Origin of the sequence: Croceitalea sp. MTPC5 (assembly GCF_036985505.1) — a bacterium.
In the GTDB taxonomy this organism is placed as follows: domain Bacteria; phylum Bacteroidota; class Bacteroidia; order Flavobacteriales; family Flavobacteriaceae; genus Croceitalea.
In genome coordinates this window covers 806621-864291 of the sequence record NZ_BTGQ01000001.1, presented here as the reverse complement: position 1 = coordinate 864291, position 57671 = coordinate 806621, and the positions used below count along the sequence as shown (strand labels likewise).

The 57671-nt window shown below is 39.7% G+C and carries 47 protein-coding genes (2 of these 47 running past the window's edge); 26 read left to right on the top strand and 21 right to left on the bottom strand.

Annotation, left to right across the window (positions count from 1 at the left end; genetic code table 11):
* The 8 genes from AACM45_RS03960 to AACM45_RS03925 all read left to right on the top strand — a co-directional run.
* Positions 1–871: the 3' portion of a M24 family metallopeptidase gene (locus AACM45_RS03960; protein ID WP_339140918.1), read on the top strand. 476 nt of this gene lie to the left of the window's left edge; the window shows 871 of its 1347 coding nt (coding positions 477–1347); the start codon falls outside the window, past its left edge; the stop codon is at positions 869–871.
* Between the two features lie 70 nt (positions 872–941).
* A complete protein-coding gene (locus tag AACM45_RS03955; protein WP_339140916.1) occupies positions 942–2804 on the top strand; it encodes a carboxypeptidase-like regulatory domain-containing protein in 1863 nt (620 codons plus the stop codon).
* Between the two features lie 161 nt (positions 2805–2965).
* Entirely contained in the window at positions 2966–4756 is a 1791-nt protein-coding gene (locus tag AACM45_RS03950) for a carboxypeptidase-like regulatory domain-containing protein (protein WP_339140915.1), read from the top strand.
* 76 nt (positions 4757–4832) lie between these two features.
* Positions 4833–6581 carry a carboxypeptidase-like regulatory domain-containing protein gene (locus AACM45_RS03945; protein ID WP_339140914.1) on the top strand — a complete coding sequence of 583 codons (1749 nt, stop codon included), beginning with the start codon at positions 4833–4835 and terminating at the stop codon, positions 6579–6581.
* Between the two features lie 73 nt (positions 6582–6654).
* Positions 6655–9165 (top strand): carboxypeptidase-like regulatory domain-containing protein, encoded by a 2511-nt coding sequence (locus AACM45_RS03940; RefSeq protein ID WP_339140913.1) that lies wholly within the window; start codon positions 6655–6657, stop codon positions 9163–9165.
* A 167-nt stretch (positions 9166–9332) separates the two neighbouring features.
* Entirely contained in the window at positions 9333–9671 is a 339-nt protein-coding gene (locus AACM45_RS03935; protein WP_339140911.1) for a hypothetical protein, read from the top strand.
* 18 nt (positions 9672–9689) lie between these two features.
* Positions 9690–10826: a carboxypeptidase-like regulatory domain-containing protein gene (locus AACM45_RS03930; RefSeq protein ID WP_339140910.1), complete on the top strand. Its 1137-nt coding sequence runs from the start codon at positions 9690–9692 to the stop codon at positions 10824–10826.
* Between the two features lie 286 nt (positions 10827–11112).
* Positions 11113–13095 (top strand): TonB-dependent receptor plug domain-containing protein, encoded by a 1983-nt coding sequence (locus AACM45_RS03925; RefSeq protein ID WP_339140908.1) that lies wholly within the window; start codon positions 11113–11115, stop codon positions 13093–13095.
* Here the strand turns inward: AACM45_RS03925 and AACM45_RS03920 are convergent, their stop codons facing one another.
* Complete coding sequence (locus AACM45_RS03920; protein WP_339140907.1) at positions 13096–14724, bottom strand: acyl-CoA carboxylase subunit beta; 1629 nt, start codon at positions 14722–14724, stop codon at positions 13096–13098. It abuts the gene before it with no gap.
* A 65-nt stretch (positions 14725–14789) separates the two neighbouring features.
* On the opposite strand from AACM45_RS03920, the gene AACM45_RS03915 reads away from it, so the two are divergent.
* From AACM45_RS03915 to ettA, 3 genes are all read left to right on the top strand, one after another.
* Complete coding sequence (locus AACM45_RS03915) at positions 14790–15773, top strand: Gfo/Idh/MocA family protein (protein WP_339140905.1); 984 nt, start codon at positions 14790–14792, stop codon at positions 15771–15773.
* Positions 15774–15829: 56 nt separating this feature from the next.
* Positions 15830–16012 carry a CAL67264 family membrane protein gene (locus AACM45_RS03910; protein WP_339140903.1) on the top strand — a complete coding sequence of 61 codons (183 nt, stop codon included), beginning with the start codon at positions 15830–15832 and terminating at the stop codon, positions 16010–16012.
* A 199-nt stretch (positions 16013–16211) separates the two neighbouring features.
* Entirely contained in the window at positions 16212–17903 is a 1692-nt protein-coding gene (ettA, locus tag AACM45_RS03905; protein ID WP_339140901.1) for an energy-dependent translational throttle protein EttA, read from the top strand.
* A gap of 90 nt (positions 17904–17993) precedes the next feature.
* On the opposite strand, the gene AACM45_RS03900 is transcribed toward ettA, so the two are convergent.
* From AACM45_RS03900 to AACM45_RS03890, 3 genes are all read right to left on the bottom strand, one after another.
* Positions 17994–19388 (bottom strand): M16 family metallopeptidase, encoded by a 1395-nt coding sequence (locus tag AACM45_RS03900; RefSeq protein WP_339140900.1) that lies wholly within the window; start codon positions 19386–19388, stop codon positions 17994–17996.
* A gap of 4 nt (positions 19389–19392) precedes the next feature.
* The gene (locus AACM45_RS03895) at positions 19393–20781 is read right to left on the bottom strand and encodes a M16 family metallopeptidase (RefSeq protein ID WP_339140899.1); all 1389 of its coding nucleotides are present in this window, start codon (positions 20779–20781) and stop codon (positions 19393–19395) included.
* A gap of 76 nt (positions 20782–20857) precedes the next feature.
* Positions 20858–21634, bottom strand: a complete 777-nt coding sequence (locus AACM45_RS03890; RefSeq protein WP_339140898.1) for an MBL fold metallo-hydrolase — start codon at positions 21632–21634, stop codon at positions 20858–20860.
* 162 nt (positions 21635–21796) lie between these two features.
* Between AACM45_RS03890 and AACM45_RS03885 the strand changes: the two genes are divergently transcribed.
* Positions 21797–22684 carry a hypothetical protein gene (locus AACM45_RS03885; protein ID WP_339140896.1) on the top strand — a complete coding sequence of 296 codons (888 nt, stop codon included), beginning with the start codon at positions 21797–21799 and terminating at the stop codon, positions 22682–22684.
* An 86-nt stretch (positions 22685–22770) separates the two neighbouring features.
* Here the strand turns inward: AACM45_RS03885 and fumC are convergent, their stop codons facing one another.
* Positions 22771–24168: a class II fumarate hydratase gene (fumC, locus tag AACM45_RS03880; protein WP_339140894.1), complete on the bottom strand. Its 1398-nt coding sequence runs from the start codon at positions 24166–24168 to the stop codon at positions 22771–22773.
* Between the two features lie 137 nt (positions 24169–24305).
* Here fumC and AACM45_RS03875 point away from each other — a divergent pair, with 137 nt between their 5' ends.
* Positions 24306–24479 (top strand): hypothetical protein, encoded by a 174-nt coding sequence (locus AACM45_RS03875; RefSeq protein WP_311351023.1) that lies wholly within the window; start codon positions 24306–24308, stop codon positions 24477–24479.
* A gap of 32 nt (positions 24480–24511) precedes the next feature.
* Here AACM45_RS03875 and AACM45_RS03870 read toward each other — a convergent pair whose 3' ends face one another.
* From AACM45_RS03870 to AACM45_RS03845, 6 genes are all read right to left on the bottom strand, one after another.
* A complete protein-coding gene (locus AACM45_RS03870; protein ID WP_339140893.1) occupies positions 24512–26944 on the bottom strand; it encodes a TonB-dependent receptor domain-containing protein in 2433 nt (810 codons plus the stop codon).
* On the bottom strand, positions 26944–27402 hold the full coding sequence (locus AACM45_RS03865) for a hypothetical protein (RefSeq protein ID WP_339140892.1): 459 nt from the start codon (positions 27400–27402) through the stop codon (positions 26944–26946). The genes AACM45_RS03870 and AACM45_RS03865 overlap by 1 nt, the downstream gene beginning before the upstream one ends.
* Positions 27403–27503: 101 nt before the next feature.
* Positions 27504–28599 (bottom strand): peptide chain release factor 2 gene (gene prfB / locus AACM45_RS03860; RefSeq protein ID WP_339140891.1). Its coding sequence is split into 2 segments (ribosomal slippage): positions 27504–28535 and positions 28537–28599, totalling 1095 coding nucleotides; the frame shifts between segments, so codons are not numbered across the junction.
* Between the two features lie 42 nt (positions 28600–28641).
* Positions 28642–29496: a transglutaminase-like domain-containing protein gene (locus tag AACM45_RS03855; protein ID WP_339140889.1), complete on the bottom strand. Its 855-nt coding sequence runs from the start codon at positions 29494–29496 to the stop codon at positions 28642–28644.
* Between the two features lie 31 nt (positions 29497–29527).
* Complete coding sequence (locus AACM45_RS03850; RefSeq protein WP_339140887.1) at positions 29528–30472, bottom strand: alpha-E domain-containing protein; 945 nt, start codon at positions 30470–30472, stop codon at positions 29528–29530.
* 2 nt (positions 30473–30474) lie between these two features.
* The gene (locus tag AACM45_RS03845; RefSeq protein ID WP_339140886.1) at positions 30475–31941 is read right to left on the bottom strand and encodes a circularly permuted type 2 ATP-grasp protein; all 1467 of its coding nucleotides are present in this window, start codon (positions 31939–31941) and stop codon (positions 30475–30477) included.
* A 191-nt stretch (positions 31942–32132) separates the two neighbouring features.
* Between AACM45_RS03845 and AACM45_RS03840 the strand changes: the two genes are divergently transcribed.
* Together AACM45_RS03840 and AACM45_RS03835 are read left to right on the top strand one after the other, a co-directional pair.
* Positions 32133–34535: a zinc-dependent metalloprotease gene (locus AACM45_RS03840; RefSeq protein ID WP_339140885.1), complete on the top strand. Its 2403-nt coding sequence runs from the start codon at positions 32133–32135 to the stop codon at positions 34533–34535.
* A 21-nt stretch (positions 34536–34556) separates the two neighbouring features.
* On the top strand, positions 34557–35579 hold the full coding sequence (locus tag AACM45_RS03835; RefSeq protein ID WP_339140884.1) for a threonine aldolase family protein: 1023 nt from the start codon (positions 34557–34559) through the stop codon (positions 35577–35579).
* On the opposite strand, the gene AACM45_RS03830 is transcribed toward AACM45_RS03835, so the two are convergent.
* Together AACM45_RS03830 and AACM45_RS03825 are read right to left on the bottom strand one after the other, a co-directional pair.
* Positions 35566–35934 carry a YegP family protein gene (locus AACM45_RS03830; RefSeq protein WP_339140882.1) on the bottom strand — a complete coding sequence of 123 codons (369 nt, stop codon included), beginning with the start codon at positions 35932–35934 and terminating at the stop codon, positions 35566–35568. The genes AACM45_RS03835 and AACM45_RS03830 overlap by 14 nt on opposite strands.
* A 17-nt stretch (positions 35935–35951) precedes the next feature.
* Entirely contained in the window at positions 35952–36278 is a 327-nt protein-coding gene (locus AACM45_RS03825; RefSeq protein ID WP_339140880.1) for a YbaB/EbfC family nucleoid-associated protein, read from the bottom strand.
* 138 nt (positions 36279–36416) lie between these two features.
* Here AACM45_RS03825 and AACM45_RS03820 point away from each other — a divergent pair, with 138 nt between their 5' ends.
* The 3 genes from AACM45_RS03820 to AACM45_RS03810 all read left to right on the top strand — a co-directional run bounded on the left by AACM45_RS03820 (position 36417) and on the right by AACM45_RS03810 (position 40960).
* Positions 36417–38471 carry a S9 family peptidase gene (locus AACM45_RS03820; RefSeq protein WP_339140879.1) on the top strand — a complete coding sequence of 685 codons (2055 nt, stop codon included), beginning with the start codon at positions 36417–36419 and terminating at the stop codon, positions 38469–38471.
* Between the two features lie 68 nt (positions 38472–38539).
* Entirely contained in the window at positions 38540–39580 is a 1041-nt protein-coding gene (locus tag AACM45_RS03815; RefSeq protein WP_339140878.1) for a PLP-dependent cysteine synthase family protein, read from the top strand.
* 120 nt (positions 39581–39700) lie between these two features.
* Positions 39701–40960 carry an aminotransferase class I/II-fold pyridoxal phosphate-dependent enzyme gene (locus tag AACM45_RS03810; protein WP_339140877.1) on the top strand — a complete coding sequence of 420 codons (1260 nt, stop codon included), beginning with the start codon at positions 39701–39703 and terminating at the stop codon, positions 40958–40960.
* A 545-nt stretch (positions 40961–41505) separates the two neighbouring features.
* Here the strand turns inward: AACM45_RS03810 and AACM45_RS03805 are convergent.
* The 5 genes from AACM45_RS03805 to AACM45_RS03785 form a co-directional block, all read right to left on the bottom strand.
* Positions 41506–42261 (bottom strand): DUF6090 family protein, encoded by a 756-nt coding sequence (locus tag AACM45_RS03805; protein WP_339140875.1) that lies wholly within the window; start codon positions 42259–42261, stop codon positions 41506–41508.
* A gap of 314 nt (positions 42262–42575) precedes the next feature.
* Positions 42576–44060 (bottom strand): serine hydrolase, encoded by a 1485-nt coding sequence (locus AACM45_RS03800; RefSeq protein WP_339140873.1) that lies wholly within the window; start codon positions 44058–44060, stop codon positions 42576–42578.
* A 161-nt stretch (positions 44061–44221) separates the two neighbouring features.
* On the bottom strand, positions 44222–44932 hold the full coding sequence (locus AACM45_RS03795) for a DUF7019 family protein (protein ID WP_339140872.1): 711 nt from the start codon (positions 44930–44932) through the stop codon (positions 44222–44224).
* A 199-nt stretch (positions 44933–45131) separates the two neighbouring features.
* Positions 45132–46250 (bottom strand): GTP cyclohydrolase, encoded by a 1119-nt coding sequence (locus AACM45_RS03790; RefSeq protein ID WP_339140870.1) that lies wholly within the window; start codon positions 46248–46250, stop codon positions 45132–45134.
* A gap of 52 nt (positions 46251–46302) precedes the next feature.
* A complete protein-coding gene (locus AACM45_RS03785; RefSeq protein ID WP_339140868.1) occupies positions 46303–47283 on the bottom strand; it encodes a transporter in 981 nt (326 codons plus the stop codon).
* 22 nt (positions 47284–47305) lie between these two features.
* On the opposite strand from AACM45_RS03785, the gene AACM45_RS03780 reads away from it, so the two are divergent.
* The 7 genes from AACM45_RS03780 (at position 47306) to AACM45_RS03750 (ending at position 53959) form a co-directional block, all read left to right on the top strand.
* Complete coding sequence (locus AACM45_RS03780) at positions 47306–47629, top strand: DUF4834 family protein (protein ID WP_339140867.1); 324 nt, start codon at positions 47306–47308, stop codon at positions 47627–47629.
* 24 nt (positions 47630–47653) lie between these two features.
* A complete protein-coding gene (locus AACM45_RS03775) occupies positions 47654–50089 on the top strand; it encodes a YfhO family protein (protein ID WP_339140866.1) in 2436 nt (811 codons plus the stop codon).
* Positions 50089–51375, top strand: coding sequence for a glycosyltransferase family 4 protein (locus AACM45_RS03770; protein ID WP_339140865.1), 1287 nt, complete (start codon positions 50089–50091; stop codon positions 51373–51375). Before AACM45_RS03775 ends, AACM45_RS03770 begins: the two co-directional genes overlap by 1 nt.
* Complete coding sequence (locus tag AACM45_RS03765; protein ID WP_339140864.1) at positions 51360–52811, top strand: lipopolysaccharide biosynthesis protein; 1452 nt, start codon at positions 51360–51362, stop codon at positions 52809–52811. The genes AACM45_RS03770 and AACM45_RS03765 overlap by 16 nt, the downstream gene beginning before the upstream one ends.
* 40 nt (positions 52812–52851) lie before the next feature.
* On the top strand, positions 52852–52998 hold the full coding sequence (locus AACM45_RS03760) for a hypothetical protein (RefSeq protein ID WP_339140863.1): 147 nt from the start codon (positions 52852–52854) through the stop codon (positions 52996–52998).
* 13 nt (positions 52999–53011) lie between these two features.
* The gene (locus AACM45_RS03755) at positions 53012–53428 is read left to right on the top strand and encodes a Crp/Fnr family transcriptional regulator (RefSeq protein ID WP_339140861.1); all 417 of its coding nucleotides are present in this window, start codon (positions 53012–53014) and stop codon (positions 53426–53428) included.
* Between the two features lie 84 nt (positions 53429–53512).
* Positions 53513–53959, top strand: coding sequence for a nuclear transport factor 2 family protein (locus AACM45_RS03750; RefSeq protein WP_339140860.1), 447 nt, complete (start codon positions 53513–53515; stop codon positions 53957–53959).
* Between the two features lie 185 nt (positions 53960–54144).
* Here the strand turns inward: AACM45_RS03750 and AACM45_RS03745 are convergent, their stop codons facing one another.
* On the bottom strand, positions 54145–55329 hold the full coding sequence (locus AACM45_RS03745) for a hypothetical protein (RefSeq protein WP_339140859.1): 1185 nt from the start codon (positions 55327–55329) through the stop codon (positions 54145–54147).
* Positions 55330–55658: 329 nt separating this feature from the next.
* On the opposite strand from AACM45_RS03745, the gene AACM45_RS03740 reads away from it, so the two are divergent.
* Positions 55659–56747: a helix-turn-helix domain-containing protein gene (locus AACM45_RS03740; protein ID WP_339140858.1), complete on the top strand. Its 1089-nt coding sequence runs from the start codon at positions 55659–55661 to the stop codon at positions 56745–56747.
* Between the two features lie 7 nt (positions 56748–56754).
* Here the strand turns inward: AACM45_RS03740 and AACM45_RS03735 are convergent, their stop codons facing one another.
* Together AACM45_RS03735 and AACM45_RS03730 are read right to left on the bottom strand one after the other, a co-directional pair.
* Entirely contained in the window at positions 56755–57246 is a 492-nt protein-coding gene (locus tag AACM45_RS03735; RefSeq protein WP_339140856.1) for a hypothetical protein, read from the bottom strand.
* A gap of 188 nt (positions 57247–57434) precedes the next feature.
* A protein-coding gene (locus tag AACM45_RS03730; protein ID WP_339140855.1) for a bestrophin family protein crosses the window boundary here: on the bottom strand, positions 57435–57671 show its end. 819 nt of this gene lie beyond the right edge of the window; only the last 237 of its 1056 coding nucleotides appear in the window; its start codon lies beyond the right edge, outside the window; the stop codon is at positions 57435–57437.

Here is a 57671-nt window from a genome sequence, read left to right as displayed (position 1 = left end):
ATTTTTTCAAAATTTGCCCAAGGCAATGCATAAGAAAGTAGTTTCTGCCGAGCAATTGGCCGTTCGGTGGATTGAGACCAGAACAGATCGCGAAATGGTCATCTACAATCAATTGGTAAGTATTACCCATGATATTATAAAAGAAGCTTTTTCAGAAAAAGTGATAACGCCCGGTGTAACCACCACGACGGAAGTAGAATGGTGGTTTCGCCAAAAAGTCACGGATTTGGGCTTAGCGACATGGTTTCACCCTACAGTGGATGTACAACGGACGAGTACGGAACTGGTAGGGCATTTATATTCCTTTTCTGGAAGGCCTGATGATATGGTTATCATGCCAGGGGATTTGGTGCATTGCGATTTTGGCATTACCTATTTGAGGTTGAATACCGATTGTCAAGAACTGGCATATGTGTTAAGACCCAACGAAAAGAAAGCGCCCGATTTTTTGATAAAAGGCTTGAAGGAGGGCAATAGGGTTCAAGATTTTTTGACGAAAAATATGATTCAGGGCAGAACGGGCAATGAAATTTTAGCGGAATCTTTGGCTGAAGCCAAGGCCGCTGGCCTTCGACCGGCAATTTATACCCATCCATTGGGGTCTTACGGACATTCGGCCGGAACCACTATAGGTATGTGGGATGCCCAAGGGGGCGTTATGAAGGATGATGGCGAGAATTATCCCTTAAACCCAAATACGGTATATGCCATTGAATTAAATACGACGATAACCGTACCAGAGTGGAAGAGGGATATCAGAATTATGTTGGAGGAAGCTGGATTTTATGGAAAAAATGGATTTCGTTACGTCAATGGAAGACAAACGGATCTTCTATTGATTCCACGTTTAAAAAATCATGTAACTAATTGATACAAAGATAATTTCCTTTTAAAGGGGATAATCCAACTAATTTTTTGTACTTTTTAAATAAAATTTTGAAATGATGAAAAATTCTTTGATTCTTTTGTTTTTCGTTGGCCTAGTGAGTTTTGGCCAAGATACGATGAAAACGGTTTCTGGCGTGGTTACCGATGGTCGTTCGCCCATGTCTGGGGTTACCATAACCGTTTTAGGTACGCCTGCGAATACGTCTACAGATGATTTAGGTAAATATCGTGTTCAAGTGCCCATGGGTAACACTTTAAGATACAGTTATCAAGGTATGAAAGCCGTAGAGATCAAGATTGAGGATGTCACACGCATATTAAACGTTGACATGGTTCCTGATATTGAAGAACTTGAAGAAGTAACCGTGACGGGTAGCAATAGAAAATCACAAAGTGAACTTGCTTCTGAATATCCAAGGAATATGAACTTGATCCGCACGGCATTCGGGTATTTGAATGCTGCCACGGCACCAGGTAATATTAGGTTTTTGAATGAAGAAGAAATCAATCCTGTTGCAATTTGTATTTTGGACCTATTGCGAAATGAATTTTCAGGCGTTCGGGTGCAAGGCACTTGCATGGGTGCTTTTGGCCGTGATGAGGGCATAGCAAATGAACTCAACAATTTGACAGGTAGAAATGTCAACGACCCTGGTGTGGTAGGTTTGAACCCGGTAGGTACGGGTCTTAGCGGTAGTCTTAATGAAGGAAAGGTATTCATTAGGGGCGCTAGTTCGTTGTTCAACCCCAGGTCAGCAATTTTTGATATTGATGGTCAGATTATCAATGACCCTCCGATTTGGTTGGATATTAAGAATATCAAGCGCATCGCTATCCTTAACAATTTTGCGACAACAACTAATTACGGTAGCGCTGGCGCTGGCGGTGTTATTGTTATTAATACGATAAGCGGAACCCCCCAATCAAATAAAATTGTCGATCAGGCCCGTTTGCGAAATAATTTTGTTGCGTCTAATATTCTGGGCTCCGATGAAGTTAGACGTAATTGGCCTACTTATTTACAAGATATCTATGCGAGTACTACTTTGGAAGAGGCTAAAACAACGTACCAAAAGTATGCGGGTCAATATGCCAGCCTTCCGTTCTTTACCCTTGATATACAGAAGTACTTTAAGGAAAAATGGAATGAAGGGGAGTATGCCGATGGGATAGTGGAAGACAATAGTAATTTATGGAATCAAAATCCAGTACTTTTAAAGGCATTGGCATACCAATATCAAGAACAGGGTGAATTTGAAAAGGCAAATGATTTGCTTAAAAAGGTGCTAAAGTTAAGGCCCAATTATGCGCAGTCTTATCTAGACTTGGCAAATAGTTATAGGGAGTTAAGGGATGTCAAACAGGCAGCCGCAATGTACACGCGATATAACTATTTGATTGAACAAGGTTTTATGGAAAAGGATTCCATTGGCATTGGAGCTATCTTCGAGCGGGAATACAACAATTTTCTTTTGTTGGAAAAAAATGCCTTGGTCAAAGGTGAAAAAGCGGCAGGATTGTTTATTGCCGATGAAGACTTCAAAGGAACCCGATTGGTCTTTGAATGGAATGATAGCGAGGCGGAATTTGAGTTGCAATTCGTAAATCCGGGTGGACAATATACACTGTTGAAACACAGTCTTGCCGACAATGCGGGGATGATTCGAAAAGAGAAGGAATACGGTTACAATACCGCGGAATATTTAATTGATAACGCTTTGCCAGGTACATGGAAGATTAATGTAAACTACTTGGGTAATAAGAGTCTGACACCTACTTATTTGAAGGCAACAGTGTATTATGATTACGGAAGTTATTCCCAAAGAAAGGAAACAAAAGTCTTTAAAATGACACTTAAAAATGCCCCTTACGAATTGTTTCAAATGAGCGTTGGTAGCAAATTAGTATTACGATAAAAATACCTGAAATCGAAATACCCCTTCACAGGGGTATTTTTTTCAACCTAAATTAATAGTATTACAATCATTTAAGAGTATTGTACTGTTAAACTCTGTTAATTGTTAAAGCCCTATTTAACTTCTTTGTAACTTCTAGACAAAATTTTAAAAAGAAAGCTATGAAAAATCTTTTACCACTTGTTGCCGTGTTTCTTTTCGGTTTCATAGGCAGTGCCCAAGAACAACGAATCGTGTCAGGTAAGGTTACCGACAACCAAGCACCAATAGAAAATGTAAACGTCTACATTAAAGAAAAACAAATTTCAACGGTAACCGATGCCGATGGAAAATACACGATTAAGGCCGAAACCGGTGATGTATTGCAGTTTACCTATACGGGAATGAAAACCATTTCAATTCGAGTAGAAGATGTTACACGCTTTCTAAGCCCGGTAATGGTGCCAGATGTGACGGAGTTGGAAGAGGTTACCGTAAAAAGCAGTCGAAGAATTTCCCAAAAAGATTTAGAGGAAGACTATGTGCTGAATAAGAATATTATCCGCACCGCTTTTGGTTATTTAGATGCCGATCGAGCAGCTGGTAACGTAAGAACTTTGGATGATAGTGAGATAAACCCTGTAAATGTGAACGTCTTTGCATTATTGCAAAACAGGTTTCCTGGGGTTCAAGTAACTGGTAATTTATTTGGGGCCAATAATTTGGCAGAGGTATCACCGATTAATCAAGCATCCATAGCTTCAAGTGGTGTTTTTATAAGGGGGCGTGGTTCACTCACCAATCAAAGGGCCGCTATTTTTGATATTGATGGACAGATTTTCACCAATATTCCCCCTCCAATCGATATTGGAAACATTAAAAGGATAGCCATATTGAACAATCTGGCTACCACAACCAGATATGGAAGCATTGGTGCAGGTGGTGTCATTGTGATCAACACCTTTTCAGGTACGCCACAAAATGATAAGATCGTAGACCGCGCCAGACTCAAGAATAACTATGTAAATACCAAAGTACTCACTAGGGCAGAGGTAGCTAATAATAATCCTACCTACCTGAAGGAATTGGAGGCCAGCACTTCTTTTGATGACGCGAAAAAGGTATATGACCAGTATGAATCATCATACTACAGTTCCCCATACTTCTATTTGGATGCGTACACCTATTTTTCAGAAAACCATGATGATATGGATTATGCCGATGCCATAATCAATGAAAATTTCGCATTATTTGATGACAACCCGGTCTTGCTAAAGGCATTGGCCTATCGGTATGAAGAGCAGCAACGTTTCGAAAAGGCAAACGCCATTTTTAAGGAAGTATTCATACTAAGGCCCAATTACGCCCAAAGTTACATGGACATGGCCAACAGTTACCGAAGTTTGAATGAGGTCAAGCAAGCGGCTTCCATTTACGCACGATACGATTATTTGGTACAAGAGGGTTTCATGGAGCAAGACAGTATAGGCTTTGGGCCCGTAATGGAACGGGAGTTCAATAACTTATTGGTATTGAACCGCAATGCTGTGGTCAACTCCACAAAGTCTGGGAAGCTCTACGTGGCCCAAGAAGAATTCGAGGGAACGCGATTGGTCTTTGAATGGAACGATAGCGAGGCGGAGTTTGACCTTCAGTTCGTGAACCCTGAAAACCAATATTACAAATGGAAACACAGCTTGGCCGACAACGAAAAAACCATTTACCGCGAAAAAGATTTTGGCTATAGTGTCAAAGAATATTTGATTGATGGTTCGTTGCCAGGCACATGGGGGGTTAACGTGAAGTATTTGGGCAATAAAAGTTTGACGCCTACATATTTGAAAGCTACCGTGTATTACAATTATGGAGCTAGAAGTCAAAGAAAAGAGACCAAGGTCTTTAAACTTAGCTTAAAAGATGTGAACCAAGAACTGTTCAAGGTACAATCCGTTGGTAGCATTGTAACAAAATAAGAATCGATATTCTTAATCTAAAATAGGCTATGATTTTAATGTAATAGGCATGAATCTAATTCATAAAACTTGATATATGAAAAAAACCATTTTACTTCCGTTCTTTTTACTATTGTTCTTTGCTGCCATAGGGCAACAGAAACGTACCCTTGTGGGTGAGGTCAGTGATGGAAAATCACCTATTGAAAACGTTAATATCTCCATTGTCGAAAAGGGAATTACAACGATAACCGATAGTGAGGGTAAGTATGAGGTTCAAGTGGAAACGGGGGATAAGATTAGGTTTTCATATATAGGTTTTAAGACCATTTTTATTAGGGTAGAAGATGTGACTAAAATTCTCAACCCGATAATGGTCCCTGATGTTACCGAGTTGGATGAGGTGGTCGTGAAAAATAGTAAGCGCATGTCACAAAAAGACTTGGAAGCGGATTATAACATCAGAAAAAATATCATACGTACTGCTTTTGGGTATTTAGATGGAGATAGAGCAGCAGGTAATATTCGTGTTTTAAATGAAGGGGATATCAGCGCAATAGATTTGTGTATCCTTGATATGCTCCGAGGTCAATTCTCGATGGTAAGGGTGAGCGGCGATTGCCAAAAAGGAGGCGAGGTTTTCATGAGGGGTAGTGGATCAATTAACAATCCAGCTTCTGCAATATTTGATGTTGATGGGCAAATTTTTAGGGATGCTCCAGTTTGGTTAAGTTATGGTGCAATAAGGCGTGTGGGAATATTAAACAATTTGGCTACCACCACACCATATGGAACATTAGGCAACGGTGGCGTTGTAGTTATTAATACCGTTGGCTATCATCCAAGGCAAAGAAATAACGAAATGGCTGATCAAGCTCGTTTAAAGAACAATTATCTAAGCGGAAAGGTACTTACCAAAACGGATTTGGATAGGAATAAGCCAACCTATTTAAAAGAATTGGAGGCCAGTGGGAACTTTGAGGCTGCAGTAGCTGTTTTCGAAAAATACCAAACTCCATATTCAAACTCACCCTATTTTTTTATGGATATGGCCACTTATTTTACTAAAAAGTGGAACAATACCGATTTCTCTGATACCATCATCGAGAATAACAGCAGGCTTTTTAAAGACAACCCAGTACTTTTAAAGGCCTTGGCCTATCATTATGAAGAGCAGGGACGTTATGAAAAGGCCAATGCGGTATTGAAAGAGGTCTTTATACTTCGACCGAATTATGCCCAAAGTTATTTGGATATTGCCAATAGTTACCGAGATCTTAATCAAGTCAAACAGGCCGCTGCCATTTACGCAAGATACGACTACCTGGTGCAAGAAGGTTTTATGGAACAAGATAACATAGTTTTTGGTCCCTTATTAGAACGGGAGTTCAATAATCTATTGAGTCTGAAACGTAATACGGTGATTACGGCCCAAAAATCAAGCAAATTGTATGTGGCCCAAGAAGAGTTCGAGGGAACGCGATTGGTCTTTGAATGGAACGATAGTGAGGCGGAATTTGACCTTCAGTTCGTGAACCCTGAAAACCAATATCACCTATGGAAGCATAGTTTGATGGATAATCCCGAAACCGTTTACCGTGAGAAAGATTTCGGTTATAACGTTACCGAATACCTGTTAGATGGTTCCTTATCAGGTACATGGGGGGTGAATGTGAAGTATTTGGGCAATAAGAGTCTGACACCTACATATTTAAAGGCAACGGTATATTACAATTATGGGTCCAGCAGTCAGAGAAAAGAGACCAAGGTCTTTAAATTGACCTTAAAAGACGTGAACCAAGAACTGTTCAAGGTACAATCCGTTGGGGGTATTGTGACGGAATAGAAGTCGATTTTCTTGATAGTTTACTTTCAGTAGTATAAAGGTCTTTTTCCAATCATATTAAAAAAACCCTTTTATGAAAAACATTTTTCTTTTTCCACTCTTGTTTTTGTTTTTAATAAGCGTTGAGGCGCAAGAAAAACGTTTTTTATCGGGTTATGTATTCGAAAACGTAAGTGTTTTAGAAAATGTCAAAGTAGTCAATCTCACCAAAGATATCACAACAGTAACCGATAGCGAGGGTAAGTATAAAATTGCGGTTGCGACAGGCGATCAAATCCGTTTTTCTTTTATCGGTATGAAGACAATAGCGATAAAGGTCGAAGATGTGACCCGCATACTGAACCTAGAGATGTTTCCCGATGTGACCGAATTGGATGAAGTAACGGTGCAAAAGAAAAAGAAATTATCACAGAAAGAATTGCGGGTAGAATATGCTTTTAACAAGAACATCGTAATGACAGGCTTTGGCCTTTTAGACACCAAAAAGACCATAGGTGATATTCAGGTATTGACTGCAGATGACTTTAAGGCGAATGGTGCCTGTCTTTTAGATTTGTTACGATTGAATTTTACAGGACTCCGGGTTGAGGGGAGTTGCGCACTACCCGGTCCCATAGCGATCCGTTCGGCAGTAGGCCAAACCGTTATTGAGGTAGATGGGCTGATTCGGGATCCTCATATCATTCCTATTGAGCATGTCAGACGGGTGGCAGTTTTTGCGGGTTCTGCGTTGACTAGAAAATACGGTGCGGATGTCGGTGGCGTCATCGTCATCAATACATTTTCGGGGACCACATTTGGTAATAAGATCGTGGATAGGGCAAGGCTCAGGGACAATTTTATTAAAAGCCCTGATTTGGGAAGGCAATATTTAAATGAGAACAAAAGACGAAATCAAAACAAAAAATTGATTTCAGGTACGGTAACTGATGGAAAGACCCCCATACCAGATGTCAATATCTCAATTGAAGCAACAAATACGGCAACAAGAACCAATGATAAGGGCAAATATAAAATCAAGGCGAATCCAGGCGATGAGATCAAGTTTTCTTATATCGGTTTGAAAACGGTTACCATTAAGGTTGAGGATGTAACACGTTTTTTAAATCCGGTGATGATTCCAGAAGTAACTGAGTTGGAAGAGGTAACCGTAGAATCGAGCAAACGGATGTCACAAAAAGATTTGGAAGAAGATTACAATAGTAGAAAAAATATTATACGCACTGCTTTTGGGTATTTGGATGGTGATAGGGCAGCCGGTAAAATTCGTGTAATAACTGAAGAAGATATTACCTCTGTAAATCTTTGTATCCTCGACTTATTAAGGACTAGGTTTCCGGGAATTACAGTGATTGGTGATTGTTTGGGCGTAGGGGGTTCGGTCTTGATAAGGGGTGCGAATTCCATCAACAATGTGGCCACAGCAATATTTGACGTAGACGGTCAAATTTTCACTGATGTACCCATCTGGATAAATACAGGTAATATTAAAAGGGTTGCAATACTCAATAATCTGGCCTTGACCAGCACCTACGGTTCCGCTGGCAGTGGAGGGGTCATTGTAATCAATACCGTGGCGGGTAGTCCAGGTAACAAAGCCTTGGTTGATCAGGCACGTTTGAGAAATAATTTTATAAATGGGAAAATACTGACCAAAGCCGATATCAACAGAAATAATCCTACCTACCTGAAGGAATTGGAGGCCAGCACTTCTTTTGATGACGCGAAAAAGGTATATGACCAGTATGAATCCTCATACTACAGTTCCCCATACTTTTATTTGGATGCCTATTCCTATTTTTCAGATAAATGGGACGAGCTAGATTATGCCGATGCCTTTATCAAGGCCAATTATGGTCTTTTTGAAAACAATGCAGTGCTTTTAAAGGCTTTGGCGTATCAATATGAAAGACAAGGAAGATACGATCAGGCGAATGAGGCGTATAAGGAAATTTTTCTCCTTCGCCCCAATTATGCGCAAAGCTATATGGATATGGCGAATAGCTATCGCAATCTAAACGAATCGAAAGACGCCGCTACGATATATACACGTTACGCTTACTTAATCGAACAGGGTTTCATGAAGCAAGATACGGTGGGCTTTGGCCCCATAATGGAGCGGGAGTTCAATAATCTTTTGAGTCTGAACGGTGAAGCCGTAGTGAATGCCAAAAAAGTAAATAAGCTTTACATCGCCGAAGAGGATTTCAAAGGGACCCGATTGGTCTTTGAATGGAACGATAGCGAGGCCGAATTTGAGTTACAATTTGTGAATCCAGGAAATCAATATTACACTTGGAAGCATAGTTTGATGGATAATTCGGAAACTATTTATCGCGAGAAGGACTTTGGCTACAATGTAACCGAATACCTGTTAGATGGGTCTTTACCAGGCACGTGGAGTGTAAACCTCAATTATTTGGGCAATAAGAGTTTGACACCCACTTACTTGAAGGCAACGGTCTATTACAACTACGGTTCAAAGAGCCAGCGTAAGAAAACCAAGGTATTCAAAGTTAGCTTGAAAAATGTCAACCAAGAACTATTTAAGGTACAGTCCGTAGGGCAGCTTAGCGTTGAATAGCAATCATATCGGTCTTCAAAAATGAAGAAATGAAAACCTGATGTATGGTTTTGGTGGTAAATGTTGGTGTTTTTGTAGTGGTCTTATTAATTTAAAGTACTGGTATTTTACTTTGACGCATGGAATTAAACAAACGAATTAAGGGGAACAAAAGCATTTGTATTCTTTTGTCATTTTTTCTTTTTTATGGGCTATCGTTTGGGCAATCAAGCAATGATTCAGAGTTGATCAGCTCTAATAAATACTTTATTGGGGGAGAAGTTAAGGTGCCTAATGCGTATCGCCATTTTAAGGGTATTTCCAAACCATCTAGAAGGACTTTAAATATAGCTGTCTTGATAGCTGTTTATTGGGGAGATGACCGTGGAAGAACAAAAGTGAAATACCCAAAACTAGAAGGACATATTGAATCAAACCATCCTTTTTTAAATAAAAAAAACTCTGAGGTATTGACCGTTACCTATGGTACTTCCTATAGGGAAATGAGAATCATTAAAAACTTATAAAATCGAAATCAGAAAGAATTGAAAAAGCAAGCTTTTATTTTGGCCGTTTATTTGATTTCAAATACATTATTGGCCCAAGAGGACTTCAAAGGTCGAATCTTGGATGCGGATACCAAAGAACCCATTCCCTATGTTAATATTGGTATCGTCGATGTCGGTATTGGTACGGTCAGTGATGAAGATGGATTGTTCCATTTGAACCTGAAGTCCAAGGATTACAAAGATGATGCTGAGATTCTTTTTTCCGCTATCGGTTACGAAACCAAGTATATTCCAGTTTCCAAAGCAGAGATCGTCTATAATGAGTATCCTGAGATTCTATTGAAACCTACTATAATGGAACTAAAGGAAGTCGTGGTATCCAATAAGGGGGAGCGTTTCATCAGCGATAATATCGGCTATAGAAACTATGGGGAAAAGAATTATGGCTATTGGAAGGATAATATTGCACTTGGGGGGGAATTGGGTACCAAGGTAATTGCCAAAAGCGGCCTTCGAAGGTTGAACAGGTTTGAGTTTGAGGTCTGGCATAACCCCTCAGACAGTCTACTGCTTCGGGTAAATATTTATGAAGATGATGGCAATTTTGGTAGGCCAGGCACAAACCTGAACACTTCGGGTAAGAACATTCTCTGTACCGTTCAAAAAGATGACCGTATGGTCAAGGTAGATTTACGCCCTTATGACATTTACGTTAAAGATGATTTTATAGTGTCCTTAGAGCTATTGAAGGTCTATGGAGAAGAGGGGCTGGGTCTGGTTCTATCCGCAACCCTCAATGGATACGGCTCGTATAGAAAGTATGCCAGTCAAGATAAGTGGGAACATTTCTCTGATGTGAACATGGCGTATTATGTAGTATCTGAATTGATGGTCTCAGAAAAAACCGCACAACGTTTTGAACGAAGAAAAGCTAAAAAGGAGAAAAAGCAAAAGACGGTTTCAGGTTTTGTTATTGTACGGGGTCAAATGATCGCTGGGGTTTCGGTTTTCAATACGGCTACCAAAGAAACTGTTGCGTCAGATGATAAGGGCCGCTACATCATACCTGCAAAAAAAGGGAACATCCTAACCTTTACAAAAGACGGATATCATGACTTTAGTTTTAGGGTGGGTGATAAAATCACCCAAAATATTATTTTGAAATCGAAATAATCCGTATACTGAGCTAGTCATGAAAGTACTATTTACCAATGTCCTAATTTATGTTGTACCCATTGTGCTATTTGCGCAAAATACAGTTTCCAACCCTGAAATTACTATTTGTTGGGATACTTCATTCTCAATGACCGAGCGAGACCTTCAACAAGATTTTCAGGTCATTGATAGTGTAATTGTAACTCAAGATATACAAATGGTGCAATTACTTCTTTTCTCCAATAGTGTTCAAGAAAAAAAGTTCAAAATCTTAAACGGAGACTGGAGCGTTCTAAAAACCGAATTGTCCAATATTGCCTATGATGGTTGTACGTTGTTTGAAAATTTGAACACCATTTCTAAACACGATAAAGTATTGGTTTTTACAGATGGTAAAAAAGTAAAAGAAAATGATTTTTTGTCATTGAATGAAAATGATGTAATTGTTAATTCCTCAAAAAACGCCAATGTCAGGTTTTTGAATTTTATGGCCTATTTTAACAAAGCAGCACTCATTGATTTTTTAGAAAATCAAAAACCTAAAATAGCACCAAGTCACGCTAAAAAATCACTTGGGACTTTGGTTAATGGAACGGTCTACCTCGATGGAAAACCGGTACCGAATGTATCTATTATCTCGTCTTTTGGAAATGATCGACAAGTTGTTACAGATGATTATGGTAAGTTTTCTTTTCAAACGAATTTGGGTGATACGTTAAAAGTTTTAGGGACTAAGCTTGTAAAATCAGCTCTTGTTGTCAAAGATTTTGATACCGAGTTGCAATTTTTCTTGGATTCGAATACTGTTTCATTGGACGAAGTAGTTGTTTCGGAAAGTAAGTTAGACGAAAAAGTTAAGGTGAATACTGCTTATGGGTTACAGAATAATGAAAGTATTGGTTATGCAGTTAGCACCGTTGGAGATGCAGATATTAATGATTCAGAGTCTAAACTGCACGAAGCCCTTGAAGGAAAAGTGTCGGGTCTACAAATAAATAAAGCTTCTGGCTGGGATAATCGAAGTACTCTAGGGAAAACCCTGATACGTGGAATTAATTCAATCAACATGAATAATTACGCATTAGTAGTTATCGATGGCGTTCCGGTAGAATCTACATTTCGGGCAGGTGCCTCTGGTTCTTTCGTAACTCAATTCGAGACTCTAGGTTCTGGCGCTAGCCAAAAGGTAGCCAACTTTGACTATATAAACCCTGATAATATTGCAAGTGTAACTGTGTTAAAGGGATTGGCCGCCACAAACCGCTTTGGTACCATGGGGGGCAACGGAGTAATTTTGATCACCACAAAAACTGCCGCATATAAAGATGGAGTTAAAAAGAACATTGATCAAGCTCTTTTAACTAATAATATATTCGAAGGAAAATTAGTTTCCAAAAAGGGACAGTTGAATACTCCTTACTTAAAAGACTTGCGCAAGGCAAAAAATGTTAAAGAGGTGTATGATGTTTATTTAGGGCAACGTACCAACTACTTGGAAAATAATCAATATTTTATTGATGTTTCAGATTATTTCAGAACCGTAAGCCCTCCATTAGCGGATCGTGTTTTATCGAATATTTTAGAGAAAAAAACGACTTACAATTCGTTAAGAAAACTTTTCTTAAAATATAGATTTCTTGAAGATTGGAGTATGGCCCTAGTGGTGGCAAAAAAAATGTTTTTTGATTATCCTAAAAAAATCCAAACCTATTATGATTTTGCTATCGCCCAAAAAGATGCTGGGTATATTCAAAAGTCAGCTGACCTATTAAATGGAATTGTTACGGGTGCTATTGACCCAACTTTAGATTTTAGTCCATTGAACAAAATTGCCGGTGCCACTTTACGTAATTTGGTCAATCGAAATAATTCAAAGCTTGACCTATCCAAAATTGATGGGTCTTACAAAAATAATTTGACTTACAATGTCCGTTTGATATTTGATTGGGAGCGTCCACAGGATGAATTTGTCTTGAAATTTGTGAATCCTCAAAAAAGGTTTTTTGATTGGGAGCATTCAGCTTTGGCAGATAGAAATCGAATTACTAGTGAATTGAAAAATGGTTTCTCCGTGGAACAATTTGAGTTGATTGGTGATATAAGTATTGGTGATTGGCAGGTTAACGTTACCAATCTAAGTTCTGAAGCTAACAATCATCCATTTCTTATTAAATGTACGGTACAGCACAATTTTGGAAAATCCAATCAGCGAGAAGAAAAACATATTATTCGACTTGATGATGACGATACTAAAGAACAGTTATTTTTCAAGCTTAAAGCTGAATAATCAAACTTGTAAAATTCCAAGATTAAACTGCTTTTCAATAGGTGCGTGGTCCGCGGCTTCAATCCCCATTGAAATCCATTTTCTGGTATCCAAAGGGTCTATAATGGCGTCCGTCCATAAACGGGAGGCCGCATAGTATGGGGAGACCTGGTTATCGTAGCGATCTTTAATTTCGTTAAACAGTTCTTTCTCCTTTTTAGCATCAATTTTTTCGCCTTTCTTTTCCAAAGAGGCCTTTTCGATTTGTAACAAGACTTTAGCGGCTGAATTACCACTCATTACCGCAAGTTCGGCGGTAGGCCAGGCAACGATTAATCTTGGGTCATAAGCTTTTCCGCACATGGCGTAATTACCGGCACCATAACTATTGCCAATGACAATAGTGAACTTAGGTACTACGGAATTGCTGACTGCATTGACCATTTTGGCACCATCTTTAATGATACCGCCGTGTTCACTCTTACTGCCGACCATAAAACCAGTGACATCTTGCAAAAAGACCAAGGGTATTTTCTTTTGGTTGCAATTGGCGATAAAACGTGTGGCCTTATCCGCTGAATCAGAATAAATGACCCCACCGAATTGCATTTCACCTTTACCGTTTTTAACCACTTTTCGTTGGTTGGCAACAATGCCCACTGCCCAACCATCAATACGCGCATACCCGGTTAAAATCGTTTTTCCGTAGTCTTCTTTATACTGTTTGAAATCAGAATCGTCAACAAGGCGTTTTATAATTTCAAGCATGTCGTACTGGTCTGCACGTGATGAGGGCAGTATGCCGTAGATATCTTCTTGTTTTTCTTTAGGTAGTGATGCTTTAATTCTATTAAAACCCGCTTTATCAAAGTCGCCGATCTTGGCCATAATATTTTTGATGGTATCAAGGGCGTCTTTATCGTCTTTGGCCTTATAATCGGTCACACCGCTAATCTCACAATGCGTGGTTGCACCACCAAGGGTTTCATTATCAATACTTTCCCCTATGGCGGCTTTTACCAAATAACTACCTGCCAAAAAGATACTTCCCGTTTTATCTACAATCAAGGCCTCATCACTCATTATCGGCAAATAAGCACCCCCTGCAACACAACTACCCATGACGGCAGAAATCTGGGTAATTCCCATACTGCTCATAACGGCATTGTTTCGAAATATGCGCCCGAAATGTTCTTTGTCAGGAAATATCTCATCTTGCATCGGTAGGTAAACACCTGCGCTATCCACCAAATAAATAATGGGTAACTTATTTTCAATGGCCAGCTCTTGGGCCCTTAAATTTTTCTTTCCAGTTATCGGAAACCAAGCACCGGCCTTTACGGTTGCATCATTTGCCACCACAATGCACTGCTTCCCTTGTACATGACCAATTTTAATTACTACACCCCCAGAAGGGCAGCCGCCATGTGTCTCGTACATGCCATCACCGGCGAATGCCCCAATTTCGATACTGGCATCGTCATCGTCCAAAAGATAGGCTATGCGTTCCCTTGCCGTCATTTTACCCTTGGCATGTAGTTTTTCGATCCTACTTTTACCTCCCCCGAATTTTACTTTAGCGAGACGGTTTCGAAGTTCTGATACTTTTAATTTGTTTTGGTCTTCGTTTTTATTGAACTTTAGGTCCATCAACAGCGTGCTTAAATCATTTAGACCCTAAAGATAAGCACTAATAACGATTAGTTTAGCCTAGTATGCAGCGTAAAATAAGATGGGGTATCGTAGGCCTGGGTAAAATTGCCCAACATTTTGCCAATGATTTGAAATTGGTCGAAGATGCAGTTTTGGCTGCAGTCGCTTCCAGAAGTGAGGCTAAAGCAAAAGAGTTTGCCCATAAAAATGGAGCAGCCCACCATTTCGCGGATTATGAAACTTTATTCAAAAGTGATGAAGTGGATGTGGTCTACATTGCTACGCCACATACATTCCATAAAACTGTCGCAATCAAAGCTATGGAATCGGGCAAACATGTACTTTGCGAAAAGCCCCTGGGTATTCATCGGATAGAGGTTGAAGAACTACTAAAGGTCGCAAAAGAAAATAAGGTCTTTTTAATGGAAGCACTTTGGTCTAGATTTAATCCGACCATAAAGAAAGCCTTGGGGTTGGTTGAGAATGGAACCATCGGTAAGCTGAAATATATCAACGCTGATTTCGGATTTTATGCCATGGATAGACCATTGGATTCAAGATTGTTCAACTTGGATTTGGCAGGTGGGACACTTTTGGATATTGGGATTTACCCCGTATTTCTTTCGTACCTAATGATGGGCAAGCCAAAAGACATTGCTGCTTTTTCCAATTTCAATGAACAAGGCACTGAAGTGCAGACGTCAGTTATCTTTAAATATGATGGCGGACAGGCAATTTTGAACAGTAGTTTTGCAAACGAAACTAGAATGAATGCGGAATTAGCGGGAACCGATGGAAGTATCTTTTTGCATCCAAGATGGCATGAATCCCAAGGGTACACCATAAAGACTTTAACGGGTATAAAAGAGGTAAACCTGCCAACGGAGGGTAGGGGGTACACGTACGAAATAGTGGAAGTTCACAAGTGCATAAAAAAAGGACAATTGGAAAGTAACTTATGGTCACACCAGAATAGTCTTGATTTAATTTCTTTGTTGGATGCCATAAGAAATAAAACTGGTGTTCGATTTCCATTTGAATCCTAAAAGATTGTGGGCAATCACCAATTTTTACGATATTTGAGTTTACATAAAATTAACCTATGGGGATGAATAAAAATACGGTTTTGGCCTGGGCAACCTTTATAATGATTTTTGTGGGCGTTGGCATGATTGCGCTTGGCGCTTTTAAATATGATGAAGTGGCAGGATGGGGTTTTGCTGCGGTCGGTATCGGTTTTTTTGCTGTGGCATGGGTATTTAATGCCTTAAAAGGACGGGTTTGACCAATTCAAATCCATAGTCAATTACAAGTCCAATTTTTTAATGACGATTTAGAATTATGATGCTGCACTCTAGTTTATTTGTGAAACTTTCGCAACTACTTGATGTATTCATTGAATCTAGTTGCTTCCATTAACCATTAACCATTAACCATTAACCATTAACCATTAACCATTAACCATTAACCATTAACCATAACATATGTCAGACGACAAAAAGGTCATCTTTTCAATGTCAGGGGTCACCAAGACCTATAAAAATGCCAATACACCTGTTTTAAAGAACATTTACCTAAGCTTTTTCTATGGTGCCAAAATCGGGATATTAGGTCTTAACGGCTCAGGTAAGTCAACCTTGTTGAAAATCATTGCCGGTGTGGATAAAAATTTTCAAGGGGACGTTGTTTTTTCCCCAGGTTATTCCGTAGGCTATTTAGAACAAGAGCCCCAACTCGATGAAAGTAAAACGGTTTTGGAGGTGGTCAAAGAGGGCGTAGCCGAAACAGTTGCAATTCTTGATGAGTACAATAAAATCAACGATATGTTTGGTTTGCCAGAAGTTTATGAAGATGCTGAAAAGATGCAAAAACTAATGGACAAGCAAGCGACGCTTCAAGACAAGATTGATGCCTCGAATGCTTGGGAGTTGGATACCAAGCTTGAAATCGCAATGGATGCCTTGCGTACGCCTGATTCCGATAAAAAAATAGGGGTGCTTTCTGGAGGGGAACGAAGAAGGGTAGCCTTGTGTCGCCTTCTGCTTCAAGAACCCGAGGTATTACTTTTAGATGAACCCACCAACCATTTGGATGCGGAATCGGTACATTGGTTAGAACACCATTTGGCCCAATACAAAGGCACTGTGATTGCCGTGACACACGACCGTTACTTTTTGGATAATGTGGCTGGCTGGATATTGGAATTGGATAGAGGGGAAGGTATACCATGGAAAGGGAATTATTCAAGTTGGTTGGACCAGAAATCCAAAAGACTCGCCCAAGAAAGTAAGCAAGCTTCAAAAAGGCAAAAAACCTTAGAGCGGGAGCTGGAATGGGTGCGACAAGGGGCTAAAGGGAGACAGACAAAACAGAAGGCTCGTTTGAAAAATTATGATAAGCTCATTAGCCAAGACCAGAAACAACTTGAGGAAAAATTGGAGATTTATATTCCCAATGGCCCCCGTTTAGGTACCAACGTTATTGAAGCAAAAGGAGTAAGCAAGGCCTACGGCGATAAATTACTCTATGAAGCTCTGAATTTTAACCTACCACAAGCAGGAATTGTAGGCATCATAGGACCTAACGGTGCGGGTAAGACCACTATTTTCAAAATGATCATGGGTGAAGAAACCCCGAATAAAGGAGAATTTGCAGTTGGCGAAACTGCAAAACTGGCCTATGTTGACCAAAGTCATGGTAATATAGATCCAGACAAGTCAATATGGGAAAACTTCAGTGACGGACAAGAATTGGTAATGATGGGGGGTAAGCAGGTAAACTCAAGGGCCTATTTAAGTCGATTTAATTTTTCAGGAAGTGAACAGAACAAGAAAGTCAACATGCTATCAGGAGGTGAGCGAAACCGACTTCATTTGGCGATGACCTTAAAAGAAGAGGGCAACGTGCTACTGCTTGATGAGCCTACCAATGATCTCGACGTAAATACCTTACGGGCTTTGGAAGAAGGTCTGGAGAATTTTGCGGGCTGTGCGGTAATCATATCACATGATAGGTGGTTCTTAGATCGTATCTGTACGCACATATTGGCCTTTGAAGGTGATTCACAAGTATACTTCTTTGAAGGGTCTTTCTCAGATTATGAAGAAAACAAAAAGAAACGCTTAGGGGCTGATATCATGCCAAAACGAATTAAGTACAAGAAGTTGATTCGTTAGCTTATGATAGGTACTGACCTTATATAGTGCTATAAAAAATGGCGAAATCAAAACTTGATTTCGCCATTTTTTATTCAACGGATCTTTTCCCTATTGTTTCAAGGGCGTTTTTATGGTTTCTTGTATTTGATCACTGATTTTGGCCTTATCACCAACGGCAATGAAGGTCATATTTTCAGGTTTGATATATTTCTGGGTCATTTCTTGAACTTTTTCAGGGGTTACAGCATGCATATTCCGTACTTTGTTGGTTAAGAAAGATTCGTCCAGATCATGCGTATCCAAAAATATCATTTGACCGATAATTCCGCTAGGTGTGGAATTTTGAAGCACATAGATTCCTGATTCATAATTAATGATTCCATCAAGTTCTTCTTGGGTCGGTGGCTCGTTCTGGAGCTTTTCAATTTCCTTCATGATTTCCGTTAGAGAAGCTCCCGTATGTTCTGTGGTAACATCGGCCGATTCGTACCAAACACCTGACTTATAGTTTGTTTGCAAAGCACTAAAGGGTGAATAGGTATACCCTTTGTCCTCTCTAATATTACTTGTAATCCTCGAAGCAAAAGACCCGCCTAAAATTGAATTGGTAACATCTAAGGCGATATAGTCTTCATGAGAAGGGTCAATGACCGGTAGCCCATAGTAAATTGTAGTTTGGGGAGCGTTTGGTCTATCGATTATTTTCACTTCGTTAGCGGTAACCGGTTGCGCTACATTGTAATTTGATTCGGTTCCTTTGCGCCAATCACCTAGGGCATTTTGCACAGCTTCTTGAACAGCCTCCGCGTCGAAGTTTCCAGCCACATAAACGGTAGTTCTCAAAGCCCCAAAATTAGTATCATAAAACTGTTTGATAGCCTCAACGGAATAAGAATCTACCATCTCATCTGTCGGATATACGCGACCGTAAGGATGGTCTGGATAAATAGTGGCCATGAAATCCCTGTTTGCCTGGGCGCTAGGCCTAGATAACCTAACTGCAAGGTCTCGCTTCATGTCGTTCTTCAGTCGCGTCAATTCTTCGGTTGGCCATTTAGGATTTCTCAAAACATCGGCCATTAGTGCTATGGCATTAGGGGTAAACTCGTAGAGTACGGAACTACTTAATGAAGAGGTATGCAACCCAACCCCAATATTTAAGTTACCACCCATCCCGGCCATTTCATCGGCGATTTGTTTTGAATTTTTACTTACACTTCCCTCTTCCAATAAATCGGCCAATAAATCGCACAACCAAACTTGGTTTTCATTCTCATCAATATTACCCGTCTTTATGCTGATTCGAATCGTGGCTTTTGGAATGGATCCATATGGGACCATTACGATGGTCAATCCGTTGTCTAATTGTACCACTTCCTTTTCTGGTAAGGTGAAGTTTTTGGGTTCTCCGCCCTTTGGTGGTTGCTCTTTTGTTTCTTTTTGGGCGGTAACGAGATTTACTGTAAAAGCAGTTACCAAAAAGTATATAACTATATTTTTCATCACCTTATTGTTTTTCGTTGTTGGCCAATACGGCCTCAACAGTTAGTATTGTTCTGTTAGAATCGACCAAGTATTCGTCTATGGTACGCTTCATAATTTTAGGGGTTATTTTTTTGAACTCGTCCTCAAGGGTATTGATGCGTTGTGGATTGTCATCAAAGAGCGCAAAACTGCATAGTAAATCAGCTCTTCCAAGGCCAAATGTACCTCCGATATTGTCATAAAGTTGTGACCTTAGCTTCACAATCGCTTTGTCAATCATCTCTTGATCAATATTGGTTTTTAAATCGGTCATCACTTCTGAAATTGAAGTAAGGATCTCTTCCCTTTGTGATTTCTCGTCATAAGTCAGGTTATACATCCAAAGCATGGGGCCTTTGTAATTGAACATATTTCCGAGATAATTGATTCCGCCTCCCACATTTGAAGAGAACCCTTTTTCCTTTTCTAGTTTTTGCACTAAAAGCCCATTATCACCTTGGACCAAAATTTGATCTAAGAGGCCCATGGCATAATATGCTTCAGTATTTCGTTCTGGCATATGATAGGCCAATGCGATTGCGGGTTTATTTGCCAAGGAATCAACTTTTACAAACTCTTTTTGCGCAGTCTGTTTAGGTTCTGAAATGTCAGGTTGTTCGGGTAATTCGGCTGAGGGTATGTCCCCAAAGTATTTTTCTATCCAGGCTTTTGCTTCCTCAATTTCAAAATCCCCGACTACCGATAAGGCTGCATTATTGGGTGCATAATACGTTTTAAAGAAGCTCGCAACATCCTCTAATTTTGCTGCATCCAAATCTTCGAGGTCTCCATAAAAATTATGGGCGTTGTACCAATTTTCGTTTGCATACTGGGGCATGTCCAACCATGGGAACCCTCCATAGGGTTGGTTGAGTACGTTTACCTTGACCTCATTCTTCACCACACCCTGTTGGTTCGTTAAATTGTCTTGTGTAATCGACAAACCCCTCATTCTATCAGCTTCTGCCCATAACATGGTTTCCAGTTTGTGGGAAGGCACAATTTCGAAGTAATTGGTGAAATCAAATCGTGTGGAACCATTTAGTACCCCACCGTTTTTTTGAACTAATTTTATGAATTCCATTTTTCCGAGATTTTCAGAACCTTGAAACATCATATGTTCAAACAAATGGGCAAAACCGGTGCGGTCTTTGGGTTCAATTCGAAATCCTATATTATAATAGGCGGCGATAATAGCAGTCGGTGAAGTTTTGTCTTGAGATAAGATGACTTTAAGCCCATTGTCCAGTTTATAATATTCTACCGGAACCTTAAACTCAGCTACTTCTTCTTTTGTTTCTTTTTTCTCATTGCAGCTCATCAGTAACACTGCTACAGTGGAAAGAAAAAACCATTTGGAAATTAATTTCATTGCGTTGTTTTTAAGTTAATCAAAAATCATTGTTTTTAGTAAGACCTAATTATTGTAGCATTGTTACAGGTCTTCGCTAATAATCCATTTTCGGATACCAGTCCAGCTGTACCACTTTAATGTCAGGGTTCGTACGATGTACTATTTCTTGAAATTTCTTCACATCACTCACGTCTGGTCTTCCCCTGTAATGATAGGGATATACTTGTGCAGGTTGAAATTCCAAAACGGCATCGGCAGCACTTTCTACGGTCATTGTATACGGTAAATTCATGCAAATAAAAGCCTTGTCAATATTTTCCAATGCCCTCATTTCTGGAACATCCTCCGTATCTCCAGAAAAATAGATGCGTTCATCACCCAAATTTAAGACATAACCATTGCCTCGTCCTTTGGTATGGAATTGCAAAGCTTCGTCCCGCAGATTATACATTGGTATAGCTTCAACCTTGATTCCAAAACGCGTTTTACGATCACCATTGTCCAACACATCCAATTGGGGAGTGAATTTTTCGGGTATTTTGTTGGCAACGGCTTGCGGTACTATAATTTTGGCTTTCTGCGTGTTTAGGGCTTCTAATGTTTCTAGGCTGAAATGATCACCATGTATGTCCGTGATTAATATGAGATCGGGTTCCTTATGACCATCAAAGGCTTCTTTTCCACCAACGGGATCAATATAAATGGTGATATCACCCCATGTTAAGACCGCAGTGGCATGTTCAATCGGGACAATCCGTAATTCAGGGTATTCAGTTTTTGACGCTACTATTTCTGCTGAATTCGTTTTTCGATTTTTACATGCCATCAATAAGGATACAGCGAGTATTATAAATAGGGAATACGATTTCATGGAAAAAAAATTTTTTGTCTTAAAGTTAAGTATTTATTAGGCTTACCTATATATTTCACAAAATTGAAAGTGCTAAAACATCTAAAATGAAAACCGTAACGTAGATATACCATAATACTTAAAAAAACTTTTTAAAAGAAGAGTTTATTAAAATTTAAAATTATGACAGAGACAAAAAGTAACAACGGGTTAAAAGTTATAGCAGGCCTTTTAGGCGTTATTCTTTTAGGCACTATTATTTATACCGTTAGTCTTTACCAAGACAAGAAAAAAACAACAGATGCGCTTACGCAAGAGAAAGAATTGGTAGTTGAGGATTTAAACAGCTTAAAGTCAGAGTATGATAAAGCGATTTTGGAAAGTAACGCTACCAATGAAGAATTGGTTGCAGCGCGTGATAATATCGCAAAGTACATTGATTCCGTTCAAGGTATGAAAGCGGATATCGCTTCTTTATCGAGATATAGAAGGCAAGTAAGTGTTTTAAAAGCTGAGCGTGAAGAATTGTTGAAACAAGTAGATTCTTTGACACAGTCAAACTCTTTATTGGCGATGCAACGTGATAGTACTTTTGTCGAGTTGGAGAAGCAGACCGTTTTTAATGATTCTTTAGTGGTGTCGAATACGCAGTTGGCCGATGCCGTTGAGAGGGGATCTGCCTTGAATCTTTCAAGTCAAAGTATTGATGCCGTAAAAGAAAGGAATAGTGGTAAATTGGTTTCTACTTCAAGGGCTAAGGCTACCGATAAATTCAAGGTTTGCTTTACCGTTGCTTCCAATCAAATCGCACAAGCCGGTGATAGGGAATTCTTTATCGAGGTTTTAGACCCACAAGGCAACACGTTGGGTGAAGGGCTTACCATGACCAATGAAAATGGTGGTTCTATTTCGTACACTAAGGGTACTAGCTTCTATTATGAGAATAGTTCTTTAGATGTATGTGATTATATCAATAAACCTGCCGACAACTTCCAGAAAGGAAATTATATGGTCAATGTTTATGACGATGGTTTAAAATTATTAGGAACATCTAAGTTCGTACTTAAGTAGGGAACACTATCCATATTATAAAACGAAAATGGGCAATCCGATTTGGATTGCCCATTTTTATTTCAATGGTTTTACAATTCAAAACGTTATTTCAAACTACCGACCATAGCTTCCGGTTTCACCCATTCATCATATTCTTCGGCCGTAACATGCCCTAGATTAATAGCTTCTTCTTTTAAGGTCGTTCCATTTTTATGTGCCGTATTGGCAATTTCGGCAGCTTTATAATAGCCAATTTTGGTATTCAAGGCGGTGACCAACATCAAAGAGTTGTTCAATAATGTTTTGATCGTTTCATGATTAGGCTCAATACCAGCTACACAATTGGTTTCAAAACTCACACTTGCATCACCCAAAAGCTGTGCAGAGGCCAAAATATTGGAAGCCATCACCGGCTTGAATACGTTCAATTCATAGTGTCCCTGGGTTCCCCCGACCGATATGGCAACGTCATTGCCAATAACTTGGGCACATACCATGGTTATCGCTTCGCATTGTGTCGGGTTTACCTTGCCCGGCATTATGGAGCTGCCCGGTTCGTTGGCAGGGATAATGATCTCACCAATACCTGAACGGGGCCCTGAGGCCATCATGCGTATATCATTCGCAATCTTATTCAATGAGACGGCCAATTGTTTTAAAGCTCCGTGACTTTCAACAATGGCGTCATGTGCGGCCAAGGCTTCAAATTTGTTCTTTGCGGTCACAAATGGTAGCCCGGTAAATTCGGCTATGTATTTTGCGACTAAAACGTCATAGCCTTTCGGTGTGTTCAATCCCGTACCCACTGCAGTACCCCCAAGAGCTAGTTGGCTTAAGTGTGGCAAGGTGTTTTTCAAGGCAGCCAAGCCATGGTCTAACTGTGCGACATAACCCGAAAACTCTTGGCCCAGGGTTAGGGGGGTGGCATCCATTAAATGGGTACGGCCTATTTTGACGACATCTTTGAACTTTTCTGATTTTTCCAGCAAAGTATCCCTAAGCTGTTCAATGCCGGGAATGGTCACATCAACAATTTTTTTATACGCTGCGATATGCATTCCGGTAGGGAAGGTATCGTTTGAAGATTGTGATTTGTTTACATCGTCGTTGGGTTGAATGGTCTTTTCACCTTCACCAATAGTTTTTCCGGCAAGTTCATGCGCCCTATTGGCCACGACTTCATTTACATTCATATTACTTTGGGTACCTGAACCCGTTTGCCAAATCACCAAAGGAAACTGATGGTCATGTTTTCCAGCCAGGATTTCATCGCAGACGGTTGCAATCAAATCCCTTTTTTCCTTTGCCAACACCCCGAGTTCGTGATTGGTATACGCAGCCGCTTTTTTTAAATAAGCAAAGCCGTATATAATCTCTAACGGCATAGAGGCTGCCGGGCCAATTTTGAAATTATTACGCGAACGCTCTGTTTGGGCTCCCCAATATTTATTTGAAGGTACTTTTACCTCGCCCATGGTATCTTTTTCTATCCGGTATTCCATAGTATCGATTTATTAGTGTAAAGTTAAAGTTTCAAGGTTTTATATTTCTGATTTTTGAAGGTTTCCAATATTTTTTCATAATTCATTTGTAATTTCTGACCTTTTCAGGGTATCTTTGTCGTGTAAAATAAGATTTCATGGTAGAATTTGACCAATATCTCGGATTTTTAGCATTTTTGACCATCTTGACCATTGGATTTTGGTTGATGATTTTTTTATTGACTTTTGTCGTTCCCTACTGGTTAGGGGGGAATTTACTTGAAATGTGGAAAGAACGGCGTGAAGCCAAAAGGGCTGCGCGAAACGAATAAAAAAAGGAGCTTTTAAAGCTCCTTTTTTAGTTTTATGCCCCATATTCTTCCCCACCGCCATCATCATCACGATTTCTATTACCGTTTCTATCCTTCTTTTGGTTGAATCTGTACGTAAAAGTCAAATTGAAACTACGTTCCCGCCACTGAAACTCACTATTGTTTACAAACGAAGGGGTTATTGTTTCGCTTCTTCTTTTCCTACTATTGAAAACATCACTGACATTAAAGGCCAAAGAGGCTTTCTCTTTAAATAGGTCCTTGCTGAAAGCAAGGCTTAAAGAGAAGATTCCTTCGGTCGTGGTTTGCGCATTTTCTGTAGGGCCCCTATAAAACAGACGGCTTTGCCAATCGACATTACCAGGAAGCGTTACTTTATTGTTCAAACGAATGAACCAACTCAGATTTTCGGCGTCAAAATTCTGTCCATTAAAATCACCCCTAGTGATTAGGTTGAATATGTTGATATTACCATTAATGTTCCATTTTCTTGTTGGTCTATAATTCGTGTTGAATTCGAAGCCATACCGATCATTGCGGGCTAGGTTGACAGGCGTTCTTCTAATAATGCGTACTTCTTCCCCATCAAAAAAAGTAGTTTCTCCAGAATCTTCGGTTATAAATGTGATAACGTCGGTAGCCCTTTGAAAGTACACTGAACTATTTATGGTAAGCTTATCAAAACGTTTTAAATACCCCAGGTCGACTTGATTTGAAAAGGAAGGCGTCAAGTTTGGGTTACCCTGAAAAAGGTTTGTAGGACTCGACCTTGAAGGAAATGGATTCAGAAATCGAGATCTTGGCCTTCTGATACGCCTATTATAGCCCAACTGAAAATTCTCTCTTTCATTCACCTCATAATTTAGGTTGAACGTAGGAAAGAACCCATCAAAGTTGTTGCGGTTAAAATCATTGGTTTCAAGCTGGTTGATGATCAATCGGGTGGCTTCGTATCGCAAACCGCCCAAAAATGAGAATTTTTTTATTTTGCTACCATATTGGCTATAGACCGCATTTATGGTCTCCCTATAATCAAGCAGGTTGCTAGGGTCCGTGATGCCGAGTTCATCTAGTGTGGGTTCAATAAAAACGACGTCATAATCGGTTTCCAATTGGTTGAAGTCGCCTCGATAGCCTATTTCGAACTGTCCTGCTTTTCCGATGGGGACCACGTAATCCGTTTGCATGAAAACACGTTGCTGATCTTCAGCGGTCCGCACACTTTCGCTATCGAATCCGTTCTGGATGATTAGGGATTCCTCTACTTCATCGGTTGTCTCGTATTGGAATGCGAAGGTCAATTTATGGTTGGAGTCCCCATTGAACTGCTTGTCGTAATTGAATGCGTATTGAAAGGTTTTATCATCTTCGGTCTCAGGGTCAAACCGAAATCCCGAGGAAGTACCACCGTCAGCATTCAACTGCGTAAAATCGTTGGTGGTATTGCTACTATTATCAGAATCGCGTATAAAAATGGATTGTGTTATGGATGCCGTTTTGTTAACATACCATTCCACGCCTAGGTTCATATTGAATCCCTTACGAATTCGTTCAAAGTCACGCTCCTCACGAATCGCATTGGTAAATACACCCATGTCATCAAAAAAGTCGGTGTCGTTGAGGGAGTTACCGGGATTTTCACGATAGTTATACCCCGTATTCGTAAAGATGTTGAGGTTGCCCATTCTATAATTGAGGTTTCCATTGATTCCCGCTTGGGTAGGGTACCCGAAATTAGTGGTTAAAGCACCATTGAGCCCTTGTAGCTTGCTTCTGCGCAAAATAATATTGATGATTCCGCCCGAACCTTCTGCATCGTAACGTGCCGACGGCGATGTGATGACCTCAACTTTTTCTATTGACTCTGCCGGTAACTGTCTGAGTGCATCCGTACTGTTCAATCCCGTTATGGCAGAAGGTTTGCCATTGATTAAAATACGCACGTCATCATTGCCACGTAATTGCACGTTGCCTTCAACATCAACGGAAACGGAGGGCACATTGTCTAAAACATCACTTACGGTGCCGCCACTCACGGTCAAATCAGAGCCGACATTATATATTTTTTTATCGAGACGCAGTTCTACCGTGGTGCGTTCTGCGACGACGGCCACTTCATCTAGTTGGGCAACATCAATCGAAAGCCCAATAATACCCAAATCGGTATCATTGCGCATGAGCTGTCGTTCTTGTTGAAAGGTGGTGTAAGAAATGTACTCCACCGAAAGATTGTACATGCCCGGCATGGCCTCAACCTCAAATTTTCCATCCAAATCCGTGATTCCACCAGTAATGTTTTTGGTATCACGAACACTTTCCAAGATAAAGGTCGCGTATTCCAAAGGTTGCCCGGTGTCTTTGTCGATGACTGTTCCCTTGATTTTAATCGGTGAAGTATTTTGTGGCCTTTGGGCTAATAACAAGGTGGTCGTGCATAAAAACACGACCAGGAACAGTCTTTTCATTATTCTTTGTTTTTCTTCTTCTTCTTTTTCTTTTTTCGTTTGCCTTGAAAGCGTCTTTCCTCTAAATCGATGTATGCCAGATATTTATCTTCTGGTAAACCGGCCCGTAACTCTTCTTTCTGTAGTTCAGCCAGCTTATCATACTCTTCCTTCATTTTTTTCGGCTCTAGTTTTAAAATTTGAAGTTCGAGACGTTTTTGAACATATTTGACCAACGTAGCGCGAACCACGGCTTCTTCAAAAGGATCCAATTCTAGGGTCTCGGTAATCTTCGGCATTTGTTCATCAACCAACTCATCAGCGGTTTTCGCTTCTGGTTCAGGTGGTGGTGTCTGGGCTTGGGGGATTGCCGTTCGTTGTTGTCTGCCGAATCTATTGTTGTTACGAAACTGGGCCGAAATGATTTGGGTACCCAAGAGGAGGAGGAGTAGCGTGGTAAACTTGACTTGTTTTTTCATTTTTTTATTCGATTTCGAAATTAAACCAAGGTTTAAAAGAGCTTGGTTAATTGTTTGTTAAATTCAATTAAACGTTAAACAAATTAGGAATAGCTTAACTTTTATGCTTCTTTTTGCCCCATCATCATCAAAAACGCTTTTAAAAATTGATTGATATCCCCATCCATTACGGCGTCTACATTACCTGTTTCTTGAGAAGTTCGAACATCTTTCACCAATTTATAGGGATGCATCACGTAATTTCTAATCTGGGATCCCCACTCTATTTTCATTTTTGAGGATTCTATTTCTTGTCGTGCTTCCTGTTTCTTTCGAAGCTCAATTTCGTATAATTGTGATTTCAGCATTTTCATTGCAGTGGCACGATTGTCATGTTGTGATCTAGAGTCTGAACACGATATTTGTATGCCCGTAGGCTTATGTACCAATTGTACCTTGGTTTCAACTTTGTTCACATTCTGCCCACCCGCACCACTTGATCTAGCGGTGGTAATTTCAATGTCAGAAGGATTTACCTCAATCTCGATGGTATCGTCCACCAAAGGATACACATAGACTGATGCGAAACTGGTATGTCTTTTGGCATTACTGTCGAAAGGGGAAATACGTACAAGACGATGAACGCCATTCTCGCCTTTTAACCAGCCGAAAGCGTACTCTCCATCAATTTCTAGGGTAACCGTTTTTATTCCAGCGACATCTCCTTCTTGATAGTTGAGTTCTTTTACCTTAAAACCATTTTTTTCGCTCCACATTAAATACATTCGCATCAACATTGCCGCCCAATCGCAGCTCTCGGTACCACCGGCTCCTGCAGTAATTTGAAGCACTGCGGTAAGCTCATCACCTTCATCCGAAAGCATGTTTCTAAATTCAAGGTTTTCAATGATTTCCACCGCTTGGTCATATTTTTGGGTCACTTCTTCCTCACTTACCTCACCGGCTTGCTGAAACTCTAACAATACCTCTAGGTCATTTACCAAAGTCTGTGCCGAATTGTAGTCTTGCACCCATCTTTTTTTCGACTTGATGGCTTGCATCTGTAGTTGTGCCTCTTGCGGATTATCCCAAAAACCAGGGGCAAGTGTTTTCTCCTCCTCGTTTTCTATTTCAATTAGCTTGGCATCAATGTCAAAGATACCTCCTTAACGCACCAAGGCGATCAATAAGACCTTTATGTTGATCTGTCGTTACCATAATTACTATTTGGGGCAAAAATACACTTCTTTTTGGTATGCTTTATTGCTGTGAGGCATAGACCTCTACGGAATGATTTGTTTCATTCGTACCCGTACCATAGACGACACCTTTGATGGGCGCGCAATCTTGGTAGTCTTTACCGTGGGCCACCTTAATATGGTTTAAGCTGGCCAAGATGTTATTGGTCGGATCAAAACCTACCCAACCTATTTCGGGCACATGGGCCTCTGCCCACGCATGCATTTGCGAATCACCAAAATAACCATTTCCCTGATGTAGGTAACCAGATACATAACGTACGGGAATACCATGTTCTCGACATACTGCGCAAAAAAGATGGGTGAAATCTTGGCATACACCATGACGGTTTTCAATAATTTGCTCTAAGTCCGTATAGACATCGGTCACTCCACTTTGAAAATAAAGATGCTCGAAAACCCAGCTGTTTAAAAATTTCAAGTTCTCGAATATGGATACGGATCGGTCAAACGAATATATTCCAACATGCTTCTTCGGTAACGATGTAAACACTGTTTTTCTTAAATAGACCTCATGTTCTGCCCTGAAGTCGATACTATGAAGTACTTTATGCTTTTCGTAAGGGGTATCGTCAATTGTAAAATTAAATGGATTTACCTCTTTTTTGATAAGCATGAATTTGGCGGTAAAAGAAATTTTTGAGATTTTTTTTCTTGAATGTACCCGTATTACGGAAAAACCTAATCCATTTATGGAAAGCCCACTGGACTCATCCAAATCATTGCTGAAATGCCATTGGATCAATTCTTGCGTTTCATTCGCTTCAGGCAGTATTAAAAACTGCCAAAAAGCCCTTGTGATTGGAGCTTGATACGTATTCTCGGCCTTGTAGGTCAATGAGTATTTTAGTGGCATTTAGAATCGCTGGATAATTGAGTGAAGATATCTAAAATTTAAAAAATTCCTCTTCCATTTTTTGGCTGATCCCAAACAATTTCTGGAGTATTTGTTCGATGAACCGTTGTATATCCTCTTCTATTTCCTCTACTTTTTTAAACTGGAACTCCGCCCTTAATTTACCGACCAAAAATGCGGTGGAGTCTTTGGCAGGGTGTTTCGATCGGTCCAAAACATTGATATGGTCACAAATTTGATTCAAACTGTTCATCACCGATCGGGGGCAATCCCCGTTTAATACCAAAAATTCCAACGTGGAGATACTGGTAGGCGTTTTTTTATAAAACCGACGCATCATGTCGTAGGCCTCTGCGCATTTCAATAGCGTTATCCATTCAAAGCTATTGGCTACCGTATCGCCATAACTTCCCTTGGCAATGGTGGCATCATGGTACTTGGCATTAATGATCCGTATGATTTGGGTGGCCCTTTCGATATTGATGCCCATCATGATAATGGCATATACTTGGTCATGAAGCAGTGTGGCCCTTATCTTGCCCCTTAAGATCATGCATTGTTCTATGACATTAACGGTAAAATCATAGAGTCCCTTCTTGACAAAAACCTCTTTGTCATAGTTTAGGATAAAATGATAGAACTTATTGATGGCTTCGTAGATTTCAGTTGATATCAAATCCCGGGCACTATTGGCATTTTCCCTTGCAGCCTTTACATTGTTGATTATCGAAAAGTAGGAATCAGTGTTCAAACCGATGTTAAAAAGTACCTTCTCTTCATTCAATACGGTATGATCTTCACTGGGTTCCCCTAGCATGAACAACATCGATTTCAAGACAAACTGTCTTGACTGTGATTTTTCATTAGGGGCATCCAGGGATGAAAAATAGTTGACGTTGAGGTAGCGAGCGATGTGTTCTGACCGTTCAATATACCTACCCATCCAAAAAAGATTGTTTGCTACTCTTGAAAGCATAATTATTTTTTAAGTACCCATGTATCTTTTGAACCTCCACCTTGTGAAGAGTTTACCACCAAATTACCTTCTTTTAGGGCAACTCTGGTAAGGCCTCCCTTCAAGACAAATTCTTTATCCTTGCCCAAAAGGGTAAACGTTCGAAGGTCGATGTGCCTTTGTTCGAACGATTCTTTTTTGTCAATGTATGTAGGATGTACGGAAAGTGATAAAATAGGCTGGGCCACATATTTTCTAGGATTTTCCTTAATTTGATTTTGAACCGCCTTGATCTCTGATTTAGTGAGTCGGTTGCCAATTGATATACCATAACCACCCGCCTCATCAACAGGTTTGACCACCAATTTATCTATGTTTTCAAGAACAAAATTCAATTCGTCAGGTATTGAACAATGATAGGTTTGCACATTATTCAAAATAGGCTCTTCGTTTAAATAATATTTTATGATCTGGGGCATGTAGGTGTAAATGGCCTTGTCATCTGCAACTCCTGTGCCAGGGGCATTTGCCAAGCAAACATTTCCTTTTCTATAGGCGGCAAAGAGGCCGGGTACCCCTAATGCGGAGTCCGGTTTAAACTCTAGGGGATCAATAAAAAGGTCATCAATACGTCTATAGATCACATCGACTCTTTCAGGACCGTTTATGGTCTTCATATAAACGAAATCATTTTCAACGAAAAGATCTTGGCCTTCCACAAGTTCCACTCCCATGGCCTTCGCTAGGTAGGAATGTTCGTAATATGCTGAATTGAACATTCCTGGGGTGATCACTACACAAGTCGGGTTGTCGACACCTTTCGGTTTTACACTCTCCAGAATATCCAAAAGATTTTCGGCATAATCGGTCACGGTATGGGCTTGATAATGATTGAAAACCCCAAAGAGGGCCCTTTTCAGCGCCGTTCGGTTGCAAACCACGTAACTTACTCCCGAGGGGCACCTTATATTATCTTCCAAAACATAGTAATTACCGTCTGAATGCTTGACAATATCTATTCCTGAAATGTGGTTGTATATGCCATTGGGTGGGTCAACACCCATCATTTGATGCAAGTAATTTGAAGAAGAACTTAACAAGTCCAGCGGAACAACGTTGTCCTTAATAATCCTCTTTTCATGATAGATATCCCATAAAAATAGATTAAGGGCCTTACTACGCTGAATAGACCCCGATTCAATAATTTCCCACTCACTTGAATCTATGATCCTTGGGAACAGATCAAAAGGAAAAATCTTTTCTTTCGCCTCGTTCTCGCCGTAAACTTGAAAGGTAATCCCTTGGTTAAAAAACGAATTTTTGGCTTTATTGTTTAAATGGACATAGTCTGAGATGGAATGCGCTCCGTAAAGTCTAAAAAGTTCTTGATAAATAGCCTTGGCTTCTCCGGTGTTGTCAAAGACCTCGTCTAATAGTCCCTCTTTTTTTAGGTAAGATTTGAACAGTGAATTATCGTGACGTACACCCATAACTAGTTTTTCTTAATATAACATTTTAACAATGACCCACCATGTGGATTCAGTAAAAAAGAGCGAAATATTTATAGATATGCCAATGTTTAAGTGTAAAAATTAATAAAATTGTAATATGGAACGAAAGTTCAATTCAAATAGTGATAGTAGTTGATTTTAGCTATTTTTAAAACCAAATCAATATCGTTATGAAAAACAATACACTTTTGATGGTATTCATGTTTTGTGGTCTTTTAGGGAGAACCCAATCTTTTGAGATGACCAAGGATTTTCAAAAGTTCAATGGCCATTTTAATTTCTACTATGACGATGCCGAAGACAAAATGTACCTTCAAGTAGATGAATTGGAGAAGGAGTTTCTCTATGTGTATTCTTTAAGTAGTGGTATTGGAAGTAATGACATCGGATTGGACCGCGGGCAACTTGGCAATGAACAAGTCGTATTTTTCAAAAAGGCGGGACAGAAACTACTCTTGGTGCAACCAAATCTTAAATTTCGAGCGCTGACGGACAACGAATTGGAACGAAAATCGGTAGAACAGGCCTTTGCAAAGTCGGTTTTGCATGGCTTTAAGATTGAAGCGGAAAATAAAGGAAGCTATCTGATCGATTTTACCGATTTCTTGATGCGCGACGCCCATGGTGTTTCAAATCGCCTACAACGCACGAATCAAGGTTCGTATAGTTTGGATAAATCGAAAAGTGCTTTTGCTTTTGAAAGGACCAAAGCTTTCCCTGAAAATGTGGAGTTCGATATTACGCTTACCTTTAAGGGTAATGCAAAAGGAGGGTACATCAGGTCGGTGGCCCCAAACTCTAGCCTGGTGACGGTGGCGCAACATCATTCGTTGATAGCACTGCCTGATGATGATTATGAAAAAAGGGAATTTGACCCTCGCTGTGGTTCTTACCCACTTTCGTACTACGATTACGCTACCCCGGTACAAGAACCTATTTTAAAACGTTTTGTCACTAGGCATCGTTTGAAGAAAAAAGATCCCTCCGCCGCGGTAAGCGAAGCAGTGGAACCCATAATTTATTATTTGGACAATGGTACCCCTGAACCGGTTAGGTCTGCGCTTTTAGATGGCGGTAAATGGTGGAACCAAGCTTTTGAGGCCATTGGGTATAAAGATGCCTTTCAGTTAAAAATATTACCCGATGATGCCGACCCAATGGATGTACGCTATAATGTGATACAATGGGTACACCGTTCCACTAGGGGCTGGAGCTATGGAAGTAGTATAACGGACCCTAGAACCGGTGAGATAATGAAAGGTCATGTTAGTTTAGGAAGTCTGCGCATTCGTCAAGATTTTTTAATCGCGCAGGCCTTGATGAACAAACCCTTTGCTCAGCGTGACGATAATTACCAACCCATGTTGGATTTGGCCCTTGCCCGAATTCGCCAGCTCTCCGCACATGAAATCGGACATACCTTAGGTTTTGCCCATAACTTCGCAGCAAGTACGAATGGCAGGGCCTCCGTGATGGATTACCCACATCCACAGTTTGAGCTTAAAGGAAATCAAATCGATTTCTCCAACGCATATGATACCGGCATTGGGGCTTGGGACAAGGTCACGGTGGCCTACACGTATTCAGACTTTGAGAAAGGGGTCAATGAGAAAGAGGCATTGAACGATATCTTGAAAAATGCCCAGCAGAAAGGATTGCGGTATATCTCAGATCAAGATGCCAGACCTATTGGCGGAGCGCATGCCTTGGCACATCTATGGGATAATGGTACCAGCACGAATGAGGAACTGGACGCTATTTTAAAAATCAGGGATATCGCCATCAATAACTTTTCACCTGACAACATACGATCAAACGAACCCTATTCGGTCTTGGAAGATGTTTTCGTGCCTTTGTATTTTTTGCACCGTTATCAAATGGAAGCGGTGTCGAAGGTTATAGGTGGCTTGGATTACAATTATAAAATTAAGGGTGATGGTCAGCTTTCGGTAATTACCATACCCAAAGAAATTCAGAAAGCTGCCTTGAAATCTATGATGAAGACCCTGAACCCTGAGGTCTTGGCCATACCAAAATCAAAACTATCCCTTTTTCCTCCACGAAGCATAGGCTATTCAAAGACCAGGGAATCCTTTAAAGGAAAAACAGGGGTGGCCTTTGATCCGTTCGGTGCGGCAGAGACAGCCAGTAATGGCACCCTTGGGTTATTGTTCCATCACGAAAGGGCGAACAGGTTGGTGCAACAAAAAGCTTTGGATGATAAACAGCTAAGTTTTTCAGATGTGGTAAATACCGTCATTGAGACGACCATTAAGTCAAAGCCCCAAAAAGGGTATTTGGGTGAAATTCAAAAAATAGTGAATTGGCAGGTGCTTCAAGAATTGATGTATGTTGCAAGTCATGATAACAGTTTTCCACAAGTAACGGAGACCGTACTTTTTGAGATGATGCGATTGAAGACCTATCTTGGCGGAAAAGCCACCGACCCTACTTCAATTTTGATGAAGACGGAAGTAGAGGGCTTTATCAAAAATCCTAAGGGGTATAAGAAGAAGATTGACGCTCCGAAGATCCCTGATGGATCCCCAATTGGCATGGCTTGTTTTAATTAAGATTTGAAGGAGTTTTTCGGGATGGAAATAAATCTGATCAGTGATACGGTTACGCGACCTACCAAAGGCATGTTGAATGCTATGATGAACGCGAAGGTAGGGGATGATGTCTTCAAAAATGACCCTACCATCAATGCACTTGAGGCAAAAGTGGCTGAGCTATTCGGTATGGATGCCGCACTCTATTTCCCTAGCGGTACCATGACGAATCAAACGGCCATTAAACTGCATACCCAACCAGGGGAACAATTGATCTGTGATAAATATGCCCATGTCTTTAATTATGAAGGGGGCGGGGTCAGTTTCAATAGCGGGGTGTCTTGCAAGTTGGTAAACGGTCATCGCGGTATGATGACCGCTGAGCAAGTGGAAGCGGCAATAAACCCTCCAGATTTTTACCATAGCCCCTTGACTTCACTGGTATGCATCGAAAACACGACGAATAAGGGAGGGGGCGCTTGTTGGGATTTTCAGGAACTTCTGAAAATAGCTACGGTCTGTAAAAAACACGGTTTAAAATATCATTTGGATGGTGCCCGGTTGTGGAATGCCTTGGTCGCCAAGAAAGAATCGCCAAAGCAATATGGCGAACGCTTTGATTCGATTAGTGTCTGTCTGAGTAAAGGCCTGGGGTGTCCAGTAGGGTCGGTTTTGGTAGGTAATGAAGAATTGATCCATAATGCGTTGCGGGTTCGAAAAGTGCTGGGTGGTGGCATGAGACAAGCAGGATTTTTGGCGGCAGCGGCAATCTATGCGTTAGAACATCATATAGAACGTCTTACAGAAGATCATCAAAAGGCAAAAGAACTGGGAACGGTACTCGAAAGCCTAGATTTCATTAAGAAAGTGGAGCCAATCGAGACCAACATCATTATTTTCGAGATAGACGAAAAGCAACTTAGCACAGATGATTTTCTCGCAAAACTCAATGAAAACCAAATTGCGATTATCGGCATGGGCCAAGGAAAGTTGCGCATGGTCACCCATTTGGATTATACCAGTGAAATGCATGAAAAGACCATACGAATTCTTAAGGCCATTTAGTTTCCGTAATACTTTTGATTAAGTTTTTGATACCGTTTTCCATGCCTGCTTCCGAGGTGTAGGGGTTGCTTTGACCTATGGTTTCCCCAGAGTTGTTTTTTAAATGAAATTGAAATTTTCCGGCATAATTGGTCTTACGCTCAAAACGAAAGTGTCTTTGAATATCTTGATGGAGTAGCCCTACGGTTTTTTGAATATCGCCTTCTTTGTCAAAAGGGATACTTTGAAAAAGGGTGTTTCCAGTATTCGACTTTAGCTGAAATCGGTAGTGGTTGGTATCATCTTTCAGTACTTCTATTTTCTTCTCTTGAGACATCTCCATAAGATACGAAAAACAAGAAACCCAAGAAAACATGTACGATGTTTTCCAGTTTATTTAAAGAGGGAATCCATTCCCGGAATATTGGGCATACCATCTTTGGCAACTGCGGCCAGTTCAGCTTCGTTAACGGCGGTAGCTTTTTCAATAGCCTTGTTCAAGGTAAGTATAAGATAATCTTCCAACTGTTCTTTATCGCCCAGAAGCGTATCATCGATTGAAATGGACTTGATTTCCCGATTCGCCGTTAAGCTAATTTTCAAAAGCGCATCAGAAGAACTCTCATCAACGATTACGGTACTTAGCCGTTTTTTAGTTTCCTCTACTTTGGTCTGGGTCTCCTTCAATTTTCCCATCATACCCATTAAATCTCCGAACATAATCGTGTTTTTTAGTTTTGGTTTTCAAATTTAGGAAATCGTTCCAAGATTCTAAGAATCAAATATCATCCTTGATGCCATCCGTATCTCTTTTCTATCTTATTTTTGTCAGCTATTGAACAGAACAAACGTATTCTTATGGCATTGAAAGCCCCGAAAGCAAAAAAAATATCCAAAAAACTCGAAATCCATGGTGATTGTAGAATAGATGATTATTACTGGTTGAACCAACGTGAAGATAAGGCGGTCATCGATTATCTAAATGCGGAAAATGAGTATTACGGGCAAAGTACGGCGCATACGAAGACCTTTCAAGAATCGCTGTTCAAAGAGATGAAATCACGGATTAAAGAAGATGACACTTCGGTTCCCTACAAGATGAACGGCTATTTTTACCTTACACGATTTGAAAAGGGTAAAGAGTATCCTATTTATGCTCGAAAAAACGGTAGTTTAGATGCAAAGGAAGAAATGCTCTTTGACTGTAATGAGCTGGCAAAAGGCCATGATTATTTTAATTTACGCGGTGCTGCCATAAGTCCTGATAACACGCTGGCTGCCTTTGGGGTGGATACGGTTTCAAGACGCCAATACGATATTCAAATTAAAAATCTGGGGACCGGGGAGCTGTATCCCGATAAAATTGAGAACACGACAGGCAGTTCGGTTTGGGCCGCGGACAATAAGACGATTTTTTATACTAAGAAAGACCCGGTCACGCTTCGTTCCGATAAAATCTATAGACATGTGTTGGGCACTCATACCGATCAAGACGAACTTGTATTTCATGAAAAGGATGACACTTTCAATACCTTCGTATATAAAACCAAGTCAAAAAAATACATTGTAATAGGCTCCGTAAGTACCCTGACCTCAGAATATCAGATTTTACCCGCAAGTGAACCTGACGGTGATTTTAAACTATTCTCACCGCGAATACGGGGTTTGGAATACTCGATTTTCCATTATCAAGATAATTTTTACGTATTGACCAATAAAGATGGTGCGACCAATTTCAAATTGATGCGTACCACCGTGGGTCATACTACCCATGATAATTGGCAAGAATTTATTGCTCATCGAAAAGAGGTACTTTTAGAGGATATCGATATTTTCAAGGACTATTACCTATTATCAGAGCGTGAAACGGGCCTCAATAAGATGAAAGTGGTCAGGTGGGATGGTACCGCTAGTTATTACCTTCCTTTTCAAAGTGAGACCTATGTGGCCGGAACCACTACGAATATTGATTTTGACACTGAGATCGTGCGGTATTTCTATAATGCCATGACTTCGCCTTACGCTATTGTCGAATTCAATATGCGGACCAAGGAAAAACGGATTTTAAAGGAGCAAGAGGTATTGGGGGGAACGTTCCGAAAAGAAAATTACCGTTCAGAACGTATATGGGCAAAGGCGGAGGACGGTACGGCGATACCCGTATCATTGGTGTATCATAAAAATACCGAACGTAACGGAGAGACCCCTTTATTGCAATATGCCTATGGATCTTATGGTTCAACAATTGACCCGTACTTTTCGACAGTACGTTTGAGTTTGTTGGACAGGGGCTTTGTGTATGCCATAGCCCATATCAGGGGTGGGGAATATTTAGGTAGGCCCTGGTATGAAAATGGAAAATTATTGCAGAAGAAAAATACCTTTACCGATTTTATCGACGTATCCAAACATTTGATTGCAAACGGATATACGGCTGCCAAGCATTTGTATGCCATGGGGGGATCCGCTGGGGGCTTGCTGATGGGCGCAGTAATCAATATGGCTTCAGAACTTTATAATGGGGTAGTGGCACAGGTGCCTTTTGTCGATGTGGTTACTACGATGTTAGATGATTCCATACCATTGACAACAGGAGAGTATGATGAATGGGGCAATCCGAATGATAGCATTTACTATGAATACATGAAATCATATTCGCCTTACGATAATGTCGAAGCAAAAGCGTATCCTCATATGTTGGTGACCACAGGGCTACATGATTCCCAGGTGCAATATTGGGAGCCTGCTAAATGGGTCGCCAAATTGCGGGAGTTGAAAACGGATGACAACCAATTGTTTTTAGATACCAATATGGAAGCAGGGCATGGAGGGGCTTCAGGACGCTTTGAAGCCTTAAAGGAGACTGCCAAGGAATACGCCTTTATCCTTGATTTAGAAGGAAAAATCGCATAAAATTAAAATTATTATTTTTGCACTTGTTTACAATAGTGCAAACTATTTTGCAAGACCTAACTTATACTATGGATAATACCATCAAAGCCTACGATAGCATTTTAGATTTAGTTGGCAACACACCGTTGATCAAACTGAACAAAATAGTCGAGCCCTTGGCCGGTAATTTTTATGCTAAATTGGAATGTTTCAATCCTGGTCATTCCGCGAAAGATAGAATAGCCACTTATATTATTGAGCAAGCTGAAAAGAAAGGACTTTTAAAAGCCGGTAGTACCATTATAGAAACTACCTCTGGCAATACGGGCTTTAGTTTGGCGATGGCCAGTATGGTAAAAGGGTACAAATGTATTTTGGCCGTAAGTTCAAAATCTTCACCTGATAAGATTGATATGTTACGTTCTATGGGTGCAGAGGTGTATGTATGCCCTGCCCACGTTAGTGCGGATGATCCCCGCTCGTATTATGAGGTAGCCAAGCGGGTACATCAAGAGACACCGGGATCCATTTATATCAACCAGTATTTCAACGCATTGAATATTGAGGCCCACTATCAGACCACTGGCCCTGAGATATGGGAACAAACGGGTGGCCAGATCACCCATTTGATAGCCTGTAGTGGCACTGGTGGTACCATTTCAGGAACAGCTCGTTTTCTAAAAGAGCAGAATCCAGATATCAAAGTACTCGCGGTAGACGCCTATGGTTCTGTTTTAAAGAAATATCATGAAACGGGTGAGTTTGATCACGATGAAATTTATCCCTATCGCATCGAAGGTTTGGGTAAAAATTTGATTCCCAAGGCTACTGATTTCAACACCATCGACCGCTATATCAAAGTTACTGATGCCGAGAGTGCCCATATGGCGAGAAAGATTGCCCATACCGAGGGTATGTTCGTTGGATACACCAGTGGGGCGGCCATGCAGGCTGTAATGCAGTACCATACCGAAGGGGAATTTACCAAAGATAGTAATGTGGTCGTCATATTCCCGGATCACGGATCGCGATATATGAGTAAGATCTACAGTGATGAGTGGATGGAAAACCAAGGCTTCTTTGATGCAAAAAATGCAGAAGTCCCTAAAGAAATACAGTACGTGAAGTAAGGATTAAGAATAACTAATTGAAAAAGCAACGGCTTTATGTCCGTTGCTTTTTTGTTTGTGAACATATCATTGCAAGGATCAATAAAATACATATTTTTGCAGTTGAAATATTTTAGGTAGATGAGAGATTTATTTGATAGGATTATTGAGAATAAGGGACCTTTAGGGAAATGGGCATCGCAGGCTGAAGGTTATTTTGTGTTCCCAAAACTAGAAGGACCGATTTCAAATAGAATGAAATTTCAAGGTAAGGAAGTCATCACATGGAGTGTCAATGACTATCTGGGCCTGGCAAATTTACCTGAAATCAAGAAAGTGGATGGTGACGCCGCATATGAGCACGGTTCTGCCTACCCCATGGGTGCTAGAATGATGAGTGGCCATACCGATTACCACGAACAATTGGAACAAGAATTGGCTGCTTTTGTGAACAAGGAATCCTCTTACTTATTGAATTTTGGGTATCAGGGAATCATGTCGGCCATTGATGCCTTGGTTGCAAAAGATGATATTATTGTTTATGATGTGGATTGTCATGCCTGTATCATAGATGGTGTGCGGTTACACGTTGGCAAACGCTTTACATTCAAGCATAACAATGTTGAAAGTCTTGAAAAGAACTTAGAGCGTGCCACAAAATTAGCCCAAGAAACGGGAGGCGGTATCCTTGTAATTTCGGAAGGGGTTTTTGGCATGCGTGGGGAGCAGGGTATCTTAAAAGAAATCGTTGCCCTTAAGAAAAAATACAAGTTTAGGCTTTTGGTAGATGATGCCCATGGTTTTGGCACCCTCGGTAAAACAGGTGCTGGAGCAGGGGAGGAGCAAGGCGTTCAAGACGATATTGATGTTTATTTTGCCACGTTCGCAAAATCAATGGCGGGTATCGGTGCTTTTTTGGCTGCCGATAAAGAAATCATTGATTTTCTAAAGTATAATCTACGTTCGCAGATGTTCGCTAAATCATTACCCATGATCTATGTAAAGGGGGCGTTGAAGCGTTTGGATATGTTACGTACGATGCCAGAGTTAAAGAACAAACTTTGGGAGAACGTAAATGCTTTGCAGAACGGTCTTAAAGAGCGCGGTTTTAATATCGGTACGACTACAAGTTGCGTGACCCCGGTCTATTTAAATGGAAGTATCCCTGAAGCGATGGCCTTGGTAAAAGATTTGCGTGAAAATTACGGAATATTCTGTTCTATAGTGGTTTATCCGGTAATACCGAAAGGGTTGATCTTATTGAGAATGATACCCACAGCTACACACACGTTACAAGATGTTACCGAAACATTAGACGCTTTTTCAGCGATTCGAGAGCGACTTGAGAATGGTACATATAAACGACTTTCAGCTGCGGTCGCTGCTGCTATGGGAGAGTAGTCGACTTTTACATGCTACAGCATAATTGTATTTCTACTTAGTCATTCCCTTGAATAACTGCTGTACTGTGACCAAGAAAAAATTGAAACTTGTTTTTAGGGATGGGGTTATCCCATAACCTATGAAAGTGATTTTTGCCCAAAATGTTATTGTTCTTGACAATTCTTGTAAATTTCGATTTGTCTGCGTTTTGTAACGTTCGTATTTCAATTTTTTCCAATCCTAGTAGAGGTTAGCGGCATTGTCAGAACTATCTTGACCGGTATATAAGCAAATAAAAAAGTACCCAGGTGTGTTCAACGAATACCTATAAATATTGTTTAAAGCCTTTTACATAAATCTCTGATTTGTTGCAATTAAGTGATTTAACCGTGAAGCCCTTAAGTTAATAGTTTCGTTTGTTGTTTGGTTAACTTCTATACGTATTTCAACGATTTATTGAAATTATTCATTTGGCAAGAAATCGTGGACTCTTTAGGTATGGCTAATTCATAGATGTTTAATTTGCTCGAAAAACAAGGAAGGTTACATCTTGCTGTACTTTATCATTCTTTTCTTTCGATTTCATTCTCCAAATCAGATATCAAAATCCGATATTCCGACTCCAGATTCTGGCCTTTTGCGATAACTTTACCCATCTTCTTAAGAAGTAAAATATACATATTCTTAAGCTTTTGCGAGTTAAAGGTTTTTATATAAAGGGCTTTGTCGTTTTGTTTTTCTTCTTCGGTTCGTTTCCTAAGTTTGGCTAAAACTTTTGGATTAATATTTAGATTAGCAATAAAACTTTCCTCTAAGTGTACCTTTGTGAACTCGGTCATTTCGTCTTCGCTTTCTTGGTAATCCGATACACTATCATAAAGCTTCGAAATTCTATTCTTTAAAGAATCATTTGTTATAATTTCAATTTTACCTGAATTTATTATGGAATTGTATATACCCGTGGAAGGATCAAATGTGTAGTTTTCAACATTTTCCGTTATCAATGAATCTAGGTAGACAAGCGGTCGGTTCGATACATCAACAAATAGAACTTCTTGCAGACTTCTATTTCTATTTATTTGGGCATTAAGAATATGGTTTAGCTCATCTAGATTGATTTTAATTGACTCATTTAAACTTTTTAGTGTTTTTAACTCGGTATTTTTCAACTGTTCCCTTTCATTCCAGTTGTTAATTTGCAATGCGATTAAAATTCCAACGACAACCAGCGTTATTTCCCCGAATGCATAAATCAAGTACTTTTTAAACTTGTTTTGTACAAGTAAGTTTTGTCTAAATTTTCTAAAGAATTTTATCATTGGTTATCTTGGTTTACATAGAGAACACAGCTTTACCTGGCGTAGGACAGCTGCAAAGCAGTGTACGGGTTTGAGCGCTAGTGGCAAATTTTACTGAAATATAAGAAAACCATGAGCGATATGATGGTGTAGGGAAATTTATGAATGGACAACGGCAAAAGATGAAAAGCAAGAAACTGATATTGATTGCGATGTTGAGCAGACTATTGAAACAAGCGTTTGCCATTGTAAAATAAGGCCAGCCCTATGATGAAAGTCACGCCTCGAAATTGAACTAAAAGAACTTTTTTTACTCAGTTCTTTGTTGTAGTCAGTTATTTCGTTTTTATCTTCTCAATCATTGCTTTAGAATTTTCATTTTCTGGGTTTAGTTCTAAAGATTTTTTGTAATTCTCCATTGCTAAATCATATTGTTTGTTGTTGTAATACGCTTCCCCTAATCCATTATATGATTTTTCTGACGGAAACTTTTCTGTTAAAAGTTGGTATACGGAAATTGATTTGTAAATCTGATTTTCACTCAAAATTCTTGCGCCTAAATATTCAAGTGTTTCTTCTGATTTATTTGGTAATTCAGATACTAATAGTTTGAGTATTTTTATAGCCTGTATATTTTTATTTTTCTCAAACAATTTATAAGACAAACGGGCTAATTCCCATTGGTTTGAAAAATTATAGGTATCAAAATCCGATTGCTTTAATTTTTTGTAATACGCAATCCCATCATCAACATTTTTATATGCTTTTTCACGAATAGTTAAATACACCGATTTTTGGGGAATGGTATAGGTTTCATTTTTAGTGATTTGGCTAATCGCTTCGGCTATTTCGTATATTTTTAAACTCTTATTATTGGTCATTAAAATTATCGTTGTTTGTTCCTTTAAATCAGAAAAAACAATGGATTCATAATTAAGGGAAGAACCGTGATGTATATAACTATTCAGCTCATTATCGGTGAATTTACCTTCGCCTAAAGCCGATTGACTTTGCTTAGAGAAGCTTTCAAAAAGTGTGTGTAATGATTCTTTTGAGATTAACTGATTTGACAATAAATGATGTACCCAAGTTGCTAGATCATCAATGGTTGGACATACTGAACCAGACATCTTTAATTCCATCTTTTCATCATTTACACCGTTACTATTAAATGCTCTTACAAAAAGAGGGTTATTGTATTGATGGTCTATAATTGAATTTTTGATTTTTAATGGTTTAAAAATATCTTGTTCTAAAAACTGATTAAATGTTTTTCCTGTTACTTTTTCAATAATTCGCCTTTGTAAAAATATATTGTTATTGCTATACGAGTAAGCAGTTCCTGGTTCAAATTCTAGTGCTTTTAGGTTTTTTAAACTGTTGTATATATCACTGTCGCTATGTGTGTTTTTCCAATCTATTGAAGGCAGGCCACTGGTATATTGTAATAGGTTTTTAATGGTGATTTTGTTAGACCATTCCGGCAGGTCTAATCCAAATTTTGACAGCTTATCACCCAATTGAAGTAGTCCTTTCTCCTTAAGCATCATAATTCCAACAGCATTGAATTCTTTAGAAATTGAGCCAATATCAAATAGCGAATTTTTAGTCAACAGTTTTGTTTTATTACCATCTACAAAGCCTTTTTCGGCTCTGTAAATGATTTTATCCTTTTTGATTACCAAAGCATTACCATTAAATATGTCTCGTTTATGGCAGATATCTAATAACGAATTGATTTGAATTTGATGTTCGTTTTGAGCATTTAATTGTAAAGTGAAAAGTGATAGAAATGAAATTAGAATAAGTCTTCGCATCATTGATTTTGATTGATTGTATGAGAAAGACGATTCTATCTTAAAATTGTTACGGTTCGTTTTTCTAATTGCCGACGGCTTTGTGTAAGAATAGTAGCGTATTAACAAACACTAACTTTTCGGTTAAACTGCTATTATTTTTATACAATGTTGTATACGGTTTTTTAGCAATATCGTACATATAGAGGCGTGAAAAATGAGCTCTTATCCGGATTTTCAATTCCTAATTCTTTGTATGCTTCCATACTCCAGTCTTGAAAATATTCTGTTGCTAAATGTTTACCTAAAAATTCCACTTCAAATTCTGGATAAGTAACCATCCTGTAGAAATCTCTAATGGTACTAGCTAATTCGGAACCATTAACTCCAGCAGCTATATTCGAATGATTAATCTTATACCTTTTGTCATTCATTAGATGTCCACTATTTTTTTCTATATTTTCATAACTCTCTACTATTGCTTCAACCAAGTACGGCCAATATGAATTTGCGGTAGAGTATTCTCCACTTTCTAAATTTCCAATTACGTTTCTTTTCGAACCTCCTAGCAGAAAATAATGTTCTATTTCAGGTAATTTTCCTACCAATCCAAATAGACTAGGATTTAAAGAAGACTTTATTGGCCTTACAATTACTTTTTCTTTTACCCATTCACCAGGATATTCTATTGTTCCAATTTGAGTTTTTTTCTCTAAATATTTTGTTACTTCATCAAGCATTGAAATCGTAGTATTTTCAATGTTTCCAGTTTTAATAGCTGCTTCGATAACTAAAAATTTGGCTTTAATCTCAGCATCTATCCCTTTAAAATTATCAGGTAATTGTTGAAAAAGATGTTTTAATTTCGATTCAGAGATGTAAATGTAGCTTTTCATTTGTTTTGTCAAAATTGTATACAACAAACAAATTGGTGTAGTTCTCGTTAACTTATCTAAATATAGTAAGAACCCTCTGAAGTCCACGCCAATACGGAAAAACAACCTTTTAAAACTTAGGTAATCGGTATATAAAAATATATCATCATTAAAATGAGATACAAAATACGTATAGCAAAAACAGAAACGGTTTCAAATGCTATAACGCCCTGCGGTACGTGCGTCTTCTTTTATGGGTTACCGGATCAAAGTGCTTCCACATCTGGCGTATGGCCGTATTCTCTTCCAATTCTGGGGTGCGAATGCAGTTGATAATCCCTTTTTCGGTAAAGGTTTTGTAGAACTCGTTGAAAATGATTGCCGTGACCCCTTTATTTTGATAATCAGGGTGAATACCGATCAAATAAAAAATAACATCCTTGCTATGTTTTTTGGCATGTAATAGATGGAACACCCCAAACGGAAACAATTTGCCCTTGGCTTTTTGCAATGCTTTTGAAAAAGAGGGCATGACAATCGCGAAGGCAACAAGCTTATCGTCTTTATCCACTACGAACTTGATATACTCCGGATTGATGAAACTGATGTACTTCTTTTTAAAATAGGCCTTTTGCACTTCGGTAATCTTTACAAAAGAAGCCAATTTTGAATAACTCTCGTTAAAAAGATCGAACATCTGGTCTACATAGGGCATGATTTCCGCACTTTCGGTGAAATTCATTTCCCGAAGCTGAAATCGTTTTTTGATAAGCATATTTGCCTTGGCAAAAAGTTTGGGATCGGCCGCTGCTGCCTTGAACTTATTCTCTAAATATTCTTTTTCCTTGACAAAACCATGGTGCTCAAAGTGTTTCTGGTAATATGGATGGTTGTACCAGGTAATCATGGTACCAATGTGGTCAAAGCCTTCGATAAGTACCCCGACCTTATCGAGGTTTGAGAACCCCACGGGGCCTTCCATATATTCCAAATCATGCGTTTTGCCGATTTCCTCTACTTTATCCAATAGGGCTTGTGATACGGCAATGTCATCTACAAAATCAAACCAACCGAAGCGCATTTTCTTGAGTTTCTGCTCCTTTACCTCGATCCAATTGACAATGGCTGCGACACGGCCAACGATTTCTCCATTTTTTACCGCTAAGAAAAAACGGGCCTCTGCGGTCTTAAAGGCGGGATTTTTATCTTTATCAAAGGTCTCAAGTTCATCTTTGATAATAGGGGGTACCCAGTAGTCGTTGTTTTTATAAAGTGTAAAGGGAAATTTGACGAACGCCTTTAAATCCTTTTTTGAAGTAGCTTCTTTTACTGTGACCATTGCCCGTATTTTGGTTGGTCAATATTAGCAATATTCTAAGCGGTAGAAAAACTTAGAAATCGATTTTATCTTTCTTTTTGCCTCGTTTTTTCTTTTTCTTCGGCTTTTTCTTTTTCATATCACTTTTCTTGATTTTACCAACACTTTTTTGGTCTTCGATAGGGATAAGCTGGTCTTTATGAAAATCCAATCGATACGATAGTCCGGTCGTGATGAAAAATCGGGAGGGAGTATTCTTGAAACTGGCCCCTGCGCTTAGGTCTGCCTGAAAATTAGGGCTGAATAAATGGGCGATACCACCTCGAATCAAAGAATCAGAGAAGCGGTCGCTATTGATCCCTTGGTGTTCCCCAAAAACACTCCATTTCGGATTTCTGAACGCGTGTGATAGTGAAATTATATAACTCAACTCGGGAAAATCGGTCGTAATACGATCATAGGCAATATTGGTGATCAATACCCATCTTGGGGTCAATCGACTCTGGGTGGCAATCATACCTCGGTATGAAAGGGTCGCATCCTCACGAAAAAAGGGATTGTCCCCTAAATTAAAAGTAGTCCCACCATACAATGAAATCGCGGGTAATAGGTTTTTGAACTGAAACTTATGGTTGGCTCGCCAGCTGTACAGATTGGGTTTGTTCGCTTCAGGATTTTTAAAAGGGTCAAATACCAAATACTTGATACCCAATCGATTTCTAGTAAAATCGGTACGGGTTTCCTCTAAGTTGAAATTGTTGAAATTGATATTTTGATTGATGAACGTACCCTCATAATTGATTTCTAGATTTTCAAATAAAAAACCATAACGTAACGAAAGATCGCTACCAAGAATACTCGATTCGGTATTCAAATCACTACGGTCTCGTTGTTCATATAATATTCCGAACTCTGCTTGTACCACATTTTTTCCTACGGCGTAGGCGCTGACCGATTGTCCCGGTCGATTCGAATTGATGACATCGGTATACTGTGCCATTACCATTGAGGGAACAAAAATTGTCAAAAAAAGAATTCGGATAATACGCGCCATGGACTGATTTTAATACTATTTTATGAAACTTATTAAAAGAATATGGGACTTACAGTGTAATTTTGAATCAATAGCAAACAGCAAGATGGTTTTATTACAAACGATTTTAATACTCATATTCGTATACTATGGTATTAAATTACTTTTAAAATGGCTGGCCCCTAGATTACTGCATTATGCAGCTAAGAAGACCCAAGAAAAGTTTGGTCAGCAGTTCGGTAACTACGAAGATTTCAATCAAAATACCACAAAAGAAGGACAGACCACGGTCAATAAACGACCTTTTCGAAAATCCAATCCCTCAAAAAAAGTTGGAGAATATATAGATTTTGAAGAAATTGACTGATCTTTAGGCTTTCAATAGATATTCATGAAGCTTTCTGCAAAGGCAATTCTCACAAACGCAATCATCATTGGTTTCTTCATCGTGGCTGCATTGGCTTATTTTTATCCGGTCTTACAGGGTAAGGCCATTTACCAATCCGATATTGCCCAATACAAGGGTATGGCCAAAGAGCGCAATGACTATAAAGAGACTACGGGCATTGAGTCGTATTGGACCAATAGTGCCTTTGGCGGAATGCCTACTTACCAATTGGGTGCCAATTACCCCCATGATTATGTGAAGAAACTAGACCGTTTGATTCGGTTTTTACCACGACCGGCCGACTATTTGTTTTTGTACTTTGTTGGTTTCTACATTCTCATGTTATGTATGAAAGTCGAATATCGTCTGGCCGTATTGGGCGCATTGGCCTTTGGTTTTTCTACCTATCTCATCATCATCTTGGGTGTCGGTCATAATGCCAAAGCACATGCCTTGGGCTATTTACCCATGCTATTGGGGGGGATTATTTTGGTCTTTCGAAAAAAGTACGTACTAGGGTTTTTACTTACCGCAATTGCCATGGCATTGGAAATCAGTGCCAATCATTACCAAATGACCTATTATTTTATGCTGTTGGTACTGATTTTGGGTATGGTGTATTTGGTCAATGCGATCAAAAAACAGCAATTACGACATTTTTTTAGTTCGGTCGGTATTTTGTTGGCCGCCGTTCTACTGGGTATTGCCACGAATGCTACAGGATTGCTGGCGACAAAGGAATATGCCGATTGGAGTACGCGCGGTAAATCAGAATTGACCATTAATGCCGATGGTTCGGCAAAAGAGGTAAGTACCGGATTGGATAAGGATTATATCACCCAGTATAGCTATGGTATAGCCGAATCATTGAATCTATTCGTGCCACGGATGTTTGGCGGTTCGAACGGTGAAAAATTAGGAAAAGACTCAAAGGCCTATGAATTCCTAACCGGACAGGGACTCCCCCCCAGTAGGGCCTTTGAATTTACGGAAAGTATGCCTTTGTATTGGGGTGACCAACCTATAGTAGCAGGTCCCGCCTATATTGGTGCGGTGATATTCTTTTTATTCGTACTGTCCCTGTTTTTAGTAAAAGGGAAACGAAAATGGTGGTTATTGGGCGGTATCGTTCTTTCACTGCTGCTTTCATGGGGAAAGAACTTTTCAATATTGACCAACCTCATGATCGATTATTTTCCGCTATATGACAAATTTAGGGCGGTGTCATCGATTCAGGTCATTTTAGAATTATGTGTTCCCATTCTCGCCATATTAGGTCTTAAAGAATTGTTCAAATCTTCTGTTGCTGGAAAAGAAAAACTCCAAGCGTTGAAATGGAGCGCAGTGATAACTGGCGGACTGGCCATTGGTATTTTTCTAATAAAAGGATTTTTTGATTTTGAGGGACTTGCTGATGCCAGGTACGAACAATATTTCGGAAAAGAACTGATGGCGATGATTCAACGCGATAGGGAAGCGGTTTACATCAGTGATACCATTCGTTCATTAGTATATGTCTTGTTGGTTGGTTTGATCACCTTCCTATTTTTAAAGGATAAAATCAAAAAAAACCTCTTTGCCATCTTAATCGGAACCTTTATAGTGCTTGATTTGGTTGGTGTCAACCTACGATATGTAAATGGGGAAGACTTTGTGCGACAACGTGCCGTTGAACAACCTTTTCAACCCACGGCCGTCGATCAAGCGATTTTAAAAGACCAATCGATATTTCGGGTTTTCGATCCACAGGAAGGCTTGAACGGATCCCGCTATTCCTATTTCCATAAGTCATTGGGAGGATACCATGCCGCCAAACCCAGAAAAATGCAAGATTTGGTGGAATTCCATTTGTATCAGAATAACCTGCAGGTATTGAACATGTTGAACGTAAAGTACATTGTTCAACAAGACGAAGAGGGGGCAAGTTTTCCTGCCATAAACCCTGATGCGAACGGTAATGCCTGGTTCGTGAAACAAATCAAGACCGTAAATAGTGAAGACGTGGCCATAAAAACTTTGGATTCTTTGAACACCAAGAATTCGGCGGTTATCAACGGGCGCAAATTTCCTGGGATCACTGACATGTCGTTCACGGTTGATTCTTTGGCTCGTATTGATTTAGTGGATTATCGCCCAAATTTCTTGAAGTATACCAGTACCAATACGAAGGACGGTTTTGCGGTCTTTTCAGAAATGTACTATCCAAAGGGATGGAAAGTGGCCCTTGATGGTAATGAAGTGCAACATTACGAGGTGAATTATGCGTTGCGGGGAATGAAGGTTCCTGCGGGTCAGCACGAAATCGTTTTTTCTTTTGAACCTGAAGTGGTAAAAACGGGGAGTACCATTACCTTGGCCAGTTCTGTTTTATTGGGATTATTGATTTTGGCAGGAATGGTTTTTTCCTTCATTGGAACAAAGCGAAAAGCAGAAGACTAATGCAGAAAGTGCTCATCGTCGCCTATTATTGGCCCCCAGCTGGTGGCCCTGGTGTACAGCGATGGCTCAAATTCGTAAAGTATTTGCCTGATTTTGGTGTCGAACCCATTGTATTCGTTCCTGAGAATCCAAATTATCCCATTGTAGATGCCTCTTTGTTGAAAGAAATTCCAGAAGGTGTGCGGATCATCAAAGAACCTATCTTCGAACCCCATGGCCTAGCAGCCCTATTTTCAAAGAAAAAAACAAAACGGATCAGTTCAGGTATTATTCAAAAACACCATAAACAATCACCAATGGAGCGCTTGTTTTTATGGATTCGTGGTAATTTTTTTATTCCTGATGCTAGAAAACATTGGGTGAGACCTTCGGTAAAGACCATTTCAAAACTAGTGAGGGATGAAAAAATCAAAACCATTATCACTACAGGCCCCCCGCATAGTGTCCACTTAATAGGATTGGCTTTAAAATCTCGTTTTGCTATTAGGTGGATTGCTGATTTTAGGGATCCGTGGACCGGTATCGGGTATCATAAAAAATTGAAACTCACAACCCCATCCAAGCGCAAGCATAAACTATTAGAACGGCAAGTTTTGACTACCGCTGATAAAATTGTAGTGACCAGCAAAACGACCAAGCGGGAATTTGAAGAGATTACACCAAAAAAAATCGATGTCATTACTAATGGGTATGATGGGAAAAAAATAATTGCCCCCTTAGATGGCAAATTCACACTGTCACATATCGGTTCATTGCTTACGGCAAGAAATCCGATTGTCCTTTGGCAGGTTTTACAAGAACTCTGTCGTGAAAATGCGGATTTCAAGGTGCAATTAAGAATTCAATTGATCGGGGTGGTCGGCGATGGGGTAAAAGAATCATTGGCCCAACATCAATTGAACGATTGCACGACCGAATTCGGTTATGTTCAGCATTCAAAGGTCTTGGAACTGCAAGCAAAATCGCAAATATTGTTGTTGCTGGAAATTGATTCAGAAGAAACCAAAGGAATAATACCTGGCAAATTATTTGAATATTTGAATGCACGGCGACCGATATTGGCACTGGGGCCAGAAAACTGGGAAGCTGGCATGATAGTGCTTGAGACGAATTCAGGAAAGCGCTTTACCCCAAAAGATAAATTAGACTTAAAAAATGTACTTTTAGAGTGGTTTACAGCTTTTCAAAAAGGGAAATTGACTTCAGGTTCAGAAGCAATTGAAAAGTACAGTCGTCGTGAATTGACTAGAAAACTTGCCAATACCATCAAATGGGAATCGTCTTAAAGCAGTCTTTTCGAAACACTATCATCACTTTTATAGGCTTCGCTTTTGGTGCTGTAAACACCCTTTTTCTCTACACTAATATTTTACGACCGTCATATTACGGGTTGGTGACCTTTATTTTGGCTACGGGCGCGATTTTGATGCCCTTATTTGCTTTTGGCGCCCACAATACGCTTGTTAAATTCTATAGTGCGCAAGATGAGGGTACCAAAAACTCATTCTTGACATTGGTGGTGCTGTCGCCATTACTGATCTTGATTCCAGCAGCTGGGCTTACTTGGGTTTTTTACGATAGTATTGCCGCATTCCTATCTCGAAAGAATGGGATTGTAGTTGATTATGTTTGGTATTTCTTTTTGGTAGGTTTGGCAATGGCTTATTTTGAAGTGTTTTATGCCTGGAGCAAAGTACACCTGAAATCCGTTTTCGGTAACTTTATGAAAGAGGTTTTTGGTAGGGTCTGTATTTCGATACTATTGGTACTTCTGTATTTACAAATGATTTCGCTGCCTTTATTTCTGAAGGGGATTGTCGCCGTGTATCTTTTACGTACCGCGATCATGAAGGTATATGCGTATCGTCTACGAAGGCTTAAATTGGATTTTGATTTCCCCAAATCGTATAAGGTCATCTTACAATACGGTATGCTGATGGTTTTGGGGGGATCCGTGGCGCTTATCTTAATAGAGATCGATAAGTTCATGATCAATCAGTATATAGCTATCGATAATGTGGCTTATTATGGCGTTGCGGTATATATTGCCACTGTGATAAGTGTTCCTAATCGAGCCATGAATCAGATTACCTATCCGATGACGGCCGAATACCTCAATCAAGGTAATCATTTTGAATTGGAACACCTTTACAAAAAGACCGCTTTGACCTCTTTTATCGCTTCGGGTCTGTTGTTCATTCTGATCATAACCAATATAGAGGCATTGTACCTTATGATTCCCGAAGCCTATAGAAATGGCTTCGTAATCGTGTTTATGATAGGCATGGCGAAGGTCTTCGATGCTTTCTTAGGCAATATCAACGCCATACTCTATTATTCCAGATTTTACCGGACAGTTTTGGTTTTTGGGGTCTTTTTGGCCCTATTGACCATTCTATTGAATCTGTGGTTGATTCCATTGTTTGGTATTGAGGGTGCGGCCTTGGCCAGTTTCAGTTCGATCTTTATATTTAACTTGATCAAAATGATTTTCGTGAAGCTCAAGTTTGGCATTGTACCGTATACCAATTCAACGTTTAAGGTTTTTGTGCTCTTGGTTTTGTTTGGGGTGTTGTTTGGGCAAATTACCTTCCATTTTCATCCAATTCTAAATATCGTTCTAAAAACGATTTTGATAGTGGTACCCTATTTTGGGCTATTGTATCGTTTTCAAGTCTCAGAAGACCTATCCGATTTGATAAAAAAACTATTGAAATTTTGATAAGAAAGACTTTAAGATTTTACAAATTAAACGGATTCCTGTGAACCCAGTAGATGAATTCTTCAGAACCATATTAGGTAGTTTTTATAAATTGAATGATGATGAATTTGAACAATTGCGGGCAATTTCACAATTAAGGGATTTTAAAAAAAAAGGAATTCTTATTATCTCAAGGCAACTATCATAAGGGCCTCTATTTTGTGGTTGATGGCACCATAGGGTTGTTTGAAGTGACCGATGGGAGGGAAGATTACCTGGAGTTTTTTCTTCTGGGAAGTTTTGCCTGTGATTTGGAAAGTTTGAGTACGCAAACAACCTCCAAGAAAAATCTTATGGCCATGTCTGATTGTTCGGTGCTTTATATACCCAGGGCCAAGTTATTGGAGCTTTATGAAGTGTCCCCGAGTTATGAACGGTTAGGAAGAAAAATGTTGGAGCATTTGGTAGCTTCACAACATCAATTTGCGGCCATCTTGAAAAACCTTTCCCCACAAGAAAAATATGCATTTATTAAAGAAAAGAGGCCTCAATTACTACAACAAGTACCCCTAAAATACCTTGCTTCTTATTTAGGACTTGCGAGGGAAACCTTAAGCAGGATCAGAAAGAAAATGTAGTCTTCAAGCGTGTATTATGTGATTTCACGCACACTTTTTCTTCTTTATGCAGCATAGTTTTGACGAGAAATCAATAAAGTCAAAATGATGAAAAAATCCCTTTTTACCCTGATGTTATCACTTCTTTTGGGCAGTGTAGCTTGTAAATCACAAACAAATGAAAACTTGGAATCTATGAAAAATGAAATAAAGGATGTTGTTTATGCCTTTGCAAAGGCAGGTGAAGAACGTAACATACAAGCGTATGACGATATCTTACATAGTGACTTTCGCGTAATCGCCAATAGGTACCCTACCCCAGACAAGACCTCTATCATACCGGCAGAAAACTATATCGGATTGCTCGCTAAAGAGGTCATAGGGGGTACCAAATTCAATGTTGAGTTTAAGCATGTCGAAGTCATGGATCACTCTGCCGTCGTCGTTGCCCATTTTAAAGCTGAAAAAGGCAGCCAATTGGTGACAATACTCTTGATCAAGAATACTGAGGACAAGTGGCAAATGGTAACGGACATGGCCGTTCAAAAGTAGTTAGGTACTTCATAAAAAACCCCGTAGCGGATAAATCCAACTACGGGGCAAACAACTAACCAACCTAAAAACTTCGTTTAAACCTTGTTTTGTAATTGCATGGGCAAGAAACAAAAACTGTTGGTTTGACAAATGCTGAGCGAAGCCGAAGCAGTTATGGCTTCTCTAAGCACCAATCTATGTTTTTACTGTCTTCTAGAACTTCTTGAGGTTCTTGAGGCAGTGGAACGACTTCGGTTTGATGACGCACTTCTACTTACGGTTTTCCGTTGTGGGGTGCTGCTTCGCTGTACCCGTGGCGTTCTTGACTGTGAACTTCTATTACTGACAACGTTTCTGCTATTCGGCTTTTTAAACGTCTTGGTAGACCTGCTTACCGTTCGCTTTTGAGGCGTTCGCGCTACTTGTCTTTTTGTGACCGAAGTGCTTCGCGGTGTACGGGTCACTGTTCGTTGTGTAACCGTATTGCCACGGTTTGAACGTGAAGCAACCGTAGTATTTCTTCGCGTATTACTTCTTCTCAACTCCGTATTTCTATTCGTTGAAGTGTTACCTACGGTATTTCTTCTTACCGTATTACGGTTACGACCAACGGTATTTCTAGAAGCCACTCGATTAGTAGCCCTGTTGACATTGTTTCGTCCGTTTCTCACTACATTATTACGTCTTACCCTGTTTTCACGAACAGCTACCCGTCTATCATTTCTATAGATATTTGCCCTTCGTGATCGGTTGAATCGGTATTCACGACCCCTGTTCACATAAGCACGCCTAAAATTATTTCTGTAAGGTCTGTGCCAAGTATACCGAATAGGGTTATAGAATCTTCTATAGGGAGTGGTCCATACATTGCAGAAACCGATTGCCGGTCTGGCAAACCACCTAAAGTGGGGTCTAAAGACGAAGTTTCTATTATACACATTTACAAATCCGGTGTGATGACTGAATACCCCACCATTGTAAAAGACATTTAATCCGCCGATTCGTCTGACCAACCCATTTCTATACCAAACATTTACCCCACCTATTTGTGATACACGACCGTAGTAGTCATAGAATACGGGTACATTTTCAACTTGAACGATGGCACCGTAATCATCATACTGTACAAAAGGATTGTAATTGAATCCAGAATTAAATGTTATACCAACATTACCGACCCTTGCACCAACACCAAGATTTACTTGACTGTCAATGAAGAAGTCAAATTCTCCATCGGGATACACTGAGAAGGTTACTCCGTTTTCTGCGAAGATGAAGGAGTTACTATTACGAAAAGTATTAACAACAACCTTATCTTCAAGTGTTTCAGCTTTGGTCATGGTTGTACCAAAAAAGACCGCTGCGATTAAAAGTATTAACTTTTTCATACTATAAGGTTTTAAGTTCTGGAAGTAACTATTTACATTCCGGTTAACTTATACCAAACAGCGTGCCAAAAATTCATTAATGGTTTTATATAACTGAATTTCAATTACTTATATTTTAGATATGCACCTTAATCATTATAAAGCATGGTGTTTCGAATTCGTATTGGCTTATAAAAGTGTGTTTTATATAGTGATTCCGTCAAGGGGGACGACATGGTGTTATCGCTAATTTGTTTTGAATTACCATTTCTAAGATTGGGGTTAAATGATAGCAATATGTATCTTACAACTGGTTTTCATATATAGTAAGAACACGATTCTATTAGGTCATGAATGATGCCTTTCCAGATGTTTTATACAATGGCGTGCTGCTCTGTACGAGCATTTACCTGATTGTTTTGGCCGTGGTCAACTTTTTTTCAAATAGAAGTCGATTCATTTTATTGGGTCTACTTTGCTTTCTGATGGGGGTTACACTGGTCAATAATATTTTTTGGCCCGTGGTAAAAAAAGACTGGTTGTTGTCTTTGCTTCTGGGATCGGGCAAGAATGTATTTATTGGCCCCCTTATTTTTCTATACCTTTCTACATGGCGACCCGGGCCAAAGAACGTTCAACATAGTACCCTAACACATATGATGCTTCCCGTGATGTTACATTTCACGTATTATGGCGTAAAATTCATATTTCCGGAGTATTATGCACTTCATTATGTTACCATTGCCACCATGTTGCTCATTATCGAGTCGTTACTATTGGTCTTCTATTCGGTTCTGTCGGTAAAGCTGTTGGCCACACTGCAAAAACAAAATGGTACTAGTGTTAAGACCAATAGAATCAAACTGCTGCTTTACCTGCTACTTTTTTATTTCTTGAGCGGTAAAACATATGACGTGGCTTCTATTATGTTTGCATCCCCATTTTGGTCAACGGCCTTTTTAAGTATCAACCGATACTTTTTCATGCCAATGGTGATTTTTGTGAATGGGTCGTTGATAGTCTATACGGTACTTGAAATGAAATGGGTCAGACCTGTTTTATTTGGGAAAGGACGGCATGATACCCGCGGGGCATTGAAGAATAGTGAAAAATTGGATGCTCTGTTTCAAAAGTATTTTGGTGAAGAAAAGCTATACACCGATACGGAAATAAGTATCAGTTACCTGTCTAAGTTATTCGGGATTCCGCCCCAGAGCATTAGGCATTATCTGCGCCATAAGTTCAACATGGGTTTCAAGGATTATATCAACCAAAAACGGGTTGAGGAACTTAAAAGGATGTTGCATAATGAAGAATGGAAAGCCTATTCTTTGATCGGTATGGCCAATACGGTGGGCTTTAAATCACCGGCGACCTTTTATCGGATTTTTAAAAAGTACACCGGTATGACCCCTTTGCAATACCAGCAACGAAAGTAGGCTGATTTTACTCTAGATTTCTGACCTTGACCACCGTTAATGTCACTGGAAAGTTTTGGACGCCGCATCCGTCTTGTATTAAATTGAAGACCAATCTATTCCCTTCTTCCGACAAAGTCGCTTCGCCATTACCGTCAATATTGGCCGTACAGGGCGGCAATTCTGAATCAAGTCGTACGGCCATATTCAATAATTGCAGACCTTCTACTTGAAAGTTCAGGGTGCCATCATTGCCCTCAACGTTACAGCATGGTGTAAAGTTGCTGGTACCAAAATATTCCCCGTTGAACCGATCTGTGCCATTCGGCCTGATAATGACCGACGTATCGGCCAAACCTTGGTCGGCAGCTATCGAACCCACATAAAAACCACTTAGGGCAGTCGTAAGTTCAACAGATGGTTCTTCCATGGGTTCAGAATCGTCTGAATCGGAACAAGAACCAAAGGTTACTACTATTCCGCATAAAATCAATTTGTAAATGTCGTTTAGTCGTATCATGGTGTCAAAACTACGACAGTAAGTCTTTGATATAGGGAACACATGTATCTCAAAAAAGGTTTTGAGAACACTATTTTCACTAATTCGGGTGTTTGCGTTGTATTTCGACCTACCCTAAACCGAATTCGCAGATAGGATGTTCTTGATTTCTAGCTTACATATGGTTCAAATACCGTGTATTGTTATGGTCAGAATTGTACATTGTGTCTCATAGGAAACTGTTCTGGAATGGTATTGTTTTCTTCCCCGAGATTTTGCCTAAGGTCAATTTCAATTCCCCTGGAAATGGTGGATATCGGAACATCGTTGGCCGTACCCTCAAAAGGATTTTCACCGGTACGCCCGATGCGTTCCATCGTATGGAATATCCACGCGACAATAATATAAAAAGGTACGCTAAGCCAAATAAACAAGTCCCCCACGAG

Excerpts from the sequence above, each read along its gene's own strand:
- AACM45_RS03955 (WP_339140916.1), top strand. The coding sequence starts at position 942 with ATGATGAAAAATTCTTTGATTCTTTTGTTTTTCGTTGGCCTAGTGAGT.
- AACM45_RS03950 (WP_339140915.1), top strand. The coding sequence starts at position 2,966 with ATGAAAAATCTTTTACCACTTGTTGCCGTGTTTCTTTTCGGTTTCATA.
- AACM45_RS03945 (WP_339140914.1), top strand. The coding sequence starts at position 4,833 with ATGAAAAAAACCATTTTACTTCCGTTCTTTTTACTATTGTTCTTTGCT.
- AACM45_RS03940 (WP_339140913.1), top strand. The coding sequence starts at position 6,655 with ATGAAAAACATTTTTCTTTTTCCACTCTTGTTTTTGTTTTTAATAAGC.
- AACM45_RS03920 (WP_339140907.1), bottom strand. The coding sequence starts at position 14,724 with ATGGACCTAAAGTTCAATAAAAACGAAGACCAAAACAAATTAAAAGTA.
- AACM45_RS03915 (WP_339140905.1), top strand. The coding sequence starts at position 14,790 with ATGCAGCGTAAAATAAGATGGGGTATCGTAGGCCTGGGTAAAATTGCC.
- AACM45_RS03910 (WP_339140903.1), top strand. The coding sequence starts at position 15,830 with ATGGGGATGAATAAAAATACGGTTTTGGCCTGGGCAACCTTTATAATG.
- ettA (WP_339140901.1), top strand. The coding sequence starts at position 16,212 with ATGTCAGACGACAAAAAGGTCATCTTTTCAATGTCAGGGGTCACCAAG.
- AACM45_RS03900 (WP_339140900.1), bottom strand. The coding sequence starts at position 19,388 with ATGAAAAATATAGTTATATACTTTTTGGTAACTGCTTTTACAGTAAAT.
- AACM45_RS03895 (WP_339140899.1), bottom strand. The coding sequence starts at position 20,781 with ATGAAATTAATTTCCAAATGGTTTTTTCTTTCCACTGTAGCAGTGTTA.
- AACM45_RS03890 (WP_339140898.1), bottom strand. The coding sequence starts at position 21,634 with ATGAAATCGTATTCCCTATTTATAATACTCGCTGTATCCTTATTGATG.
- AACM45_RS03885 (WP_339140896.1), top strand. The coding sequence starts at position 21,797 with ATGACAGAGACAAAAAGTAACAACGGGTTAAAAGTTATAGCAGGCCTT.
- fumC (WP_339140894.1), bottom strand. The coding sequence starts at position 24,168 with ATGGAATACCGGATAGAAAAAGATACCATGGGCGAGGTAAAAGTACCT.
- AACM45_RS03875 (WP_311351023.1), top strand. The coding sequence starts at position 24,306 with ATGGTAGAATTTGACCAATATCTCGGATTTTTAGCATTTTTGACCATC.
- AACM45_RS03870 (WP_339140893.1), bottom strand. The coding sequence starts at position 26,944 with ATGAAAAGACTGTTCCTGGTCGTGTTTTTATGCACGACCACCTTGTTA.
- AACM45_RS03865 (WP_339140892.1), bottom strand. The coding sequence starts at position 27,402 with ATGAAAAAACAAGTCAAGTTTACCACGCTACTCCTCCTCCTCTTGGGT.
- AACM45_RS03855 (WP_339140889.1), bottom strand. The coding sequence starts at position 29,496 with ATGCCACTAAAATACTCATTGACCTACAAGGCCGAGAATACGTATCAA.
- AACM45_RS03850 (WP_339140887.1), bottom strand. The coding sequence starts at position 30,472 with ATGCTTTCAAGAGTAGCAAACAATCTTTTTTGGATGGGTAGGTATATT.
- AACM45_RS03845 (WP_339140886.1), bottom strand. The coding sequence starts at position 31,941 with ATGGGTGTACGTCACGATAATTCACTGTTCAAATCTTACCTAAAAAAA.
- AACM45_RS03840 (WP_339140885.1), top strand. The coding sequence starts at position 32,133 with ATGAAAAACAATACACTTTTGATGGTATTCATGTTTTGTGGTCTTTTA.
- AACM45_RS03835 (WP_339140884.1), top strand. The coding sequence starts at position 34,557 with ATGGAAATAAATCTGATCAGTGATACGGTTACGCGACCTACCAAAGGC.
- AACM45_RS03830 (WP_339140882.1), bottom strand. The coding sequence starts at position 35,934 with ATGTTTTCTTGGGTTTCTTGTTTTTCGTATCTTATGGAGATGTCTCAA.
- AACM45_RS03825 (WP_339140880.1), bottom strand. The coding sequence starts at position 36,278 with ATGTTCGGAGATTTAATGGGTATGATGGGAAAATTGAAGGAGACCCAG.
- AACM45_RS03820 (WP_339140879.1), top strand. The coding sequence starts at position 36,417 with ATGGCATTGAAAGCCCCGAAAGCAAAAAAAATATCCAAAAAACTCGAA.
- AACM45_RS03815 (WP_339140878.1), top strand. The coding sequence starts at position 38,540 with ATGGATAATACCATCAAAGCCTACGATAGCATTTTAGATTTAGTTGGC.
- AACM45_RS03810 (WP_339140877.1), top strand. The coding sequence starts at position 39,701 with ATGAGAGATTTATTTGATAGGATTATTGAGAATAAGGGACCTTTAGGG.
- AACM45_RS03805 (WP_339140875.1), bottom strand. The coding sequence starts at position 42,261 with ATGATAAAATTCTTTAGAAAATTTAGACAAAACTTACTTGTACAAAAC.
- AACM45_RS03800 (WP_339140873.1), bottom strand. The coding sequence starts at position 44,060 with ATGATGCGAAGACTTATTCTAATTTCATTTCTATCACTTTTCACTTTA.
- AACM45_RS03795 (WP_339140872.1), bottom strand. The coding sequence starts at position 44,932 with ATGAAAAGCTACATTTACATCTCTGAATCGAAATTAAAACATCTTTTT.
- AACM45_RS03790 (WP_339140870.1), bottom strand. The coding sequence starts at position 46,250 with ATGGTCACAGTAAAAGAAGCTACTTCAAAAAAGGATTTAAAGGCGTTC.
- AACM45_RS03785 (WP_339140868.1), bottom strand. The coding sequence starts at position 47,283 with ATGGCGCGTATTATCCGAATTCTTTTTTTGACAATTTTTGTTCCCTCA.
- AACM45_RS03780 (WP_339140867.1), top strand. The coding sequence starts at position 47,306 with ATGAAACTTATTAAAAGAATATGGGACTTACAGTGTAATTTTGAATCA.
- AACM45_RS03775 (WP_339140866.1), top strand. The coding sequence starts at position 47,654 with ATGAAGCTTTCTGCAAAGGCAATTCTCACAAACGCAATCATCATTGGT.
- AACM45_RS03770 (WP_339140865.1), top strand. The coding sequence starts at position 50,089 with ATGCAGAAAGTGCTCATCGTCGCCTATTATTGGCCCCCAGCTGGTGGC.
- AACM45_RS03765 (WP_339140864.1), top strand. The coding sequence starts at position 51,360 with ATGGGAATCGTCTTAAAGCAGTCTTTTCGAAACACTATCATCACTTTT.
- AACM45_RS03750 (WP_339140860.1), top strand. The coding sequence starts at position 53,513 with ATGATGAAAAAATCCCTTTTTACCCTGATGTTATCACTTCTTTTGGGC.
- AACM45_RS03745 (WP_339140859.1), bottom strand. The coding sequence starts at position 55,329 with ATGAAAAAGTTAATACTTTTAATCGCAGCGGTCTTTTTTGGTACAACC.
- AACM45_RS03740 (WP_339140858.1), top strand. The coding sequence starts at position 55,659 with ATGAATGATGCCTTTCCAGATGTTTTATACAATGGCGTGCTGCTCTGT.
- AACM45_RS03735 (WP_339140856.1), bottom strand. The coding sequence starts at position 57,246 with ATGATACGACTAAACGACATTTACAAATTGATTTTATGCGGAATAGTA.